This is a genomic window from Ilumatobacter sp., assembly GCF_030065885.1.
Lineage (GTDB): Bacteria > Actinomycetota > Acidimicrobiia > Acidimicrobiales > Ilumatobacteraceae > Ilumatobacter.
The window spans coordinates 1-57,342 of record NZ_JASJCS010000018.1; the positions used below are offsets into that span (position 1 = coordinate 1).

The window sequence follows — 57,342 nt, forward strand, 5'->3', positions numbered from 1 at the left end:
AGGTCTGCTTCACCAACTCCGAACACGGCCCCGTCCACCTCGTCCTCGACGAACTCATCGTTGGCGACGCCGCCTCGTTCGAGCTCCCCACCACCAACGGCGCCGAACGACTCGCCGACACCCGCATCGCGAGGTTCTGACGCCCACGTCGTAGCGTGCTCGCAATGCGGCTCTCGGTGGTGCTCGGGCAGTGGCTCGACCGGCCGATCGAGGCCGACGTCGAGACGGCGATCATGGCCGACCGGCTCGGCTACGGGCAGCTCTGGGTGCCCGAGATGGCGAAGGCCGACGCGCCGGCGCTGGCTGCGACGATCGCCGCCCGCACCGAGCGGATCGAACTCGTGCTGGGTCCACTCGCCGTGACCGTCCGCAGTGCGGTCCAGATCGGCATCGCCGCGCAGACGGTCGCAGCGACCGGACGGCCGGTACACATCGCCGTGGGCACGTCGAGCTCGACGGTCGCCCGCTGGCACGGCCGGACCCGAGCCGGCGCCGCCGAGGCACTCGGACGAACCCGCGCCGACCTCACCGCGCTCCTCAGCGGCGAGCGCGTCAACGGGTTCCGGCTGTCGCAGCCGCCGAGCCCGCCGCCGTCGATCACCGTCGCAGCGTTCGGGCCGCGTGCGATCGCCGCCGCCGCCGATGCCGACCGGATGGTGCTCAACATGGTGACGGCCGAAGCGGCGACCCCGCTGGCCGCTCGGCACCCGAACACGGCGGTCTGGCTCTGCGCGGCGATCGACCCCTCCGAGGAGGAACGGGCGTGGCTCTCGCGGGGCTTCGTCGGCTACCTGGCGGCGCCGGGCTACGACCAGATGTTCGTCGACGCGGGGTACGGCGAGCTCGTCGAGTTCGCCCGGTCCAAGCCGGGGCCGAAGGAGGTCTTCGCCCGCATGCCGCACGACCTGATCGATCGCGTCGCGCTGGTCGGCGACGAGGCGACCGTCCGCTGGCGCATCGGCGAGTACGCGGCTGCAGGCATCAGCGAGATCTGCATCGTCCCGCCGGCCCCCGACCTCCCGTCGGCACGTCGCACGCTCGAAGCGCTCGCGCCCGCGCGGGCCGGCGCGAGCGGCGCGCGCTAGATCATCGCGGCGTTGAACTCCTGCCCCAGCAGGTACTTGCCCAGCGTCTCGTTGAGCTTCGGTGCGACCATGATGTGCTGGGTCACGACGTGCACGTCGCGCAGGCACCGCCCGAGCACGCTCGTGTCGTAGACCGCCGTGCCGCCGGCGAGCGTCCATGCCGCGTCGACCGCGGCGACGCTCTCGGCCGCAGCGTGCGCCGCTGCGAGCCGCATCGCCACCCGCGCCTCGACCGGCACCGACTCACCGGCCACGGCAGCCTCCCACGCGTCGCCGACCTCGGCCCGGAGGTACGCGCGAGCGGATCGCCAGCGCGCCTCGGCGCGCGAGAACTCGGACTGTGCGAACCCGCTGGCCGCGAGCGTCCGGGACGAGAACTGCGGCGTCTTCGCGCCGGCGAGCTCGGCCAGCTCGTCGAGCGCCCGGCGTGCGACACCCAGGCCGGTCGCGGCCACGCCGAGCGCGAGCAGCGTGAAGTTCGGGAAGTGCGCGAGCGGCTCGTCGACGTGCACGCCGCTGACGCCGGGCTGGATGGTGTGGTCCTCGGGCACGTGGACGTCGTCGACCGAGATGTCGAGCGAACCGGTACCCCGCATGCCCGACGTGTGCCACGTGTCGTGGAAGTCGACGTCGGCGGCCGGGAAGAAGCACACGCGCTGCGTGTCGTCGTCGCACATCGCGCCGCCGACGATCCACTCGCAGTGCTGCGTGCCGCTGCCCCACTGCCAGCGACCGGTGACTCGGTATCCGTCGCCGACGCGTACCCCGTGACCGTTCGGCGCGAAGACACCACCCGATGCAGTGGCGGGCGACGTGAAGATCTTGCGGGCGACATCGGGTTCCAGGAACGCCGCCAGCGACGCGGTCGTGGAGGCGATCCCCGAGCACCAGCCGGCCGACCCGTCGGCACGTGCGACCTCGAGCACCGCGTCGATCATCCGCAAGGGGCCGGTGCCGGGGCCGTCGTACGCGGTCGGCAGGCACAGCGTGAACATCCCGGCCTCGGCGAGTGCGGCAACCGTCTCGGCGGGGAGGCGCCGCTCTCGCTCGGCCAGGTCGGCGTTCGCCCGTGCCACCTCGGCGGCTCGCTCGATCGCAGTACCCGAGAGGCTTCCCATCCCCCGGATCGTAGGCCGATGACCTCATCTGCGGCGGTGGCGTACGATCGGATCATGAGGTTCGGCTTCGTGATCCCGTGGGCCGACGCCGACGAGGTCGGCGAGCTGGCCGTGGCCGCCGAGGATCATGGCTGGGACGGCATCTTCGTGTGGGAGCCGGTCTGGGGGGTCGACAGCTGGGTCAGCCTCGGCCTCGCCGCCGTGCGCACCTCGAAGATCCGGCTCGGCACCATGCTGACGCCGCCGTCACGACGACGACCGTGGGAGCTCGCCAGCCAGGTCGCCACGGTCGACCGCCTGAGCGATGGCAGGGTGACCCTCTCGGTCGGTCTCGGCGCCCCCGACTCGGGCATGGAGGCCTTCGGCGAGGTGTGCGACCGGCGCGAGCGGGCCGAGCTGATGGACGAGTGCCTCGAGATCGCCTGCGGGCTGTGGAACGGGCAACCGTTCGAGTACGACGGCAAGCACTACCAGGTGAAGCCGTCGGAGTTCCCGGCGATCGGACACACCACCCAGGTGCCGAGGGTCCCGATCTGGTGCGTCGGCGCGCTGGGCTACGAGCGGTCGATGCGCAGGGCACTGCAATGGGACGGGCTCATCCCGCAAGTCCTCGACGACGGCACCGCACGGCAGGCGAACCTCGAAGAGCTGAACGGCATCAAGGAGCAGCTCCCGGATCGCGACTACGACGTGATCATCGAGGGTGTCTGGTCCGAGCACTCGCCCGCCGCGTGGGCCGATGCCGGCGCCACCTGGTGGCTCGAGACGCAGTGGGACGCCGTCGGCCAGGCCACACCGGTGCTCGCAGCCTTCGACCGGCTCCGTGACGGCCCGCCGCGCTAGCGGCCGCCGTCACGCCGCTCCGGTCGCGGATCGTACGGGGGCCCGCAGGTACCGTCACACCCCGTGACCGCCAGCGGATGGAACCTCGCCGACGTCTTCGAGCGCATCGCCGACCGCATCCCCGACGCGCTCGCACAGCAGCAGGGCACCCGCTCGTTCACGTGGCGCGAGTTCGATCAGCGCGCCGACGGCGTCGCGGCCGCGCTCCTCGATGCCGGGCTCACCGAGCAGAACAAGGTCGCCCAGTACCTGTTCAACGCGCCGGAGTACCTCGAGAGCGTGTTCGGCGCGTTCAAGGCCGGGATGGCCGTCGTCAACACCAACTACCGCTACGCCGAGGACGAGCTGGTCTACCTGTGGGACAACGCGGACGTCGTGGCCGTGGTCTTCCACGGCGAGTTCGTCGAGACGATCGAGCACATCCGCGCCCGGGTCCCTCGGGTCCGGCTGTGGCTCTGGGTCGACGACGCCAGCGGACCGTGCCCCGACTGGGCGACGCCCTACGAGGCAGCGGCCACGTCGAACCCCGGCCGCACGCACGGCCCGTGGGGTCGCAGCGGCGACCACCTGCTCCTGCTCTACACGGGCGGCACCACCGGCATGCCGAAGGGCGTCATGTGGCGCCAGGACGACGTGTTCGGCGCACTCGACACGAACAACCGCCGCCGGATGCCGCCCGAGCAGGACCTGGAGGCGATCGGCGGGCGGGTCGACCGCGCCGGCCCCCGCGGCATGCCCGGCGCACCGCTCATGCACGGCACCGGCCTGTTCAACGCGCTCAGCACTCTCATGGTCGGCGGCTCGATCACGACGGTCGTCGGTCGCCACTTCGACGCCGCCGAGCTGCTCGACACGATCGAGCAGCAGCGGATCAACTCGATCTCGATCGTCGGCGATGCGTTCGCCAAGCCGCTCCTCGCCGCGCTCGACGCCGAGCCGCATCGCTGGGACGTGTCGTCGCTGCGCGTCATCGTGTCCTCGGGCGTGATGTGGTCGAAGGAGAGCAAGGCCGGCCTCCTCCGGCACAACGACCGGCTGATCATGGTCGACTCGCTGGGCTCGAGCGAGGCGATCGGCATGGCGACCAACACCACGACGGCCGCCACGGACACCGAGACGGCGAAGTTCGAGCTGAGCCCGACCACGCGCGTCGTGACCGACGACGGCCGCGACGTCACGCCGGGCACGGGCGAGCTCGGGCGAGTCGCCCTGCGCGGGTACACGCCGATCGGCTACTACAAGGATCCCGACAAGTCGGCGGCCACCTTCCAGGTCATCGATGGGCAGCGCTATTCGATCCCCGGCGACTGGGCCGAGGTGCTCGCCGACGGCACGGTCAAGCTGCTCGGTCGCGGCAGTCAGTGCATCAACACCGGCGGCGAGAAGGTCTACCCCGAAGAGGTCGAGGAGTGCCTCAAGCTCCACCCCGACGTCGCCGACGCCGCCGTGGTCGGCGTGCCCGACGACCGCTTCGGCGAGGCGATCCATGCGGTCGTCGAACCGCAACCCGGCGCCACGGTCGTCACCGGCGCCCTGATCGACCACGTCAAAGCCCGTCTCGCTCGCTACAAGGCGCCGAAGGCGATCCACGTCGTCGAGTCGTTGGGCCGGGCGGTCAACGGCAAGCTCGACTACAAGGCGATGAAGGCGATCGCGATGGATCGCTCCTCGCCGAGCGGGGTCTGATCGCACGGCAGTACGCTGCCGTGCGATGAGCGACGCAGTTATCGACTGGGGCCGTTACCGGGCCGTCCTGTTCGACCTCGACGGTGTGATCACGCCGACCGCCTCGGTGCACGAACGCGCCTGGTCCGAACTGTTCGCACCCTGGGACTTCACCCCCGAGGACTACCTCGCCAACGTCGACGGGAAGCCGCGGTACGACGGCGTCCAGGCGTTCCTCGCGTCGCGCGGTGTCGAGCTCCCGTGGGGCGACCCCGACGATCCGCCCGGCGACGACACCATCTGCGCGATGGGCAACCGCAAGAACGTCGTGTTCAACGAGCTCCTCGAGCGCGACGGTGTCGACCCGTACCCCGGCAGCCTCCGCGTGCTCGACCATCTCGACGAGCTCGGCATCGTCCAGGCGATCGTGTCGTCGTCGAAGAACGCGCGGTCGGTCCTCGACGCCGCCGGGCTCGGTGGGCGGTTCGAGCACATCGTCGACGGCGTCGCAGCCGCGACCCTCGGGCTCACTGGCAAGCCGGCACCGTCGATGTTCCTGCTCGGTGCGGCACTCGTCGGCGTCGGCACGCAGGATTCGGTCGTGGTCGAAGATGCGACGTCGGGTGTTGCCGCCGGGGCCGCCGGCGGCTTCGCCCTGGTGCTCGGGGTCGACCGCGGCGGCAACGCCGAGGCGCTGACCGCCGCCGGCGCACACCTCGTCGTGACCGATCTCGACGAGACGCTGGCGTGAAGCTCCGCGCCACGGCCTCGCAGATCCCGCGGCACCGTTTCCCCATCGAGCCGTGGCGGCTCGTCGAGCGCGAGCCCGATCGCCACGATCTCGGGCTGACCGAGAGCCTCTTCGCGATCGGCAACGGGTACATCGGGATGCGCGCCAACCCGAGCGAGGGCCGCGAGGCCTACACCCACGGCACCTACCTCAACGGCTTCCACGAGACCTGGCCGATCCAACACGCCGAGGAGGCCGTGGCGTTCGCCAAGACCGGCCAGACGATGGTCAACGTTCCCGACGCCAAGCTGATGAAGCTCTACGTCGACGACGAGCCGCTGGCGCTCGGCGAGGCCGACCTCGACCACTACGAGCGGGCGATCGACTTCCGCACCGGGGTCTCGCATCGCGAGCTCACCTGGCGGACGCCGGCCGGCAAGCTCGTCCACGTCCGGTCCGAGCGCATGATCAGCCTCGAGCACCGGCACATCGCGGTGCTGAGGTTCGAGGTCACGCTGCTCGACGACAGCGCACCGATCGTCATCTCGTCCCAACTGCTCAACCGGCAGGACGGCGAGGACGAGTACCACGTCACGGCCGCCGCGCTCGGCGAGGGGGTCGACCCGCGCCAGGCGCGCAAGTTCGACAAGCGGGTGCTCGAGCCCAAGCTGCAACGGCACATCGACGCCGACGACCGATCCGGCGGCGAGATCACGCTCGGCTACCGCTGCGCCGAGAGCGGGATGACGCTGGCCTGCGCGTACCGTCACGAGCTCGACACGCCGTGCGAGTCCACCGTCGAGACCTCGATCAACCACGACCACGCGAAGTCGGTCTTCACGATCGACGCCCATGCAGGCGAGACCATCCGCCTCACCAAGTTCGTGTCGTACCACTCGTCGCGGGGCATCCCCGCCGAGGAGCTCGCCGACCGGTGCCGACGCAGCATCCGCCGCGCGCAGGTCACCGGTGTCGGCGAGCTGCAGCGCCAGCAGGCCGCCTGGCTCGACTGGTTCTGGGAGCACGCCGACATCGAGGTGGGCGGCGACCCTGCGGGTCAGCAGGCGATCCGCTGGAACCTGTTCCAGCTCGCCCAGGCCACGGCGCGCACCCAAGAGCAGGGCGTCGGCGCGAAGGCGCTCACCGGGGGCGGCTACGACGGCCACTACTTCTGGGACACCGAGGTGTACGTGCTGCCGTTCCTCACGTACACGAATCCCGAGGCGGCGAGGAAGCTCCTCCGCTTCCGGTACCACATGCTCGATGCCGCGCGCGCCCGCGCCGCCGAGCTCAGCCAGCTCGGCGCACTCTTTCCGTGGCGGACGATCAACGGCGAGGAGGCGTCGGCGTACTACGCAGCCGGTACGGCGCAGTACCACATCAACGCTGCGGTCGCGTACGCCCTCGAGCGCTACCTCACCGCCACGGGCGACGCCGACTTCCTCGCCGGCGAGGGCGCCGAGATCTTGGTCGAGACCGCCCGGCTCTACGAGGACCTGGGCTTCTACGACAACAACGGGGGCGAGCACTTCCACATCCACGGCGTCACGGGACCCGACGAGTACACCACCGTCGTCAACGACAACCTCTACACGAACGTGATGGCCCGCTTCACGATGCGGTTCGCAGCGCGATCGGTGGTGTTCCTGCGCGAGTGGAACTCCGAAGCCTACGACGCGCTCGTGCGCCGAACCGGCCTGAGCGAGGAGGAGATCGCCGGCTGGCACCGGGCGTGCGACGCGATGTACCTGCCGTACGACGAGGAGTTCGGCATCCACCCGCAGGACGAGAGCTTCCTCGACCGCGAGCGGTGGGACTTCGCCAACACGCCACCCGACAAGTACCCGCTGATGCTGCACTTCCACCCGCTGGTGATCTACCGCCACCAGGTGCTCAAGCAGGCCGATGTCGTCCTGGCGATGATCCTGCGCGGCGAACACTTCGACCTCGAGACGAAACGGCGCAACTTCGACTACTACGACCCGATCACGACGGGCGATTCGTCGCTGGCGGCCTGCATGCAGTCGATCATGGCGAGCGAGGTCGGCCGGCCCGACATCGGCTTCGACTACTTCGAGCAGGCGGTCTATCTCGACATCGCCGACACGCACGGCAACACGGCCGACGGCGTCCACGTGGCCAACGCGGGCGGCGTCTGGGCGACGGTCGTCTACGGGTTCGCGGGCCTCGTCGACAGCGGCGATCACATCAAGCTGCAGCCCCGGATCCCGAAGGCGTGGTCGTCGATCCGATTCCGGCTCCGCCGGCACGGCTCGGACCTCAAGGTGTCGCTCGACAGCGACGGCGCCACGGTCGAGGTGCTCGACGGCGACCCGGTACCGATCCGGATCGGCGACGAGATGCTGCACGCCGGACCGGATCAGCCGGTCCGGGTCCCCTCGGTCTGACGCACGTCGGGGCCGATTTGGGCCCGGCCGGTTACCGGCCGGTACCGTTCCGGCCATGACAGATGCGCTCGGATTCGACGGCAAGGTGGCGATCATCACCGGTGCAGGCGGAGGTCTCGGCCGCGAGCACGCCCTGCTGATGGCGTCGCGTGGTGCCCTCGTCGTGGTCAACGATCTCGGCGGGGCGGTCGACGGCACCGGCAGCGACAAGGGCGCGGCCGAGCGGGTGGTCGACGAGATCAAGGCAGCCGGCGGCGAGGCGGCCGCCGACACGAACTCGGTGGCCACGCCCGAGGGCGGGGCGGCGATCGTCCAGACCGCGCTCGACGCGTTCGGCCGGATCGACATCGTCGTCAACAACGCCGGGATCCTGCGCGACAAGTCGTTCCACAACATGACGCCCGATCTGTGGGGCCCGGTGCTCGACGTCCACCTCAACGGCGCCTACCACGTCACGAGCGCGGCCTGGCCGCACATGCGCGACCAGAGCTACGGCCGCGTGGTCTCGACCGCGTCGGGGGCCGGCATCTTCGGCAACTTCGGCCAGGCGAACTACGGCGCGGCGAAGATGGCACTGGTCGGGTTCAGCCGGGTGCTCGCCGTCGAGGGCGCGAAGTACAACATCAAGGCCAACGTCATCGCCCCGGTCGCGAAGACGCGCATGACCGAGGACCTGCTCGGCCCGCTCGGCGACAAGGTCGAGCCCCGATTCGTGTCACCGGTCGTCACCTACCTCGCTCACGAGAGCTGCGAGCCGACCGGCCGCGTGTTCTCGGTCGCCGGCGGCCGGGTCGCCGAGATCTTCATCGGTGAGGGTCCGGGCTTCACCGACCCCGAGCTGTCCCCCGAGTCGGTGGCGGCCAACTGGGATGCGGTGACCGACCGCGAAGGGTACGAGGTGCCCGGCCAGATGGCCGAGGAGATCGGGATGTACCTCAAGTACCTGCAGTAGACGGACGTTCTGCCAAGCTGACGACGTGAACCGCGACGCGCTCGACCTCGAACAGCCAGCCGAGAGTGGCGGTGGCGCACCGTCCCTCAAGCTGATCGCGCTGCTGCTGGTGACGATCGCTCTGGCGGTCTTCTTCTTCCAGAACGGCGATCGGGCCCCGGTCGAGTTCCTCTGGATGGACGGCGACTGGCCGGTCTGGACGGTGATCGGCATCTCGGTCCTGGCGGGCGTCGTGCTCGACCGGCTGTTCACGTGGCAGTGGCGCCGCGCCCGCCGGCGCAAGCAAACCGCCGCGTGATCTCGCTCCCGTCGAGCGACGGCGTGCAGCTCGCGCTGCACGACTTCGGCGGCGCCGGGCCGCCACTGCTGATCGCCCACGCCACCGGCTTCCACGCTCACTGCTACGTGCCCGTCGCCCGGGAGCTGTCGGCCGCGTATCGCTGCCATGCCGTCGACGTCCGTGGCCACGGCGAGTCGACGGTTCCGGAGCATTGGCAGGTCGATTGGTCCCGGTTCGGTGACGACGTCGTCGCTGCGGCACGCCATGTGCGCGACGGGACCGGTGAACCCATCGTCGGCGTCGGCCACTCGATGGGCGGCGCGGCGCTCCTCATGGCGGCGTGCCGCGAGCCGGAGCTGTTCACGTCGCTCGTGTTGTTCGAGCCGATCGCGTTCCCGTCGGGCGACCAGCGGATCGACATCCATTCGGTCCCGATCGTGCAGTCGGCGCTGCGTCGCCGCCGACGTTTCGCGTCCGTCGACGACGCACACGACAACTTCCGCGGCAAGGCGCCGCTGTCGCTCATGACACCCGAGGTGCTCCGCCTCTACGTCGAGCACGGCTTCCGGGCGACCACCGACGACATCGGCAATCCCTGCGTCGAGCTCCGTTGCACGCCCGAGCTCGAGGCCGGCATCTTCGTGGCGGCGCGCGAGAACGGCGTGTGGGAGCTGCTGCCCGGGGTCGAGATCCCGGTGGTCGTCGCGTCCGGTGTGGTCGAGGACGACCAGCCATCTGCACGCGCCGACGGGATCGCCGAACGCCTCCCGGACGGGCGGTACGTCTCCCTCCCCCACATGACGCACCTCGGCCCGTTCAGCCACCCGGACGAGGTCGCTGCGCTCGTCGTCCGTCCCGGCCGATAGGGGTCCTGGCTTCCTCTCGCATGTCCCTGCTGCTCCTCGTCATGCTCGTGCTGGGCCTGGTCGCCTTCACCCCGATCGTGCTCACTGCGCGATGGCTCGCACGTGGGCAGCGACATCGCATCGGCCTCGCCGTGGCAGCCACCGCTGCGATGTTGTTCTGGCTCGTGCTGCCCGTCTACGTCGTCGGCGCCGCGTGGTGCCCCGACGACGCGTGGGAGGTGCCCGTCCGGATCGGGTTGTACGCGCTGGTCCTCGGCGGCGTGTATGCCGCCGGCTTGTCGTACGACGTGGCCCGTTCTCACGGCGCGGGTCGGCTGACGGGTTGCCTCGCGGTCGCCGCGGTGGCGCTGACGGCTGTCACGGTGGTCTCGTTGCTGTCGAGCGCCGCGTCGGGGATCCTGGCCCATCCGTACTGCGGCTGACGGTCACGAACCGATGCAACACCCCGCGCGTACGATTGGTCGCATCATGACCGACGTGGCAGCCGAAGCGACGTGGACCGTCCCGACGAGCCTCTCGCCGTCGCGGGTCGAGTCGTTCCTGTCGTGCCCGCTGGCCTTCCGGTTCTCCTCGATCGAGAAGCTGCCCGATCCACCGACCGTCGCGACCACGCGAGGGTCCCTCGTGCACCGGGCCCTCGAGCTGTTCTTCCTCCGGCCCGTCGCCGAGCGCACGCCGGCAGCGCTCGATCGCTGTGCCGACGCGGCCATCGCCGAGTACCGCGAGCATCCCGACTTCGTGCAGCTCTCGCTGACGCCCGACGAGGTCGAGCGCTTCGACCACGAGTGTCGCGAGCTCGTCGCCAACTACCTCGGCATGGAAGACCCGACCACCGTGCGCGACATCGGGCTCGAGCTCAAGCTCGAAGCGCCGGTCGGCGACCTCACGCTCCGCGGCATCATCGATCGGCTCGAGCTCGACCCGCAGGGCGAGCTCGTCGTCACCGACTACAAGACCGGCCGGGCTCCCAGTCCCAACTGGGAGCGCAAGAGCCTGTCGGGCGTGCACTTCTACGCCTTCCTGTGCGAGTCGGTGTTCGGCCGGCGGCCGGCTGCGATCCGGCTGATGTACCTCAAGTCGGGCGAGACGATCACGGCGACGCCGTCGGCCCAGTCCACGAAGTTCATGACGACGCGGACGAGTGCGGTCTGGAAGGCCGTTGCCACCGCGTGCGAGCGCGACGACTTCCGGCCCCGCCAGAGCGCGCTCTGCAACCACTGCGCCTACCAGCGGTGGTGCCCCGAGTTCGGCGGTGACCCGGCGCTCGCCGCCGCAGAGGCGCCTGTCGTGCTCGGCGGCGCCGTGCCTGCATGACATCGATCGTCGGCGCGTTCGACGACTGGGCCGATGCGCAACTCGAACTGATCCGCGGCACACCGACGATCGACCGGCTGATGACGGCCGCCACGCACGCCGGCGAGTTCAGCGTCATCTGGCACGGCTGCAGCCTGCTGCGCGGCATCATCGTGGGGCGGCCCGACCAGATCGTCGCCATGGCCGCAGGCATCGGCACCGAGAGCCTCATCGTCAACCAGGGCCTGAAGCGCCTGTTCCGACGCACCCGACCGACCGAGTCCGGCGACGAGCGATTCGACATCCGCACCCCGCTGACGTCCTCGTTCCCGAGCGGCCACGCGAGCGCAGCCGCGTTCGCGGCGACGGTCCTGGTCGGGTGGGACGGTCGCCGCTCGCTGCCGCTGTGGGGATCGCTCGCCACGCTGGTCGCCGTCAGCCGGCCCTACGTGCGCATCCACCACGCCTCCGACGTGGTCGGCGGCGCCCTGGTCGGTGTGGCGCTGGCGGCGGGCGCACGGCGTGTGATGCGCCGGTTCGGCGTCGGTTGATCTCGCAGCGGCGCCCGTAGCCTGCCCGCATGAGCGATCTGCGCTTCGATCCGACGATGAGCGACGCCGAGGGCCTGATGTGGCGGCTCGAGAAGGACCCCCACCTCTCCTCGACGTTCGCGACCGTCACGGTGCTCGATCGGGCACCCGACTTCGACTCGTTCCGCCGCCGGATCGAGCGGGCGTCGGTCGCGATCCCCCGGCTCCGCCAACGGGTGATGCCGGCCCCCGCCAACCTGTCCCCGCCGGTCTGGGTCGACGATCCCGACTTCGACATCGACATGCACGTTCGTCGCATCGCCTGCCCGAAGCCGGGCTCGCTGCGGCAGGTGCTCGACATCGCTTCCCTGTTCGTCGCCGATCCGCTCGACCGGACCCGTCCGCTCTGGCAGTTCCTGGTCGTCGAGGGCATGCGTGGCGGCAAGGCAGCGATCGTCCAGAAGATGCACCACACGATCACCGACGGCGAGCGCGGCGTCGAGTTGTCGCTGCAGTACCTCGACTTCGAACGCGACGCGCCCGAACCTCCGCCGCTCGCGGCCGACGACCAGCCGACTGCAGGCGAACCCGAGCCCGTCGGCACCGACGCACTGCGCGACCTCATCACCGGTGGACTGCGCCTGCCGATCGGCATCGCGAAGCAGGTCCGGGACCTGCTGGCCGACCCGGCCGGCATCCCCGACGCCTCCAGCGCAGCCGCCAACACGATGCGCGGCATCATGTCGCAGCTCTCCGACACCGAGCAGGCGCGATCACCGCTGTGGACGTCGCGGTCCCTGCAGCGCCGCGTCGAGCCGGCCCGTGCGCCGTTCCGCGAGACCAAGGACGCCGCCAAACGACTCGGCGGCACCCTGAACACCGCCTTCCTCACGGCTGCCGCCGACGCCGCCTCCACTTATCACGTCGAGATGGGCAGCCCGGTCGAATCGCTCCGAGCCTCGATGGCGATCTCGACCCGCACCGCCAGCTCGGGCTCGAACGCGTTCTCGCTCGCCCGCTTTCTGGTCCCGACCGCCGAGATGCCGATCGACGAACGGTTCCTCGCCATCCAGGAGGCCGCCGATCTCGCCCGCGAGGCCAACAAGCGCGCCGGGCTCGACACGCTGGCCGCCGTCACGTCGGCGCTGCCGACGTCGCTCATCACCCGTCTCGCCCGGCAGCAGGCTCAGACGATCGACTTCGCGACGTCGAACGTCAAGGGGTCGCCGGTGCCGTGCTACGTCGCCGGGGCGCAGTTGCTCGAGATCTACCCGATCGGCCCGCTCGGCGGCGTGGCCTTCAACCTGACGCTGATGTCGTACCTGGGGAGCCTCGACATGGCGCTCAACATCGACACCGCGGCCGTCGCCGAGCCCGAGTTGCTGACGCGTTGTCTCGACCGCTCGTTCAAGCGGTTGGCGAAGGTCTAGTCGGCGTCGCTGAGCAGCGTGCGCAGGTCGAGCAGCAGGTCGGCGACCTCACCGGTCGAGACCAGCTCGCGCTGCATCATCTTGGCAAGTGCAGCGTCGATGACCGCCACGGCCTCGGCCAGCACGTCACCGGGTGTGCCGGCATCGTCCACCATCAGGGTCGATTCGAGCGTCGGGGCGGGGAGCTGATCCGTCATCGGCGATCACCGTATCGGCGTTTCGCCGCTCGCGCGCGCACCTAGCATGTGACACATGCGACCGAGCGGGCAGCCCGAATGAGCAACCCGGCTGATCGGCATGGTTGAACGCACCTTGGCGGCCGTCGGCCTGCGACTCGGTGAAGCCATCCGGTTCCGCCGCCACGAGGGCGGCCGCTGGCTGGTCGGCAAGGTCGCCCGCATCGAGGCCGACGGGAGCATCACGCTGCACGACCCCGACGGCGCAGCGCGGTCGCAGCGCCCCGAGCGGGTGCAGGTTCGGCGGCCCGGCAGCCGCGGGCGGCTGGTGTGGTGCGACGTGAGCGAGGTCGCTGTCACCTGGGAGCAACTCGAGCTGTTCTAGCTCTTTCGGGCTTCGCCGACCGGCGAAGCCGGATCGGCTGCACCTCCGAGCTCGCCGCCTCCGCTTCGCTTCGGCGCTCACCCGCCTCCACATTGCGACGCGGTCGACCGGCGACATGGGCGTCGGCACGCCACAGCATCACACCCAGCGAAGCCGGATCGGCTGCGCCTGACCGGGCGTCGCCACGTGTCAGATCTGCGACGCGGTCGACCGGCGACATGGGCGTCGGCACGCCACTCTCGCGAAGCCGGATCGACTGCGCCTGACCGAGCGTCGCCACGTGTCAGCGGCCGCCGGAGGTGTTGATGAACGAGCCCGTCACGTAGCTGGCGGCATCGGAGGCGAGCCACAGGATCGCCTCGGCGACCTCGTCGGCGTCACCACCCCGCTGCATCGGCACGTGTACGGACAGCTTCTCGACTCGGTCCTCGATACCCGAGAGCTCGTGGATGTCGGTGTAGATGAGGCCCGGTCGCACCGCATTGACCCGGACGCCTTCGGAGGCGACCTCCTTCGCGAGCCCGATGGTGACGGTGTCGAGGGCGCCCTTCGTCGCCGCGTAGTCGATGTACTCATTCGGGCTGCCGAGGTAGGAGGCGGCCGACGACACGTTGACGATCGCCCCACCGGCACCACCGTGGCGCGTCGACATGTGTCGGACCGCCTCACGGAGCGCCACGATCGCACCGATCACGTTGACCGCCATCACGTCACGCAGACGTTCCACGTCGAACTCGTCGAGCCGCATGGCGGGATGCAGCGTCCCGGCGTTGTTGACGAACGCCGCGATCGGACCCACCTCGGCCACGGTCGTCGCGAAGGCAGCGACGACGTCGGCCTCGTCGGCGACGTCGGCCCGAACGGCCAGCGCGCGGGCGCCCGTCGACTCGCACTCGGCGACGACCGCGTCAGCGGCGTCGGCGCTCCGGACGAACGTGATCACCACGTCGTAGCCCCGCGCGGCCGCGAGCCGCGCCGTCGCAGCACCGATGCCGCGGCTCCCCCCGGTGATCAACATGACGGGCCGGGCCATGACGCAGAGTCTGGCACCAACGGCACCGGGGGGCCGGCGGGAGCTGGGATACCGTGTCGGCGTGCCGGACACCGAGACCCCCTCACGCCACGCCGAGATCGCCCGCGATCTGATCCATCTCCGCTCGGCGGTCGGCCAACCGAAGCTCAGCCCCGACGGCCGGCACGTCGCGGCCGTCGTGGCCACCGTCGACCTCGACGAGAACACGACGCGCACCAGGGTCTGGCTCGACGGTGCACCCGTCACGGCCGGGCCGAGGGACTCGCAACCCACGTGGTCACCCGATGGGCGGTGGCTCGCGTTCACCAGCCGACGCGACGACGACTCGAAGAAGCCGACACTGCACGTCATGCCCGTCCACGGCCCTGGCGAGGTTCGCACCGTGTGCACGATGCCCGACGGCCTCGGCGAGTTGGCCTGGTCGCCCGACGGGCGGTGGCTCGGGTTCCTCAGCCGCACCCGCGACTCGCGCTACGACGCGAAGGACGCGACGTGGCAGTCGCCCCGCAAGATCGAGCGGTTCCTGTCGCGCCTCAACGGCGAGAACTGGATCTTCGACCGACCGCAGCACGTGTACGTCGTGGCCGCCGACGGCACGGGGCAGCCGCGCAACCTGACCGAGGGCGAGTTCGCGTACGGCGGATTCTCGTGGCTCGCCGACTCGAGCGGCGTCGTCGCGTCCGGTACCGCGCACGAGACGTGGGACGAGGACGCCGCCGAGGACTTGTACGTCGTGCCCCTCGACGGCGAGATCCGGGCACTCACCCAGCAGACGGGGAAGTACGTCGCCCCAGCCGTCTCCCCCGATGGCCGGCAGGTGGCGTTCATGGGCCTCGACAACGCGCAGGAGTATCCGCAGAACGCCAAGATCGGCCTCGTCGACGTCGACGGCGGTGAGCACCGCTGGATCAGCACGGGCCTCGACCGCACGTTCTTCGCGATGGCCTGCCCCCAGGCGCCCGTGTGGGAGACCAGCGACACGCTGCTGGCGGTGGCCGAGGACCGGGGCGACACCCACCTCTACCGGCTCCATGTCGACGGCCGGGCACCCGAGCCGATCACCGACGGGCCGACAACGGTCCAGGGCTACGACGTCGCGGGCGACGTGATCGCCACGACCCGATCCGACGTCACGCACGGTGGCGAGCTGTGGATCACCCGCGCCGGCGACGACGAGCAGCTCACCCACGTCGCCGGCGTCCACCGCGGTTGGGAGAAGTTCACGGTGACGTGCACCGACGGTTCCGACGACATCGACGCCTGGATCATGCGACCCGACGACTTCGATCCCGACCAGCGGTACCCCCTGCTGCTCAACGTCCACGGCGGCCCGTTCACGCAGTACGGCGAGTACTTCTTCGACGAGGCCCAGATGCAGGCCGCAGCGGGCTTCGTGGTGCTGATGTCGAACCCGCGGGGTGGCAGCGGCCGGCACACCGCCTGGGGCCAGGCGATCATGGGTCCGAAGCACCCGACCGCGCCGGGAACCGGTTGGGGCAGCGTCGACGTCGACGACGTGATCGCCGTCCTCGACGCAACACTCGATCGATACACGTTCTGCGACCCCGAACGGGTCGGCATGCTGGGCGGCAGCTACGGCGGGTACATGGCGACGACGCTCGCCGCCCGCTACGGCGACCGGTTCGTCGGCATCTGCTCGGAACGTGCGGTGAACAACCTGCTCACCGAGGAGTGGTCGTCCGACGTCGCCACGTTCTTCCGCGCCGAGCACGGCCCCACCGTCGTCGAGGACCCCGGCGAGTACACCCGGATGTCGCCGATCACGATGGCGCACGACATCCACGTCCCGATGCTGATCATCCACAGCGAGGACGACTTCCGCTGCCCGATCAACCAAGCCGAGGAGCTGTGGGTCACGCTCAAGCTGCTCAAGCGGGACGTGACCTTCTACCGGTTCCCCAGTGAGAACCACGAGCTGTCGCGGTCGGGATCGCCGGTGCACCGGCGCATGCGGGCCGAGATCATCCTCGACTGGTTCGCCGACCTGCTGCTGCCGGCCGACGACACCGACGCGGACGCCACCACCGAGGAGACCGGGTCAGCGGCCACGTGACGCCGGCCGCCGGCCAGGCGCGGTCGTTGCCCGGTCGCGCTCCGGGCGTGCGACAATCGCAGAGGATGACCACACACGCCCCCGACCACCTGTACCTCCGGCAGCGGCTGCTCGGGGCGACCGTGGCCGCGGCCGTCGCTGGCGCAGCCACGCTGCTCGGCGCAACCGAGGCGAGGGCGGACGGCTGGCCGGCACGCGTCACCGTGGAGGTGGTCGTAGAGGGCGATCAGGGGCCGACGATCGATGCGATCGGCGACGCCGGCGGCATCGTGGTCGGCACCGGCCCGGGCACCGTGCTGGCGCGGATCCCCAGCGTTCGCCGCCCACTGCTCGCTGCAACTCTCGACGCGGAGGTGCGAACGCCGGTGCCGGTGGATGTCCGCCCCGAGTCGGTCGTCGACCGGAGGCCGGCGTTCGGGCCCACCGTGGGCGAGCACGTCGCCATCACGAACGCCGACGCCTGGCACGCCGCGGGCTTCGACGGCGACGGCGTCAAGATCGGCGTGATCGACTTCTTCGACGTCGAGCTCTTCTGGGACGAGGACGAGCACGGACCGAAGCCGGTGGCCGGCGTCACCGCTCGGTGCATCGACCTCGGCAGCGACTGCTCGGCCGAGTTCTTCGACGCCGTCGACAACGGCGGCGAGGACCACGGCGTCGCCGTCGTCGAGACGATCCTCGACATGGCTCCGGCCGCCGAGATCTACATCGGCCAGGCGACGACCGTCAGCGACTACTCGGCGCTCGTCGAGTGGTTCGCCGACGCCGGCGTCACCGTGATCAACCGCTCGCTCGGGAGCCGCTACGACGGACCGGGCGACGGGCGGGGGCCGCTCGACGAGGTCGCGTCCGAGGCGACGGCCCACGGCATGCTCTGGGTGAACTCCGGCGGCAACAACGGCGAGGGCAAGTACTACCGGCACCAGGCGCGCCTGATCGGCAATCGCGTGGCGTTCGGCCCATCGGGCACCGGCACGTACCTGCGGTTCTCCGGCTGTGTCGCACTCGGCGGGATCCGATGGTCCAACGACTGGGACGTCGCCGCCGCGCAACGCACCGACTACGACGCGCTGCTGTGGGACGCCCCGACCGGTGACCCGGCCGCCGGCACCCTGGTCGATTCGTCCCGACGCCCCCAGCAACTCGGTGCCTCACCGATCGAGCTCCTGCCGACGCCGCGCTGTCCGGGCCCCGGTCGCTCGCTGTACCTCGAACTCGAGTGGCTCGGCGGGTCGATCGCCGGCGACGTCATCGAGATCCTCGACTACGGCTCGGGCATCGCGCAGTTCACGCAGGCCGCGGGCAGCGCCGCAGTACCGATCGTCGACTCGTCCGACCCCGGCGTCGTCGCCGTCGGCGCGATCGACCCGGCTGCGACGGGCACCGTCGCGGCGTACAGCTCGCGCGGGCCGACGAACGACGGCCGCGTGATCCCCGATGTCGCCGCGCCCGCGGCGGTCACCAACTCGCTTCAGGGCGTGTTCGCCGGCTCGAGTGCGGGTGCGGCGGTCGTGTCGGGCGGCGCCGCACTGCTGGCCGGTGCCGGGCTCGCCGCCGACGGCGCCACCCTCGCCGACCTCGTTCGCCACCTCGCCGTCGATCGCGGCGCGAGCGGGCCCGACAACGAGTACGGCCACGGCGAGTTCCGCCTCCCCGCCCCACCGGCCGGGATCAACGACCTCCCGTCGACGTTCCGATCGCTCGACGTGCCGACCCGGATCCTCGACACGCGCGAGGAGAGCGCCGTCGGGCCCGCTGCGCTGATCGGTCCCGTCGGCCGTGGCGACGTCCTCGAGCTGCCCGTCGCCGGTCACCACGGCGTGCCCGCCGACGGCGTGACCGCGGTCGCCGTCAACGTCGTGAGCGTCGCAGCCGACCGGCCGAGCTTCGTGCAGGTGCTGCCGACGATGGAAGCGGCTCTCGGCAGCTACTCGAACCTGAACATCGACGGCGCCGGGCAGACCCGCGCCAACTTCGCGATCGTGCCGGCCGGTGCGGACGGCACGATCTCGATCTACTCCATCGCTGCCGGCGACATCGTCGTCGACCTGCTCGGCTTCTTCGAGGAGCAGACCGGTTCGGTTCGGGACGGCCGGTTCGTCGGGCTGCCGGCCGCGCAGCGACTGCTCGACACCCGTGACGACGCTCCGGTCGGACCGCTCCTGTCCGGGACGAGCCGCGCCGTTCCGATGCCGGCGGGCGTCGATCCCGGCGTGGTCGACGCCCTCGTCGTCACGGTCACCGCCACTGCGGCCACCGGACCCGGGTGGGTGCAGGCCTACCCGACCGATCGGCCCGACGTGATCGGCACCACGTCGACGCTCAACCTGGCGTCCGGCGGCACGGTCGCCAACACCGCCATCGTCCCGCTCGGCGGTCCGGGCATCAGCGTCACGACCTTCGTCGCCGGTGCCGGGAGCACCCACGTCGTCGTCGATGCCATCGGCTACGTCACGACCGACGCCGCATCGCTGTCGGGCGCCGGCAAGTTCCGGTCGGTCTCGCCGAACCGGGCGTTCGACTCGCGCCAGACGGGTGGCGCACTCGGCGACCTCGAGCAGGTCGTGATCGACGCCTCGGCTGCCGCTGGCGTCACGGTGCCCGACTCGGCGACGGCCGTGGCCTGGAACATGGCGGTCGTCCACGCTGACCGGCCCGGATTCCTGCGGGCGTGGGCTGCCGACCAGCCCGAGCCGCCGACGTCGGCATTGAACTGGACCACCCCGGGCGAGATCCGGGCGGCCGCCGTGATCTCGGCCGTCGATCGCGGCCGCACGCGGATCCGCGTCGACGACGGCGACGCCGACACCCCGGTCGCCCTCGGCCACCTCATCGCCGACGTGTTCGGCTACTTCACCTGATCGACCGACTCGGCGAGCCATGCGTCGATCAGCCGCCGGGCGATCGAGATCCCCGGTGGCACCATCGGGAGCTCGCCGGGCAGGAACCAGCCGGCGTCGGCGATCTCGGCCGGGTCGCACTCGATCTCGCCGGACTCGTACCGCGCACGAAATCCGATCATGAGGCTGTTCGGGAACGGCCAAGGCTGACTCCCGAAGTACGACGGAGCGCTCACGGTGATGCCGACCTCCTCGTGCACCTCCCGGACGACGGCCGACTCCAACGACTCGCCGGGCTCGACGAACCCTGCGAGGCACGAGTACATCGGGATGTCCCACTGCACGCCCCTCGCCAGCAACGCCTCCTGCTCGGGCCCGGGCTCGCCGCGGGTCACGAGCGTGATCATCGCCGGCGAGAGCCGCGGGAACGACAGCAGGTCGCATCCCGGGCACCGCATGGCCCGCTCACCCTCGGCGAGCGCGGTCTCGGCACCGCAGCGCCCGCAGAAGCGATGGGTGCGCGCCCATTCGACGATCTGCACCGCGCGGCCCGCCGCCAACCACTGGTGCTCGGGCGCCCGGCCGTAGAACCTGCGCAGGTCGATCGCTGCGCCGTAGCTCGGATCCGTGTCGGCCGGGACGTCGACCGCCCACCACGCATGCCCGTCGACCATGCCGATGAAGTGGATCCGCCAGTCGTCCTCGCCGGGTCGGTCGTCGATGAAGACCGTCGACCCGATCACGTGCACGTATCGATGTTCACCGTCGTGGCCCGGCGGTGGCGCGTTGAGCGGCCGGAAGTCGGTCATGACCGGATGCGTAGCACACCGGTCGGCGCCCGGCCTATGGGGTCAGGGTGCGGCCGTCGGCGGCCCAGGCGCGCACGCCGCCGTCGAGATCGTAGACCTGCTCGAAGCCGAGCTGCTCCATGAGGGCAGCCGTCTGCCCCGAGCGATTGCCCGAGCGGCAGTAGAGCAGGTACTCGCCGTCGCGATCGAGGGCGGCGATCTCGTCGGCGAAGGTGTCGGTGTAGAAGTCGATCATCGTGGCGCCCTCGACGTGACCCTCGCCGAACTCCTCGGGCGTGCGGACGTCGATCACGGTGATGTCGGGATCGGCCGCGAGCGCGGCGGCTTGTGCCGGTGTGACCAACCCGTAGGCGGGTGTCGCCGAACCCTCGGCGGCGGCAACGCTCGCATCGTCGCTGTCGCCGCCGCATGCGGCGAGCACCAGCACGGCGGCGAGCGCAGCGATCGGCGCGCGAGCCCGACGGGGGGTCCGGCGGAGGGCGCTGGCTTCGGTCGAGGTGTGGCCCATGTCATGGTCCTTCGTACTCGTGGACGTCGTTATTGTCCGTACAATATCGGATGTCGAGCTCGACCGTCACGCACCACCCAGTCCGCGAGAGGATGAGCACACATGCCGACCGTGCTGATCGCCGCCGACGAACTCGTCGCGGCCCGCTATCAGATGGCCCTGTCGCTGGGCTTCCACATCGTGCTCTCGTGCTTCGGTGTCGCACTGCCGGCGATGATCTACGTCCTCCACCGGCGCGGCGTGCGCAACGGCGACCAGGAGGCGCTCGCCCTCGCCAAGAAGTGGGCCAAGGCGTCGGCCGTCCTGTTCGCGATCGGCGCGGTGTCCGGGACGATCCTGAGCTTCGAGATGGGCTTGCTCTGGCCGGGGATGATGTCGACCTTCGGCGACGTCATCGGCCTGCCGTTCGCGATGGAGGGCATCGCGTTCTTCCTCGAGGCGATCTTCCTCGGCATCTACCTCTACGGCTGGGGGCGCCTGCGACCCGAGGTGCACCTCCGCACGCTCATCCCGATCATGCTCTCCGGATTGTTCGGCACGTTCTGCATCCTCGCCGTCAACGCATGGATGAACGCGCCGGCCGGCTTCACGATGCTCGCCGACGGCACGGTGACCGACGTCGACCCGCTGGCGGCGATCTTCAACGACGCGCTCTGGCCGCAGTTCCTCCACATGTGGGTCGCGACGTTCGTGGTCGCCGGCTTCCTCACCTCGGCCGTCTACGCGGTCGGGATGTTACGAGGCCGCCGCGACCGCTCGCATCGGCTCGGGTTCACGGTGCCGTTCGTCTTCGCAGCGGTCGCCGCGCTCGCGCAGCCGGCGATCGGCCACTGGGCCGGCACCCGGCTCGACACCCAGCAGCCGTCGAAGCTCGCGGCGATGGAGCTGGCCCTCGAGACCGAGGATCGTGCGCCGGTCGTCATCGGCGGCGTGCTCATCGACGGCGAGGTGCGCGGCGGGATCGAGATCCCGGCGATCGCCTCCTTGCTGGCCGGCAACTCGTTCGACACGGTCATAGTCGGCCTCGAGGACATCCCCGAGGACGAGCGACCGCCGGTCAACATCGTCCACTGGTCGTTCCAGACGATGATCGCGGCCGGCACGGCGATGATCGCGCTCGGCGGGTGGTACGGCTGGCGGCGTCGCCGCTACGGCGCGGACGGCGTCTTCGAGTCGACGTGGTTCCTGCGGGCCGCGGTCGCCGCCGGCCCGGTCGCCGTGATCGCACTGCAGGCGGGCTGGGTGACCACCGAGGTCGGCCGGCAGCCGTGGATCGTCTACGGCGTGATGCGGGTCGAGGACGCCGTCACGTCGAACTCCGGCATCTGGATCTCACTGGCTGCGATGGTCGTGATCTACACGAGCATGGCCGTCGTCGGCGCGCGGGTGCTCCTCGGCATGGCGCGTCGATGGCGAGCCGACCCCTCGTCCGACCTCCCGACGCCGTACGGGCCGGGTGGGTCGCTCCATGACGTCGACACGACGGGTCCGCCGACCGACGATCTCGTCGGCAGGCCGTCGTGAACCTCGCCGACGTGGCCGCGATGCTGATGTTCCTCGGCGTCGTCGCGTACGCCATCCTCGGCGGCGCCGACTTCGGGAGCGGCGTCTGGGACCTGCTCGCCGGCGACGCCCGCCGGGGCGCACATCTCCGCTCCCAGATCGATCGATCGATCGGACCGGTCTGGGAGGCGAACCACGTGTGGCTGATCTACGTGCTGGTCTTCCTGTGGACGGCGTTCCCCACCGCGTTCGGCTCGATCATGACGACGCTGTTCGTCCCGTGGATGCTCGTCGGGCTCGGGATCGTGCTGCGGGGCGGCGCGTTCGCGTTCCGCAAGTTCTCGGGGTCGGTGCGTGAGGCGCGCCTGCACGGCATCGTCTTCGCGACGTCGTCGGTCGTCACCCCGTTCTTCCTCGGGATGATCGCGGGTGCCGTCGCCAGCGGCCGCGTGCCCGCCGAGGGCACCGGCGACCTGTGGCGCTCGTGGACCGGCCCGACCTCCTGGGTGGGCGGCGTCCTCGCGGTGCTGACCGTGTCGTTCCTCGCAGCGACGTTCCTGGCCGCGGACGCCGAACGAGGCGGCCGCCGCGCCCTGGCGGACGACATCGGGGGCAAGGCGGTCTGGTCGGGCGTCGTCACCGGCGGGGCCGCGCTCGCGGCGGCCATCGCCATCGAGGTCGACGCCGACACGCTCGCCGACGGGCTCCACACGTCCGGTCTCGGCTTCGTCGTCTCCTCCGCGGTCGCCGGTCTCGCATCGCTCGTCCTCCTCCGCCGGCGGAGCTGGGCGCTGGCGCGTGTCACGGCGGTGGCAGCGGTGGCGTCGATCGTCGTCGGCTGGGGCGTCGCGCAGTATCCCGACCTGCTCGTCGACGAGTTGACGATCGACGACGCGGCCGGCGCACGATCGACCCTGGTCGGGCTGCTGATCGTGTTCGGCGTGGCCGTGGTCACCGCGGTGCCCGCCATGCTCTGGCTGTTCGCGCTGGTCAACCGCGACGACCGGCAGACCGACCAGCACTGAGCTCGGCGAACAGCGGACCCCGGTCGAGCGGCGACCCGCGACCCGGCGTCAGGACCGCACTCGGGTCCGAGCACCCGGCTCGAAACGATCGGCCCCGGGGTCGTACCGGACCAGCACATCGTCGTCGTCCGCCTCGGAGGAGACGATCACCGGCTGCCCGATCGCCTGACCGAGCTGGCAGATGAACCCGGCCACGACGTCGAGGCAACCCTGGTTGACGAGTTGCCGGCTGTCGATGTCGAAGTCGATCGAGGTCTCGTCGAGCGGGAAGAAGTTGATCCGGATGTCGAACTCGAGCAGGACGTTCAGCGTGCCCAACAGCAGATCGCTCGCGAAGAGCTCGGTCGCCCGCTCGGGCATCGGATGATCGGTACCGTGCGCCTTGAACCGGCTCGCGACCGCGACCTCGTCGACGAGGTCGAGGACGCGCTGCCAGGACGAGAGGGTGACGTTCTCGACGCGCCCGTTCGGCAGCGATCGTTCGCCGTCGAACGCGGCCATGAAGTCCCGCCAGCCCGGCATCCCCTCCACACCACCAGCGTGCCAGACGCGGCACCGCCGAACCCGACAATCGCATCGTCATCCCCGCCGGTTCACAGGCCAACCGCAGGCGCCCGACGTTCGCCACGATCGGCCGAACGCGTCGCGCTGCGGAGGCAGGCCAGCTTCGAAGCGGAGCGGAGCATCGTGCTCGGCAGGCGAAACGGGTCATCTCGCCGGATCGATCGCTCCCGCGACGGCGACGAGGCGAGGGGCACAGCGGAGCGAGCGCCGCAACTCCGGAAGGGCGGCCGCTACATCAGCGGCGCCACGTGTGGAGCCCGTTCAGATCTCGGCGATCGCCGCCGTGAGCGCAGCGACGCCCTCGTCGATCTCGTCGGTGGTGACGTTCAGCATCGGCGCCAGCCGGATCACGTTGCCGTAGAGACCGCCCTTACCCACCAGGAGGCCGTGACGCTTGCACGCCTCGTGGAACTCGTTCGTCCGGGCCTTGTCGGGTTCGATGCCCCCGGGCTCGCACACCTCGAACGCCCACATCAGCCCGCGGCCGCGCATCTCGGCGATCCACGGCGCACCTTCCGCGACCGGCCGCATGGCAGCCTCGAACCGCTCGCCCATCGCCTTGGCGTTCGCCTGGCAGTCGTGCTCGAGCACGTAGCGGAGCGTCGCACTGCCGGCCGACGCCGACAGCGGGTTGCCGCCGAACGTCGAGAAGTTGAGCACGTGGATCGAGTCCATGATCTCGGCGCGGGCGACGACGCCGGCGAGCGTGATGCCGTTGCCGACGCCCTTCGCGAACGTCAGCATGTCGGGCACCATGTCATGTGCCTGGTAGCCCCAGAAGTGGTCGCCGGTACGACCCCAGCCGGTCTGCACCTCGTCGGAGATGAACAGGATCCCGCGATTGGCGAGCTCCTTCTGGAACCTCCCGAACAGGCCGTCGGGCGCGGTGGCGAACCCACCGACACCCTGGATCGGCTCGGCGATCAAGCACGCGACGTCGCCCGCCGACGTCATGTCGAGCAACTGCACGAGATCGTTCACGCAGGCGTCGGTGTACGCCTCGTCGTCGAGGTCACGGAACGGCGACCGGAGGCGATAGCCGCCCTGCACGAACTGCACGGTCAGGCCCGAGAGGGCGGTCGACTTCCACGACGAGTGCGACGTGATCGCCTGGGTCTGGAACGAACGGCCGTGGTAGCTGTTGCGGACCGCCAGGACCTGGCTCGACTTCCGGAACGACGTGGCCAGCAGGATCGCCGCGTCGTTGGCCTCGGTGCCCGACGGCGTCAGGTAGACGCGGGCATCGGGGATCCCCGACTGGGCGGCGACCAACTCGGCGAACTCGATCATCGGCTCGCTGAGGTACAGCGTCGAGGTGTGCATCACCTTCGCGACCTGACGCTGCACTGCGGCCGTCACGTCGGGGTTGTCGTGGCCGACCATCGTGGTCAGCACGCCGCCGAAGAAGTCGAGGTAGCGATTGCCCTCGAGGTCCCAGACGTAGCCGCCCTCACCACGGTCGATCGAGATCGGCTCGGCGTAGTACGGCGAGAGGAACGACGGGAGCACACGTCGGTAGCGGGTGGCGAGATCGGCAGTGTTCGTCACGGCTCGGACGTTACTCGCCGGCCGACATGCGCATCCGAGCCACGCCTGCACGGCGCGAAGGCCAGGGGTTGACATGCGACCAAAATGTCCGTACATTATGAAATGTCCGTACAAATACCCCCACCTTGACTGACACACCATGACCGCACTCCTCCACCGAATCGCCCCGATCACGACGTGGGCACCGCGCTACGAGCGCCGCGACCTCCGCAGCGACCTCGCTGCCGGCCTGACGATCGGCGCGATGCTGGTGCCCCAGGCGATGGCGTACGCGCTCCTCGCGGGCCTGCCGCCCGAGATCGGGCTCTACGCCTCGATCGTGCCGGTGCTGGTCTACGCGGTGTTCGGCACCTCGCGGCAGCTCGCGGTCGGACCGGTGGCGATCGTCTCGCTGATGACGGCTTCGACGCTCGCGCCGCTCTACGAGCAGGGCAGCACCGGCTACGTCACGGCGGCGGCGCTGCTCGCCCTCGCGGTCGGCGCCGTCCACCTCGTGCTCGGGTTCGGCCGCCTCGGCTTCGTCGTCAACTTCCTCTCGCACTCCGTGCTCGTCGGCTTCACCGCTGCGGCGGCGATCATCATCGGGTTCTCACAGGTCAAGCACGTGCTCGGCATCTCGGTGCCCCGCCAGGACCACTTCTACGAAACGGTGCGCGAGGTCGTGTCGGCGATCGACGGCACGAACGGCACCACGCTCGCACTCGGGCTCGCCAGCATCGCGCTGTTGCTCGGGATGAAGCGGTGGGCGCGCCGGGTTCCGAGCGCCCTGGTGCTGGTCGTCGTCTCGATCCTGGCGGTGCAGCTGTTCGACCTCGAGGACCGCGGGGTGAAGACGGTCGGTGAGATCCCGTCCTCGCTCCCCGCCTTCGGCCTGCCCGACATCGACGGCGGCAACCTCGGCTCGCTGATGAGCGCCGCGCTCGTCATCACGCTCGTCGGCTTCATGGAGTCGATCGCCGTGGCCAAGGTGTACGCGCGCCGCCACCGCTACGAGCTCGACGCCAACCAAGAGCTCGTCGGCCTCGGCATGGCCAACGTCGCCTCCGGCCTCTTCGGCGGCTACCCGGTGACCGGCGGGTTCAGCCGCACCGCCGTCAACGACACCGCCGGCGCCCGTACGCCGCTGGCCTCGATCGTGACGGCGCTGCTCGTGCTGGCCACGGTCGTGTTCTTCACGCCGCTCTTCACCGCACTCCCCCAGGCAGCGCTGGGCGCCATCATCATCGTCGCCGTGATCAACCTGATCGACGTCAGGGAGATGCGTCACATCGCCCATGTCAAGCGCAGCGACCTGATCGGGCTCAGCGTGGCGTTCGCCGCGACGCTCGTGCTCGGCATCGAGCTCGGCATCCTCGTGGCCGTCGTGGCGTCGATGCTCGTCGTGTTCGCCCGCATGTCGAAGCCCCACTCGGCCGAGCTCGGCCGCATCCCGAACTCGACCAGCTTCCGGAACGTCGACCGCTTCCCCGAGGTCGAGACCACCGACGGCATCCGCGTGATCCGGATCGACGCAGCGCTGTCGTTCGTCAACGCCAACCACGTGAAGCGGCTGTGCATCGACGAAGCCGCCCGGATCGAGACGGCGCCGCATGCCCTGGTCGTCGACTGCTCGGGCATCAACGACATCGACGCGACCGGCGTCGAGGCACTCGACGAGATCGTCACCGAGCTCGACGAGGGCCCGGTGACGCTGCACCTGTGCGACGTGAAGGGCCCGGTCCGCGACGTCCTCCACCGCACCGACCTCTGGGACCGGCTCGGTGGCCGCATCCACGCAACCGCACACGAGGCGGTCGCCGCGATCGACGCGTGCGTCTCACCGCGCTCGCTGCGCACCGCCGGCATCGACGAACACGAGGCGCACGACACCTCGACCGAGCTCAGCCACGCATGACGGCCGGCTCGTCACCGATCCCCGACCGCACCGCCGAACCGAACACCACCCACACCACCAACCCGACACCAGCCACACCCCAACCTCCCGAGGAGACACCATGACCATCAGCACGCCGATCCACCCGAGCGAACTCCGCCACCTGCTGCGCGAGGACCCCGAGACCCGCGTCCTCGACGTTCGCACCGGCGCCGAGTTCGAGTCGGCCCACATCGAGGGTTCGTTCAACGTGCCGCTCGACCTGCTCGCCGAGCAGGTGCGCCACGTCGCCGACGTCGAGCACCCGGTCGTGCTCGTCTGCCAGTCGGGTGGGCGTGCGACCACCGCGCACGCGAAGCTCCACGAGGCGGGCAAGACCAACCTGCGCGTGCTCGAGGGCGGCATGGGCGCCTGGCTCGCAGCCGGCGGCGACGTGGTGCGCGGCCAGGAGAAGTGGTCGCTCGAGCGCCAGGTGCGCGGCGTTGCCGGCGGCATCGTGCTGGTGTCGATCCTCGCGAGCCTCGTGTTCCCGAAGCTGCGCTTCGTCGCCGGCGGGATCGGCGCCGGGCTGACCTTCTCGGCGCTCACCGACACGTGCACGATGGGCGAGCTGCTCTCGAAGCTGCACTACAACCGCGGGCCGGTCTGCAACCTCGACCGCGTGCTCGACGAGATGACCGCCGAAGCGGCGTGAGCTTCCTCCGCTGCGATATTGACCGAACTTTGTCCGTACATCTAGAGTTCAACCCGGAAAGGAATGGGGGCTCATGATCTTTCACCAGTACTACTTGGACTGCCTCTCGCACGCGTCCTACCTGATCGGCGACGAGACGACCGGCAGGGGCGTCGTCGTCGACCCGCAGCGCGACGTGTCGGAGTACCTCGCCGACGCAGCCGACGCCGGCCTGACGATCGAGCTGATCATCGAGACGCACTTCCACGCCGACTTCCTGTCGGGCCATCTCGAGCTCGCAGCAGCCACCGGCGCCAAGATCGTCTACTCGTCGGTCGCCGAGACCGAGTTCGAGTCGATGGGCGTCGCCGACGGCGAGCGCTACTCGCTCGGCGACGTCACGCTCGAGTTCCGCCACACGCCGGGCCACACCCCCGAGTCGTTGAGCATCGTCGTGTTCGAGCACGGGATCGACGAGACGCCCTACGGCGTGCTCACCGGTGACACGTTGTTCATCGGCGACGTCGGCCGGCCCGACCTGCTCGCCTCGATCGGGTTCACGCGCGACGAGCTCGCCGACAGCCTGTACGACTCGCTGCACGGCAAGCTGATGACGCTGCCCGACGCCACCAAGGTCTACCCGGCCCACGGCGCCGGCTCGGCCTGCGGCAAGAACCTCTCGACCGACCTCTGGTCGACGATCGGCGACCAGAAGGCCAGCAACTACGCCCTCAAGGCGAAGGACAAGGCCACGTTCGTCGAACTGGTCACCGAGGGCCAGCCGCCGGCGCCCGGCTACTTCGTCTACGACGCCGTCCTCAACCGCAAGGAGCGCGAGCTGCTCGACGAGTCGGCGATGCCGACCGCGATGACCTACGACGAGATGCTCGCAGCGCTCGAGCGCGGCGCCATGCTCGTCGACGGCCGCAACCCCGAGGACTTCGCACGCGGCCACCTCTCCGAGGCGATCAACGTCGGCCTCAACGGCCGCTACGCCGAGTTCGCCGGCTCCGTCCTCCCGTCCGACGTCGACATCGTGCTCGTCACCGAACCCGGTCACGAGCTCGAGGGGAAGAACCGGCTGGCCCGCATCGGCTTCGACCGGGTGATCGGCTACGTCGAGCAGCCGTACAAGGTGATGTTCGAGCACCGCGACGACGTCGACATCGCGTCGAGGCTGACCGCCGGCGAGTTCAACGCCCGCACGGCGTCGGTCGACGACATCCAGGTGGTCGACGTCCGGAACCCGGGCGAGGTCGAGGACGGCGTCATCCCCGACGCCGTGACGATCCCGGTCAGCCAGCTGCCGGGCCGCGTCGACGAGCTCGACGCCACCCGCCCGACGGTCGTCTACTGCGCGGGCGGCTACCGCTCGTCGGTGGCGGCCAGCATGCTGCGCCAGCGCGGGTTCGTCGACGTCAGCGACATCATCGGGGGCTACGGCGCCTGGATCGAGACCACGCAGTCAGCGTGACCGACCTGCCAGACTCCCGGCGACCGTGCCCGCGAACCGGGCCATCAACGAGGGAGCGTCCATGACCCGACTCGGCTTCGCTCTGCTGAGCGACAGTTGCATCGGCTGCCACGCCTGCACCGTGGCATGCAAGAGCGAGCACGACGTACCTCTCGGCGTCAACCGGACCTGGCTGAAGTACATCGAGACCGGCGCGTTCCCGAACACGGGACGCGCCTTCTCGGTGATGCGCTGCAACCACTGCGACGACGCGCCGTGCATGACGATCTGTCCGACCAGCGCGCTCCACCGCGCGCCGAACGGCGTCGTCGACTTCCAGGACGACAACTGCATCGGCTGCAAGGCGTGCATGAACGCCTGTCCGTACGACGCGATCTACATCAACCCCGAGACGAACACGGCGCACAAGTGCAACTTCTGCAACCACCGGGTCGAGGTCGGCCTCGAACCGGCCTGCGTGACCGTGTGTCCGACCCACGCGATCGTCACTGGCGATCTCGACGACCCCGACTCCGAGGTGTCGCGGATCGTGGCACGGGACAAGACGGCGGTCCGGGCACCCGAGCAGGGCACCAATCCGAAGGTGTTCTACCGCGGCGTCGATCAGGCGTCGCTCGACCCCACCCGCACGATGATCAACGCCGACGGCATGATCTGGGCCGACACGACGCCGGATCATCCGACGATCACACCGACGATGGCCGAGCACTCCGGGACCGGTGTCGTGGCCCGCACCGCCTACACGACGACGCACCACATGACCTGGAAGTCGAAGGTCTCGGGTTACCTGGTCACGAAGGCGATCGCCGCCGGCCTGATGCTGATCGCATCGCTGCTCGTGGTCCTGGGGCACGCCGATGAGCAGGCGGCGGTCGGCGTCGTCCCGGCCGTGCTCGCCGGCGTGTTCACGGCGGCGACCGGCGTGCTCCTCATCGCCGACCTCAAGCAGCCGACACGGTTCCTGTACATCCTGACCCGCTCGAACACCACGTCCTGGTTGGTTCGCGGCGCATGGATCCTGGGCGCGTTCGCGGCGCTCGTCGGGTTGTGGGGCCTGTTCGGCATCGCCGACACCGGTGGCCCGCTGAAGGTGCTCGCGCTGCCCGTGTCGCTCCTGGCGGCGGGCGTCGCCGGCTACACGGCGTTCCTGTTCGGTCAGTGCGAGGGCCGCGACCTCTGGCAGACCCCGCTCCTGCTGCCCACGCTGCTCGCGCAGGCGGTCGTCGCCGGCGCCTCGGCGTACTCGATCCTCGACCTGTTCATGGACGTCCCCGAGCAGCAGGCGATCCGCATCGCCTTCCTGGGCGCGATCGGCGGGTTGGCGCTGCTGATCGCGACCGAGCTGTGGTCGACCGGCAGTCGTCACGTCGAGCTCGCCACCCTCGAGATGACCCGCGGCAAGTACGCCGCCCAGTTCTGGTTCGCCGGCGCACTGAACGGCCTGCTCGTTCCGGCCGGGCTGCTCGTGTTCGCCCTCGCCGCAGACACCACCAGCCCGTGGCCGGCCGCATGCGCGGGCGCCGCCGCCCTGTTCGGCCTGTTCGCCTACGAGGACGCCTACGTCCGCGCCGGCCAGTCGGTACCGCTCTCGTGATCTCACGTTGTGTCAGACACAACGTGAAACGGGCGCGGTCCGTCCAGTCACGTACCCGCGATTTCAGCTTGTGTCTGACACAACGTGAGGTGAAGGAGCTTCCATGACTCTCGCCAATCATCCGCCGCACGACAGGTGGCACGACTGGACCGAGTTGGACGCCAAGGCGTGGCCCGACAAGGTCGAGCGCAACTACACGATCGTGCCCACGACGTGCTTCAACTGCGAGGCCGCCTGCGGGTTGACGGCCTTCATCGACAACGAGACCGGCGAGATCGCCAAGTTCGAGGGCAATCCCGAGCACCCGGCGAGCCGGGGCCGCAACTGCGCCAAGGGACCGGCGACCCTCAACCAGGTCGACGACCCCGAACGCGTCCTGTACCCGATGAAGCGGGTCGGCGAGCGTGGCTCCGGCCGGTGGGAGCGGATCAGCTGGGATCAGGCGCTCGACGAGATCGGCGCCAACATCCGTCACGCCCTCGAAGAGGACCGCACCGACGAGGTCGTCTGGCACGTCGGCCGCCCCGGCGAGGACGGCTACACCGAGCGGGTCCTCAAGGCCTGGGGCGTCGACGGCCACAACAGCCACACCAACATCTGCTCGTCGAACGCCCGCATCGGCTACCAGTCGTGGATGGGCCACGACCGCCCGTCGAGCGACTACGCGAACGCCGAGGTGATCTTCCTCATCTCGTCGCATCTCGAGACCGGCCACTACTTCAACCCGCACGCCCAGCGGATCATGGAGGGCAAGGCCAAGGGCGCCACCGTCATCTGCTGCGACACCCGGCTCTCCAACACGGGCGCCAAGGCCGACTACTGGCTGTCGACGTGGCCCGGCACCGAACCGTTCCTGCTGCTCGCGATCGCCCGGCTCCTGATCGAGAACGGCACCTGGGAGCGCGAGTTCGTCGAGCGCTGGGTCAACTGGGACACCTACCTGCGAGAGACCCGGCCCGACCTCCCCTGCGAGTTCGAGTCGCTCGAGCAAGCGCTGCTCGATGCGTACGCCGAGTACACCCCCGAGACCGCGGAGCACGTCACCGGCGTGGCGGCCGACACGATCCGCGAGATCGCCGAGATCATCGGCGCCCACCCCACCAAGTTCGCCTCGCACAACTGGCGGTCGGCCGGCGCCGGCAACCTCGGCGGCTGGCAGGTGGCGCGCTGCCTGTTCTTCATCAACGTCCTCACCGGCTCGGTCGCCACCGTCGGCGGGACGGCGGGCAACGGCTGGAACAAGATGTCGCCGCCGCACCCGTTCGGCGGCCAGCCGATCACCAAGTGGAACGAGCTCGCGTGGCCGAAGGAGTACCCGCTCGCCTACCACGAGATGTCGATCCTGCTCCCCCACTTCCTCAACGAGGGGCGGGGCAAGCTCGCCGTCTACTTCAGCCGCGTCTACAACCCGATCTGGACCAACCCCGACGGGTTCACGTGGATGGAGGCACTGCTCGACGAGTCGAAGGTCGAGTGCCACGTCGCGCTCACCCCCACGTGGTCCGAGACCGCCTGGTACGCCGACTACGTGCTCCCGATGGGTGTCGCGTCCGAGCGCCACGACCTCGCCAGCTTCGAGACCCATGCCGGCCGGTGGGTCGGCTTCCGCCAACCGGTGATGCGGCGGTACGCCGAGATCAAGGGTGACGAGATCGGTCCCGACCGTCGCACGTACGAGTTCAACAAGGGCGAGGTCTGGGAGGAGAACGAGTTCTGGATCGACCTGTCCTGGCGGATCGACCCCGACGGCGCGCTCGGCGTCCGCAAATTCTTCGAGAGCCACGAGCACCCCGGCACGCCGGTCGGCATCGACGAGTACTACTCGAAGCTGTTCGAGGGCATCCCGGGTCTGGCCGACGACGCGGCGGCGGCCGGCCAGTCGCCGCTCGAGTTCATGCGCGAGCGTGGCGCCTACGCCGTGCCCGGCGACACGATCAAGCCGTACGAGCGAGCGGTCGACCCGTCGGCGGTCGAGGGCTGCACGAAGGACGACTCGGGTGTCCTCCGCAAGCCCGGGACGCCGGGCACGTGGGACGGATCCGACGACACGCTCGGCGACCTGACGCTCGCCAAGCTCGGCGACGGCTCGCCGGCGATCGAGATCGACGGCGAGCTGAAGGAAGGCTTCCTCACGCCCTCGAAGAAGCTCGAGCTGTTCTCGACGACCCTCAAGGACTGGGGCTGGCCCGAGTACGCGACGCCCGGCTGGATCCCTTCCCACGTCCACTGGGAGGACCTCGACATGGCGGGGAACGAGCGCATCCTCCTGCCGACGTTCCGCATCCCGACGCTGATCCACACCCGCTCGGCGAACTCGAAATGGCTCAACGAGATCAGCCACCGTCACCCGCTGTGGATCCATCCGGCTGACGCCGAGCGGCTCGGCATCGAGGAGGAGGGCCTCGTCCGCATCACGACCCGGATCGGCCACTTCGTGATCTCGTCGTGGCGCACCGAGGGCATCCGGCCCGGCGTCGTCGCCGCGTCGCACCACATGGGCCGGTGGCGTATCGAGGAGGACGAGGCGCGCTCGTGGGGCGCAGGCAAGGCCCGGATCTCCCACGACGGCACGTCGTGGAAGCTGACCCGCGAGCACGGCATGCGCAACTGGGAGTCCGCCGACCCCGACACGCAACGGATCTGGTGGAACGACACCGGCGTGCACCAGAACCTGACGTTCGCCGTGCAGCCCGACCCGATCTCGGGCATGCAGTGCTGGCACCAGCGCGTCCGGGTCACCCCTGCCGAGCCGGGCGACGAGTACGGCGACGTGGTGGTGGACACCGCCAAGTCGCGCGAGGCCTATCTCGACTGGCTGGCGAGGACGCGGCCGGCGCCGGGCCCGGGCGGGTTGCGGCGACCGCTGTGGTACGCCCGGCCGCTGAAACCTGAGCCGAGTGCGTACCGGATGCCAAACTGATCGGGCATGGACTCGACCGACGCTCGACCGCTCGATCGCGACAGCTCGCTCCCGCTCTGGGAGCAGCTCGAGCACGAGCTGCGTCGTCGCATGGAGGCCGGCGAGTTCCACGAGCGGTTCCCGACCGACCGTGAGCTGATCGAGACGTACGGCGTGAGCCGTCACACGGCCCGGCACGCCGTCGGCCGACTGGGCGCCGACGGCATCGTGCGACGCTCGCGGGGCATCGGCACCTCGGTCGACCGGAGCACGTTCGAGCGCTCGCTCGGCTCGCTCTACAGCCTGTTCCAGGTGGTCGAGGAATCCGGCGTGCCGCAACACAGTGTCGTCCGCGCCCTCGAGATCACGACCGACGCCGAAGCCGCCGACCGTCTCGGCCTCGAGCCGGCCGACGAGCTGGTGCTCGTCGATCGCGTCCGCTACGCCGGCGACGAGCCACTCGCCGTGGACCGGGCATGGCTCCCTGCCTCGGTCGCCGCGCCGCTGCTCGACGCCGACTTCACCCACACGTCGCTCTACAACCAGTTGGAGGCGGCGGTCGGACGGCGGCCCAACGAGGGTTGGGAACGGATCGTGCCGGCGATGCCGACCGACGAGGAACGCGACTGCCTCGACCTCGACGACGGCGAGGCGGTGTTCTCGATCGAACGCCTCGGCACGTTCGGCGGTGAACCGGTCGAGTGGCGCATCACGACCATCCGGGGCGACCGCTTCACGTTCGTGGCCGACTGGACGGCGGGCCAGCGCAACGAGCTGCGCCTCCAGATGGTCTCCGGCTGACGGGCCCGAGCGATGGCCGAGCTGCATCCCGAACTGGCCCACGTCGCACGGCTGCTGGGCACGTGGTCGGGCAGCGGGAGCGGCGAGTACCCGACGATCGAGCCGTTCGAGTACGTCGAGTCGATCACGTTCACCCACGTCGGCAAGCCGTTCCTCGCCTACACGCAGCGCACCCGCGCCGTCGGTGCCGGGGCCCTTCCCGGCCAGCCGATGCACGCCGAGTCGGGCTACTGGCGCTTCCCCGCGCCGGGCTGCGTCGAGGTCGTGCTGAGCCACCCGACCGGTATCACCGAGGTCGAGGAGGGCACGATCGAGCTGACGATCGACGGCGCGATCGTGATCGAGCTCGCCACGACCGCGGTGTTGGGCACGTCGTCGGCGAAGTCGGTGACCGGCCTCGAACGGACCTTCCGCATCGAGGGCGACACCCTGCAGTACCGCGTCCGGATGGCCGCCGTCGGCCACCCGCTCCAGCATCACCTGGCGGCGCGGTTGCGGCGCGACCTCGCTGAATGATCGGGCTGCGCGCGGGCTCGGGCTAGCACCCCTCGCCTGCCGGAGCTCGGCTGCGAACCAGTTCTCGCAGAGAACTGGCGCGCTCCTCGCCTCCCTGCCTCGACGAACCGGTTCGACCGGCGAGAGATGACTGGCTTCGCCTGGCCGAGCTCGCATCTCCGCTCCGCTTCGACCCTCGCCCACCTCCATCATGCGACGCGCTCGGCCAGGCCGCGCACGGGCTCGGGCGATGCCGACTGAACGTCGGTCGACCTCGGTTCGTACGCTGGGCGCATGAGCGAGAACTCGGTGGTCATCGTCGATGCCGTCCGGACGCCGATCGGGCGTCGGGGCGGCGGGCTCTCATCGCTGCACCCGGCCGAGGTGCTCTCCCGCGTCCAGTCGTCGCTGATCGAGCGATCGGGCATCGACCCGGCCGAGGTCGACCAGGTGGTCGGCGGGTGCGTCAGCCAGGTCGGGGAGCAGAGCTTCAACGTCACCCGCACCGCCTGGCTCGCTGCCGGGCTGCCGCTGGAGACCGCAGCGACGACGATCGACACGCAGTGCGGGTCGAGTCAGCAGGCGACCAACCTGGCGACGTCGCTGATCGGATCGGGCGTCGTCGACGTGGCGGTCGCGTGCGGCGTCGAGCTGATGAGCCGGATCCCGATCGGGGCGAACTCGTCGAAGAAGCTCGGCCTCGGCGTGCCGATCCCGAAGTCGTACTTCGCGCAGTACGAGATGACGTCGCAGTTCGAGGGCGCCGAACGGATCGCCGAGAAGTGGGGCATCACCCGCGACGACACCGACCGCTTCGGGCTCGCCTCGCAAGAGCGCGCTGCGCGCGCGTGGGCAGAGGGTCGCTTCGACGGCCAGTGGATCCCGATCGAGGCCCCCGATCTCGGCGAGGACGGCGAACTGCTCGACTCGGCGCACGTCGTCGAGCGCGACGAGGGGCTGCGCGAGACGTCGCTCGAGAAGCTGGCCTCGCTGAAGCCGGTGGCTCGCGACGACGGCGTGCACACCGCCGGCAACTCGTCGCAGATCTCCGACGGTGCGGCAGCGCTGCTGATGATGACCGAGGCGAAGGCGGCGGCGCTCGGGCTGACGCCCCGGGCGAGAGTCGTCGACACGTGCCTCGTCGGCGTCGACCCGGTGCTGATGCTGACGGGCCCGATCGATGCGACCGCACGCCTGCTCGACCGCAACTCGATGACGATCGACGACATCGACCTGTTCGAGATCAACGAGGCGTTCGCCTCGGTCGTGCTGGCATGGGCCAAGGAGACCGGCGCCGACCTCGACAGGACGAACCCGAACGGCGGCGCGATCGCCCTCGGCCACCCGCTCGGTGCAACCGGAGCCTTCCTGATGACGAAGTCGCTCCACGAGCTCGAGCGCACCGAGGGTCGCTACGGGCTGGTCTCGATGTGCTGCGGCGGCGGGCTCGGCACCGGCACGATCATCGAGCGGATGTAGTCGTCCGGGAGCCCATCGCAGCACCGCCGCGACGTCAGGGCATGCGCCGCGCGAGGTGGAGCGCTGCGCCCCAGTGCCGACGTAGCCGGCGATCCGGTCGCCGGTCCAGGCGCTGCCTGATCTCGCCGTAGAGACGATCCCGCTTCCACCGGTCCATCGAGATGTGCCCCGAGAACGTCTCCAACAGTGCGATGTAGCCGTCGGCGTCGTAGCTGATCGCCCAGTCGAAGTGACGCACGTGCACCTGGTTGAAGAGTCCGCTCGCGACGATCTCGTCGGTGTGGTCGGCGAGCTCACCGGGCCGGGGGAAGGTGTGGTCGGCCGGGAGCGACTCGCCGATCTCGTCGTACACGGGTTGGATGTCGGCGAAGAAGGTGTCGCCGTCGTCGGGAACGACATGGAGCGCTGACCAGAACGCCAACGTGCCGAGCGGTCGGAGGTGGCGGTGCGCCCGCACGTACTTGGTGGCCGGGTCGAGCCAGTGCCACGCGGTGGCAGCGACGACCCGGTCGAACATCCCCCATCGAGATGGCTCCCAGTCGTCGAACGAACCGTGCACGATCGACACGCCGCCGAGACCGGCGGTGTTCGCACGAGCGCGCGCCGAGAGCCGCTCTCCGATCTCGATGGCCGTCACCCGGTGGCCCCGCTCCGCGAGCGGGATCGTCGCGATGCCCGTCCCCGGCCCGATCTCGAGGACCTCCGCTGCCGATGCCGCGCCCGCGTACTCGTCGAGTGCGTCGAAGAGCTCGACCGGATACCTGGGTCGCGCGCCATGGTACGCCGCAGCCGAGCTGTCGAACGTCGCCCTGAGGTCGTCGCGGCGCATCGGTACACGGTAGACGGCGCCCGCGTTGGTGACCGAGGGTGGTCGGCCGGATCGGCTCCGCGGCATCTGATCCGATCTTTGGTCAGCTCGTCGAAGATTTGACACCCGCCGACTTTCGGAGGTCCCGTGGGGCCGCGATCGTGAGCGGCATGGCGGACATCATCGAGCGACGCGGGGCCCAACCAGACGCTGCTGAGACAGCGCCACATGCGCCACCGGGCGGGTTGTTGGCGGCCGAACCGCCGCGGCTCCCGCTCGCGGTGCCGGGCGCGCCGCACACGGCCGACAACGCGAACACCACCTTGATCGCGACCGAGGTCGCGATCGAGAGCGCCGACCGGCAACCGACCCACCGGCAGCTGCTCCGCCCGTTCTGGTTCGTCGGCGCGCTGATGATGATGCTCGACGGGCTCACCACCTACATCGCGCTGACGTTCTTCGCCGACAACGGCGCCCGCGAGGGCAACCCGCTCGCCGTCTGGGCGATGGAGCACATCGGGGTCGCGGCGACGTGCGTCCTGAAGGTGCTGATCGGCGTCGCGATGATGTGGCGGCTCGCAGCGGCCGCCGACCGCGGGCACAAGTTCGCGTTGCTGAACCGCAGCCTCCTGCTCCGCAAGCGGCCGCTCTGGAAGGTCCGCCGCGACGCGGCGTGGGCGTTGGCGTTCAGCCTGGTGCTGATGGGCGTCGTCGTCGGCAACAACCTCCGGGCGATCATCAACCTGTCGGCGGCGTGATCGCCCCGGCCCCGCGGTAGCGGCTGCGCACACCCGGTCGGCGCCTGCGTCGGCCCGGACGCTCCCGAACTACCATCGACCCATGCGGGGTCCTCTCCTTCTCGTCGGTTCCGTCGCGCTCGTGGCGCCCCTGGTGGCTGCTCCTGCCTCCCCAGCGGCCGCTGCGACGCCGGCGATCGTCATCAACGAGCTGCACTACCACCCCGAGGACGACGACCCTGCGGCCGAGTTCATCGAGCTGTTCAACACCACCGGCGCCGCCGTCGACCTGAGCGGTTGGTGCATCGACGGCATCTCGTACTGCTTCCCCGCCGGGACGACGATCCTCGCCAACGGCTTCATCGTCCGCAGCGGTGACCAGTACTCGGGGCGGCTGTCGAACGGTGGCGAGGACATCACGCTGCTCGACGCGTCGAACGCCGTCGTCGACTTCGTCGAGTACGACGACAAGGAGGAGTGGCCCGGGCTCGCGGACGGCGAAGGGCCGTCGCTGCAACGACGGGATCCGGCGTCCGACAGCAAGTCGCCCGGCAACTGGGTGTCCGGCCCCCCGACGCCGGGTGCACCGAACGCCGGCCGGGCGCCCGGGCTGTTGCCCGTCTTCGCCGACGTCGAACACACCGAGCTCCCCGGTGCCGGTCAGCCGATCACCGTCACGGCCGAGCTCGAGGGCGCCACGAGCGCCACCCTCATCTACCGAGTGGGCTTCGGGGTCGAGTCGAGCATCGCCATGACCGTCGCCGGCGGGGAGGCGTCGGCGACGATCCCCGGGCAGCCGGCGGGTTCGCTCGTGAGGTACCGGCTCAGCGCGACGACCGGCGGCCGGACCGGCACCTGGCCGCGCCAGGGCGACGGCTCGAACTATCGCGGCACGACCGTCGCCCGCACCGTCGCCACCGAGCTGCCGGTCTTCGAGATCTTCATGCCCGATGCGGACTACCAGACGATGTTCAACGATCTCACTCTGCGCGGCGACAACGGGTATCCGATGGTCTTCGCCTACGAAGGCCAGGTGTTCGACAACGCTCGTATCCGCGTCAAGGGCCAGAGCTCGCGCACGTTTCCCAAGAAGAAGTTCAAGATCATCCTGCCGCAGGGCTACGACCTCGAGGACGACGATCTGCTCGAGGACGACGTCGACGAGTGGGGAATGCACTCGGGCTGGGTCGACAAGTCGTTCCTCCGTGAGACGCTGGCGTCGGAGTTCATGACCGCGGCGAACGCACGCGGCGCGCAGCAGGCGTTCCCGGTGCGCTTCGAGCGCAACGGTTCCCTGCTCGGCCTCTACACCTACGTCGAGCAGCCCGACGGCACCTACCGCGACCGCTACGACTTCGACGACTCCGAGGTGTACGAGGTCGGGCCCGACAACCTGTGGGGTCTGCTGTCGCCCCGCGACCCCGGCCGCTCGCAAGAGAGCTTGCGGGCGCGGTACGACAAGGAGACCTTCGAGTACCTCGGCGACGACCGGCTCCGCGAGTTCATCGCCACGGTCAACGCATTGCGCGGCGTCAACGAGCGGAACTGGATCTACGACAACGTCGACGTGCCGTCGGTGGTCAACATCCTCGCCGCCAGCATGGTCATCCAGAACCAGGACTGGGGCGTGAAGAACTATCGCTTGATCTTCAACGAGTACGGGCGTGTCGGCATCGCACAGAACGACTACGACTTCACCTACGGCCGGCGCTGGTCGATCCCGCTCGGGGCGTTCGACAGCCGCGTGTACGTCGGTGGTGCGTTCGAGCATCCGGGGGGCCCGTTCTTCGAGACGTTCTTCTTCGACCCCGAACTCGCCGACATGGTGAAGCGCCGCGTACGAACGCTCACCGAGGAGCTGCTCGAACCCGACGCTGTCACCGAGCGCGTCCTCGAGCTCGCGGCCCAGGTGCGGCCCGAGGCCGTCGCCGATCGCGCCATCTGGGGCACGTACGGGGCGGCCGCCGACCCGACCGACGAGGCAACCCGCATCATCGAGTCGTTCGTCCGGCCGCAACATGCGAGGTTGCTGGGCACGCTCGCCTCGCAGGGTCGCGTGGCACGCACGTCGCAGCCGGCGGTCCCCGGCGTGTCGGTCGAGAACGTCCGCTACGACGACCCCGAGCACGTCATCGTCCGCAACACCTCGGGTGACTCCGTCGACATCAGCTCGTTCGAGATCCCCGCACTCGACTTCGTGGTGCCCGGAGGCACCGTGCTGCTCCCCGGCCGCGCCGCGGTCTTCGTGCACGAAGACGTCGAGACGCTCCGCAACCGGTACGGCGGGCTGCTGGTCGCCGGTGTCTTCGAGGAGTCGGTGCGCGATGCCACCGACGGCATCACGCTCGTCAACCGCACGGGTGCGGTCGTCGACGAGTACGACCTGCTGCCACCGCGGACGAGCACACCGATCGCGGGTGAGGCCGACCGGTCGGCGCTCGTGTCGCTGGTGGCGACCGAGACCGCAGGACCGGGGTTCCTCCAGCTCCACGACTGCGACATCGCGCCGGGCGCGACGTCCAACCTGAACGTCGACGGGCCCGGGCAGACCCGCTCGGCGCTGGCGCTGGCCGACTTCGACGACACCGGCACGACGTGCGTCTTCAACCTGCCGGCGACCCACGCAGTCGCCGACGTCCAGGGATACCTCGCGCCCGGAGCGATCGACGACGTGCCCGACCAGCGGCTGCTCGACACCAGGAACAGCACGAAGCCGGGCGACCGCGCCGTCACGAGGATCACCGGTGGGCGGCCCGACTCGACCGCCATCGTCAGCCTGGTCGCGACCCAGACCACCGCGCCCGGCTTCCTCTCGATCGTGCCGTGCGACGCCACACAGCCGGCGACCTCCAACCTGAACTGGGCCACCGGCGTGATCACCGTCGCGAGCCTGTCGTTCGTGCGGTTCGACGCCGCCGGCGAAGCGTGCGTCTTCAACCTCACGAGCGCGCACGTCGTCGCCGACGTCCAGGGCTACGTCGACGACACCGCCTTCGACGACATCGCCGACCAGCGCATCCTCGACACGCGCGACACCGGACTGCCGGGCGCTCGCTCGAAGACGATCCTGGCCGGGCGACCCGACGCCACGGCGATCGTGTCGCTCGTCGCCGTCACGCCGTCCGGCCCGGGCTTCCTGCAGGTGCTCCCGTGTGGCGCCACACCGGGCACGACCTCGAACGTCAACTACGACCGGCCGGGCACGCTGGTCAACGGCCTGACGACGGTGGAGTTCGACGGCAACGGCCAGGCGTGCGTCTTCACGCTGGCGCCGAGCCACATCGTCGCCGACGTCCAGGGCTACTTCGAGGACGGCGCGTTCGACGACATCGCCGACCAGCGGATCCTCGACACCCGCGTCAGCTGAAACGACGTGGCTCCGGCTCCGGCAACCGAGACGCACGGGGCAGTGCAACGCCGGCCTCGAGGACGAGGTCGCCGCGAGGCGCCCTGACCGGCTCGCGACGCACAGTCCACGAGGAGTGGGACACCCCCTCGTCAAGTTGGGGGCATGTTCCACGAGTTCGCTCAACGTGTGGCGGGGGCGTGCGACGACGGGCTCGATGCCCGCCTGCGGCGGGTCGAGCAGCAGCAGCGTGATCTCGCGGCGGAAGAAGCGCCGCTGTTGCACGAGATCGACCGGCGCACGATGCACCGGTCCGACGGGCATGCGTCCATGTCGGACGAGCTGCGGGCCGAGCCCGGCTGGTCCGACGGCGAGTGCCGGCATCGGATGCGCAGCAGCGGTGACTCGCCGACATCGGCGAACTCGCTCAAGCAACAGGGTGACACGGTGCACCGCGACGCGCTGGGGCACTGGCACACGTACCGCGCCGACGGCAGCGAGATCTGCTGAGTCGCGGGTAGAACGTCCTCCGTGCCACGTCGCGCCACACCCGTGTTCCTCGCCTTCGCCGCGGCGACGGTCGCCGCATGCGGCGACGACTCGCCGTTCGTCGCGCCCCCTCCCACCACGGCCGTGCCGGCACCGATGGAGGCCAACGCCACCGTCGAGTTCGTGATCGACGGCGACACGATCGACGTGCTGATCGACGGACGGGAGGAGCGGGTGCGCCTCACCGGCATCGACACGCCCGAGGTCGCACGCGACGCCAGCGAGACCCGGCCGGGCACGCCAGGAGAGTGCTTCGGTAACGAGGCGACGGCGTTCACGACCGCACTGCTGCCCGTCGGCACACCGATCCGCCTCGAGCGCGACGTCGTCAGCCGCGACGACTACGGGCGCATGCTCGGCTACGTCTACCGCGCCGGCGACGGCATCTTCGTGAACTACGAGATCGTCCGGCAGGGATACGCCCAGCCGCTCACGATCCCGCCGAACGTGACGTACTCCGACCTGATGGTCCACGCCGCCCGCCAGGCCGAGGCCGACGACGTCGGCCTGTGGTCCGCGTGCGACGGCTGAGCGGCGGAACGCTGCTCACTCGTCGAGCCAACTGCCGGCGCGCATGATCGTGCGCCCGGCGATCTCGGCCGGGCTGTTCCATGCCTGGATGCGGCGCGGCGTCAGGGTCAGCAGCGACCACGAACCCCGCTCGTCGCGAGGATCCCAGCCGACCCGGTCGACGAACGCGTTGACGACCGCCTCGTCCGCGTCCTCGAGCGCCGCGATCTCGACGTGGCCGTCGACGACGACGACGTCCGACGTGCTCTCGAGCGCCGCCCTGGCGTGGCCTCGCTCGAGTGCGTGGCGTGCGGTGAGCGTGTCGATCGGCGTGGCCACGATGACGCACTCCCCGATCCAGGCGAGCGACAGCGGCACGAGGTGGGGCACACCGTCCGCCGAGGCGGTCGCGATCCAGACGTTCGCCTCACCTTCGAGGCGACCTTGCACGTCGCGGATCCGTTCGGCGGTCGAACGTGTCGCCATCACCTGACCGTACCTCCTCTCGGCGACCCGGGGTCGATGACCTCGGCCTCTGGTCTGCGGGCGGCCGCCGGCCGACGATGGTGACATGCGTCGGGGCGTGTCGGTCGCGCTGATGGTCGCCGCGGTCGTCGTGGTACCGATCGGCTTCTTCGTCGACGCCGCCGGGGACCAGCACCGCGACAGCAACCTGGGCATGATCGCGGTCGCCGACCTCGTGATCGGGCTCGTGTTCGTCGCCTGCTTCCTCCCGGCGATCTCGATGGCGAGCCGGGCTCGTCGCATCGGGCTGACGACGGGCGCCGTCATCGGTGTGGTGATCGTCACGCACCTGTCGGGGTGGCTGGCGGCCACACGCACCGACGCCGGCGCGCAGGTCCTCATCGTCTATCTGGTCGGCGGCGTGATCGCTGCACTCGTCGCTGGGTCGTTCGCCGGCGTGATCTCGAGAACGCGATCGTGACGCCCCACGCCGATCGGCCATGCTGGCCGCGTGTGGCGACTGATCAGCACGTGGGACCGCGACGACGGCTCGACGACGACGCTCTGGTACACGTCGAACGAGCGCTCGTTCCGCCGGCGGCTCGGACTGCGCCGACGGGGATGGCAGGCGGTCCGGCCCCGACGGTCCGCCCCGGGCCGCCGCGCGCCCTCCGAGCCGGTCGCCGAGCGGGTCATCGCTGCGCTCGGTCCCACGATCGAGCGTCACGGCATCACGCCCGCCGCGCCACAGGAGGGTGACAGCGTCGTCTGGTGCTCGCCGTCGAGCTCGCTCCTCTTCGTCGACGACGACCCCGCCGACGCGATCGGTCCGCACGACTGCACCGACCTGTGGGTCCACGTCGATCAGACCCGCGAGACGATCGCCGTCGATCTCGAGACGCATGGGCTCGCCGAGCACGTCACCGGCCGCAGCCACTGGGACGGACCGCTCGTGGTCGAGTTGGCGCACGACCTCGACGCATCGCTCGCACTGATCGCCGGGTACATCGACGGGCTCTGCGACGCAGTCATCGTCGCGTCGGACTGATGTGACACAGTGACCCGATGTTCGACGTACGGCATCGGTTCCCCGGCATCACCGAGGGCGACCACCAGGGGTGGGCGCGCTTCGACGGGCCGGCAGGCACCCAGGTGGTCGACTCGGCGATCGAAGCGAGCGCCGCATGGCAACGCAGCGGCAACAACGCCAACAGTCATGGCGCCTTCCCGGCTGCCGACGCCTGCGACGAGCTCGTCGAGCGAACACAGCAGACGGTGGGCGAGCTGCTGCACGCCGATCCGGGCGGCTTCGTGTTCGGACCGTCGACCACGGCGAACGTCTTCTCGATCACGCGCGCGATCGGCCACGACCTCGTACCCGGCGACGAGATCGTGTGCACCCGGCTCGACCACGACTCGAACATCTCGCCGTGGATGCTCATGGCCGAGGATGCCGGGGCCACCGTTCGGCTCGCCGACTTCGACACGACGACCGGGCGCCTCCCCACCGATCGCGTCACCGGCCTGATCGGCGATCGCACGCGCTGGGTCGCCGTCACCGGCGCCAGCAACGCGATCGGCACGATGCCCGACGTCACCGCCATCACGGCCGCAGCGCACGCAGCCGGCGCGAACGTGGTCGTCGACGGCGTCCACCTCACGCCGCATGCACCCGTCGACATCGGCGCCATCGGGTGCGACGTGTTCTCCACGAGCTCGTACAAGTGGTACGGGCCACACGCCGGCATCACCTGGATCGAGCCCGAGCTGCTCGATCGCCTCCACGCCTACAAGGTGCGCCCCGCACCCGACACCGGTCCTGGACGGTTCATGCTCGGGACGCCCGCCTACGAGAGCATCGCGGCGATCGACGCAGCAGCGCGGTTCCTGCTCGACACCGGTGTCGACGAGATCCGCTGCCACGAGCGGCAGCTCTTCGAGCGGCTGCTGGGCGGCCTGCTCGCCGACGACCGCGTCACGGTCCACGGCCCCCACGACCTCGCCGACCGCGCGCCGACGCTCGCCTTCGACGTCGACGGCCGTACCGCGGAACAGGTCGCGGTCGCGCTCGCCGCCGATCGGATCGCGGTGTGGGACGGCCACTACTACGCGCTCGAGGTGATGGCCAGCTACGGCATCGCCGGCGCGGTCCGCGCCGGCATCGCCGCCTACCTCACCGTCGATGACGTCGACCGGCTCGTCGGAGCGGTCAGGCGGATAGCGTCGGGCGCGTGAGCGAGCTCGCCGAACGGCTCGGCTACTCGGCCGACGACAAGCTGGTCATCCTGTCGTGCGACGACCTCGGCTCGTGCCATGCCGCCAACGTCGGCGTCTACCAGGCCATTCGCGACGGGCAAGCCACCTGCGCCTCGATCATGGTGCCCGCACCATGGGCGCGTCACGCCGCCGATCTGTACGAGCCGACCGACGACATCGGCGTGCACCTCACGCTCAACGCCGAGCACGAGGTGTACCGGTGGGGGCCCGTGACGCACGCGCCGTCGCTGCTCTCGGGTGAGGGCGGCTTCCCGCGCAACCTGACCGACCTGTGGGAGCACGCCGACCCCGACGAGGTCTACCGCGAGCTGAAGGCGCAGGTGACGAGGGCGGGAGCCTGGGGCATCGACGTCACCCATCTCGCTCCCCACCTGACCGCGATCACGCTGCGGCCCGAGTTCTTCGACATCTACCTCGAGCTGGCGTGCGAGTTCACCCTGCCGATCCGCCTGCCCTCCACCGTCTCCGCCGAGCAGGCCGGCTTCCCGTTCCGCAAGCTCGCCGCCGACGAGGGCGTCGTGTTCCCCGACCACTTCGACCACGACTGGCGCGCGGGGTCACGCGAGCGGGTCACCCGCACGCTCCAGACCCTGCAGCCGGGCGTCACCGAGGTGCACGTGCAACCGGCGATCGACACGCCCGAGGTGCACGCGATGACGCCGAACGCCGCCGACTGGATCGACGATCACGTGTTCGTCACGCTCGACGCGACGCTCCCGCACCTGATCGCCGAGGCCGGCGCGACGTTGATCGGCTACCGCGAGCTCAGGGCTGCGATGCGAGCCGGCTGATCGCAGCCGTCGCCTCGCCCGACTTCAACAGGGCCAGCACGTCGCGGCTCGGACCGGCCGCCTTGACGCGACCGCGCATGAACTCGACGGTCGCATCGAACCCGTCCTCGCCGGCGACGGCGAGCGGGACGTTGAACACCACCTCGGCATCGTCGGGGCCGTCGACGCGCTCGTCCTTCTTGGCGACGACCACGCGGTACTGCACCGACGCGCTCATGAGACCTCGGCCCGGGCCGGTACGTCGATGCCGGCGAAGAGGTCGCTCTCGGCCGCGGCGGGGTCGCCGGCGGGCGGGATGTCGCCGACCAGCGAGCGGGCGAGGATCCAGTCCTCCCACGGATACGTGTCCGCGAGCTCGTCGTCGGAGAGGCCGAACCAGAACGCCGCGGTGGGGTCGACCTGCGTGGCATGGGCGAGCAACGACTGGGTGCGCGCCCACATGAAGTCGTGCACGTTGATGTGCGTCGTGATGCGGTGATCGCTGTCGGGCCGCTCGAACCACTTCTCGTCGAACGGCGACTCGCCGCGATGGCGCAGGAGACCCTCGTGCACCGCGACGAGTCGGCGGCGGCTCCACGTGGTGTAGTACAGCTTGAGCGGCTGGAACGGGTCGCCCAGCCCGGGGTACCACTCGGGGTCGCCCGCCCGATCGAACGCCAGCACGGAGATGTCGTGCACCCGCAGATGGTCGGGGTGGGGGTAGCCCTGCTGGTCGTCGCTGTAGGTGATGATCACTTGCGGCTTCGTGCGCCGGATCACCTCGACCAGCCGGCCGGTCGCCTCGTCGAGATCGGCCTGGTGGAAGCAGTCGGGATGCTCGTTCGGTTCGGAGTCGGCCATGCCCGAGTCGCGGTAGCCGAGCATGACCACCTCGTCGAAGCCGATCACCTCGGCCGACTTGGCCAGCTCGCCGGCGCGCATCGAGACCACCAGCTCTCGCTCCTCGTCGGGCTCGAGGCCGTGGAACGGCTGGCCGGGCTCGCGGAGCGTCGGGTTCTGGAGGTCGCCCTCCTCGCCGCCGGTGCAGCACACCAGCACCGTCCGGACGCCCTGCGCGCCGTACTTGGCCAGCGTCGGGGCGCCCTTGGACGCCTCGTCGTCGGGGTGGGCGTGCACCGTGAGGATCGTGCGGGGCTCTGCCATCACCGCAGCACGCTATCGCTACGCTCACGCACGATGCGTCGCCCCGCCACTGGTCACACGTTGCTCCTTCCGACGATCGCCCTCGTCGTCGCCCTGGCCGGCTGTGACACGGGCGACGGCAAGACCCTCAGGGATCCCGTGTTCCCCCTGCCCGATCCGCCCGTCACCGAATCGACGCTGCCGGCGGCACCCACGCCGGCGCCGCGCCAGCTCGAGCTGTTCACGTCGTGGCCGAACGGGGCGGCGTTCCCGGTGCAGTACACGTGCGACGGCGACGACATCTCGCCCGCGATGTCGTGGAGCAACATCCCCGCCGACACCGTCGAGTTGGCCATCACGGTCACCGACGTCGACGCCGGCAACGAGGCCCAGTGGATCGTGTACGGCATCGCGCCTTCGGACGGCAACGTCTCCGACGGCGAAGTTCCCGACGGAGCGCTTGTGTGGCCCAACTCGGCCGGTGTCCAGGGTTGGACCGGACCGTGCCCGCCTGCGGGCGAGGAACACCTGTTCGTCGTGACGGTGCACGCGCTCAACCAGCAGCTGGAACTTGCCGATGATGCTCCCGCAAGCGAAGTGATCTCGACGCTGAACGCGATCGCTATCGCCCAGAGCTCCGTGTCGGGCCGATACGCCGGTTCGGAGTGACCACGACCCCCCGAGCAACCAGGCGACATGACCCAGGACGACACCGCGACCCCGGAAACGAGTGGATCCCGAGCGACCACACCGGTGTCGTCGATCACCTCGGCGCCGTCGCCGCCCGACACCGAGCCGCTCCGCCAGATCAGGCTGCTGATGGACGCCGATCAGGCCGCGATGATCGTCGTCGGCATCGACGGCACGCTCATCGACAGCAACGCCGCCGGTGATCATCTGTTCCCCGATCCGGGGCTTTCCGGCCCGCAGCACGACGGCCGCCACCGGATTCGCAACGTGCTCGAACAGGTTCCGCAGCAGCTGCTGGGCGATCCCGAAGGCGGCGTCTGGAAGGGCGAGATCGACTTCGAGAACGAACACCTCGCCCACGCCACCTGGAGCGCGACCGTGCTCGTCCGCCACGAGGCGACGGCACCCAACGGCGGGTTCATCGCCGTGCTGTGCCGCGACGTGTCCGACGAGCGCCACCGCTCGACCGAGCTGGCGCACCTGCTGCAGCACGACCCCACGACCGGCCTGCTGAACCGCTCCGCCGCGCTCGATCGCACGGCCGATGCGCTCGAGCGCATCGACGAGGACGGCGGCGAGGTCGCGATCCTGATGATCGACGTCGACCGGCTCCGCGACGTCAACGACGCCCTCGGCCACGAGATCGGCGACCGCCTCCTGGCCTCGACGGCCAAGCGCCTCGCCACGGCCGTGCGGCCGTCCGACCTCGTCGCCCGGCTGGGCGGCGACGAGTTCGTCGTGCTGTGCCGGAAGGTCAACGACGCATCGGTGGCGATGGATCTCGCCGACCGTATCCGCCGGGCTCTCACCGGACGGCTCACGATCCGCCAGCTCGAGCTCGACGTCTCGGTGAGCGTCGGCGTCAGCGTCAGCGACGACGAGATCCGGGCGTCGGCGCCGGCGGCCGCCGCCGTGCAGCTCGTCTCGCAGGCCGACACCGCGGTCCACGCCGCCAAGCAGGCTGGCCGCGCTCGCACGGCGATGTTCACGAGCCAGCTGCGCAGCAAGGCCAAGGTCCGCACCGAGCTCGCCGCGGCGCTCTCCAGGGCGCTCCGGGAGGGCGAGCTCGACGTCGAGTACCAGCCGATCTTCTCGGCCGTGTCCGAGCGAGCCGAGGCGGCCGAGGCACTCGTGCGATGGTCGCACCCGACACGGGGACGGATCCCGGCGAGCGACTTCATCCCGGTGGCCGAGGAGACCGGCGTCATCGCGCCGATCGGCGACTGGGTGCTGCAGCAGGCATGCGCGGCGACGCGCCGATGGATCGACGACGGCGTTGCCGGTCAACGATTCGCCGTGCACGTCAACATCTCGAGGCTGCAGCTCGCCAACCCGTCGTTCGTCAACCGTGTGGTCGACCTGCTCCGCGAGTACCGGTTGCGTCCACGCCAGATCGTGCTCGAGGCGCGCGAGGCCACGTTGCTCGGCGAGGCCGACGAGGTCATCCGGTCGGTCCGTGCGCTCCGCCGAGTCGGCATCCGGGTCGCGCTCGACAACTTCGGCACCGGTTCCAACGCACTGTCGCTGATCACGGACATCGGCGCCGACGTGCTCAAGCTCGACGGCAGCCTGGCGCTGCCGAGCGGCGCCTCCGAGGCCGACACACGCGTCGTTCGCGCGCTCGTCCTGCTTGCGCACGCCCTCAACATGGAGGTCGTCGCCGAGCGGGTGACCGGGCTCGAGCAGCTCCGACGGCTCAGGGCGGCCGGATGCGACCTGGTCCAGGGCCACCTGGTGGGCAAGCCGTGTCCGCCCGATCAGCTGATCGTCCACATGGACCTCTGACGACGGGCTGCGGCTGCGACCGCCGCGCCGCCGGATCACTGAATAGCATTCACACGAATGGCTCTGCCTCCTCCCCCTTCCACCCCCTCGGCGTCGAGCAACGCGGCGAGCTCGACCTGCTACCGCCATCCGTCGCGCGAGGCGGGCCGACGGTGCACCCGATGCGGCAAGCCGGCGTGCTCCGAGTGCCTCGTGCAGGCGGCCGTGGGCAGCCACTGCCTCGATTGCGCCAAGGCAGCCCAGCCCGACGTCCGCACCCGGGCCCGCTACTGGAACGCACGGCAGCCCGCGATGGTGACGATGGCCATCATGGCGCTCAACGCCCTGGTCTTCATCTACGTCACGGTGCGCGACCCGCAGAGTCTCGGCGGGCGCAACATCACCATCGGTCACGCCCAGTTGGGCCTCAACTCGAACGCGCTCGGCGACGGCATGGGCGTCCGCCTCCCCGACGGGTCGGTCTACCTGTCCGACGGCGGCGATTGGTACCGCCTGCTGACGTCGGGCTTCCTGCACTTCGGCATCATCCACATCGCGTTCAACATGTACCTGCTGTACGTGCTGGGTCAGATGCTCGAGCCGGCGATCGGCCGCATCCGCTTCCTGCTCGTGTACCTCGCCGGGCTGCTCGGCGGTTCGGCGGGCAGCCTGCTGATCGACGGCGGCGGCATCGCCGGCGGCGCCTCCGGCGCGGTGTTCGGTCTGATGGCGCTGGCGTTCGTCGGCTACTACCTGCAGGGCGCCAACCCGCTCAACACCCAGATCGGCACGCTGCTGATGCTCAACCTGTTCATCACGTTCGTGATCCCGGGCATCTCGGTCGGCGGTCATCTCGGCGGCGCGGCGGCCGGCGCGCTCTGCGCACTCGTGGTGATGGCGCCGCGCCATCGCGGGTATCCGCGATGGGCGGGCTACGCAACACCGGCGGCGGTCGCGGTGCTCGCACTTGCCGTTTCAGTTGCGTCCGTGGCGTGACGATAGAAGTGAGAACGATCTCAACTACCCGGTCGACCGTGTCAAGACATCGTCAACCGGGCGCCATCGACACCACCACGAACCATGTTCCTCACCCGCTTCCTCCCCCATCGGATCAGCATCCCGAGCGTGGTGTCGACCGGCTTCAGCCGGCTCCAGCGGAGGACCCGGGACGCCGCTGACGAAGTCCGGCTCCGGGTCTTCATGATCGACGACCCCGACGGCAACATCCTGCTCGTGGCGGCATCGGGCAGCGTCGACGCCGGGACGGTCGACGGTCTGGTCGACCAGTTCGAGGCCCTCGACGCCGGCCAGCACGTGCACCTCGATCTGCACCGCGCGACGATCGACAGCGTCGCGACGTTGCGGCGACTCGAGAACCGGCTCGATCGACTCGAGACGCGCGGCGTCCGGCTGCGAATCGTGGGCGTCGACCCCGATCATCCCGTGCTGGCGGCCAGCGGCTTCTAACCCTGCAACACCCCCTCGTCACGATGGGGGCATGATCGAGAACACCGCCGACCAACAGCCCGAACAGCTCGCGCTGCTGCCGAGGGCCGACGTTCCCGTCCAGTTCCGACTCGATGCCGAGACCCGTCGTCGCGGGCTCCGCCACGTCGCCGAGATCCGGCGCTACCTCGCGGACCGCGAAGCACAGCGCTCGCAGCAGGTCGCCGCCTAGCTACACCTAGTGGCTTGACCGGCAACGTTGGTGGGGTCGCGTCCACCGCTGGTGAGTGCGAGTCTGTTTTCCTGTGGGGATGGCAGAGCGCGTCCAGGTTCGGGAGATCACCAACGAAGAAGGGCAGCGCCTGTTGCGGATGGTGCGCCGATCGTCGGGGTCGATCGTGACGTGGCGGCGAGCCCAGATCGTGTTGTGGTCAGCCCAGCAGATGGACGTCCCGCAGATCGCAGCGCTTGGGTTCACGTCCGAGGATCGTGCTCGTGAGGTGATCCACAACTTCAACGCCGACGGCTTCGACTCGCTCTATCCGCGATACGCCGGTGGCCGACCCCCGAAGTTCACCGACGACCAGCGACGCGAGGTCAAACAGATCGCGCTCGGCCGTCCCCAGGACTACGACCTGCCGTTCTCGACCTGGTCGCTCACCAAGTTGGCCGAGCACCTCGTCGCCAGGGGGGTGGTCAACGACATCAGCCACGAAGGCCTGCGCCTTCTGCTCCGCGAGGAGGGCGTGTCGTTTCAAGTCGTGAACACCTTCAAGCAATCCAACGACCCGGATTACGAGGCGAAGAAGAACCGGATCCTGCACCTCTACGACCTGGCTGACGGCAAGATCGACAAGGCCCGCGGCGATCCCGATGTGGTGATCTGCTTCGACGAGTTCGGTCCGTTGAACCTGCAACCGCACCCTGGCAAGCACTGGGCCGTGGCCGGTGGCGGCGGCGAGGTTCCGCGGCGAACCCGGCGGGCGACGTTCACCCGTCCCCACGGCGTCCGACATCTCCTGGCTGGCTACGACCTGTCGACTGACCGGCTCTACGGGCACATCAAACAGACCAAGGGCCGCACCCAGTTCCTCGAGTTCATGCGCTACCTGCGCACGTTGCACCCGCCTCATGTTCGGATCGCGATCGTGCTCGACAACTTCTCCCCGCACCTCACCACGAAGAAGGACACCCGGGTCGGTGAGTGGGCCGCGGCGAACAACGTCGAGTTGGCCTACACCCCGCACTACGCGTCATGGCTGAATCGGATCGAGGCCCAGTTCCAGGCGCTGCGCTACTTCGCCCTTGACGGCACCGACCACCCCACCCACAAAGCACAAGCTGCGATGATCCGCCGCTACATCCGCTGGCGCAACACCAATGCCCGCAACCGACAACTCACCGAACTCGTCAACCGCGCAAACGTTGCTTGACGCGCCACTAGCTGTGACGACCGGGGAGGTTGTCCCTGGCGTGATGGGTGATCCCCGAATGAGGTGAGTCCTCCGGGTGAGGCTGTGGGTCTTCCACAACTCACCACCACACACCGGAGGACTCATGTTGCACGCTACGAGCCAGCACCCGAACGCGGTGCTGACCCCGACGGGACGTCGACGGATGGTTGCCTGCGTGATCGATCGTGGTTGGACGATTGAGCAGACCGCGGAACGGTTCCAGATCGACGCCAAGACTGTGCGTAAGTGGCGCGACCGCTATCTCGCCGATGGCGCTGCTGGGCTGCTGGACCGATCGTCGCGGCCGCACCGGTCACCGAACCGCACCAGTGACGCCGACCGGGCCCGGATCATCGAGCTCCGCCGCCGGCACCGTTGGGGAGCCGATCACATCGCCCACGAAGTCGGGATCGCCGCGTCGACCGTGCAGTCGGTGCTCCGCTCCGAAGGGCTGGGCCGGCTCGACCGAGGCGACCGTGCCACCGATCGAGAACCAGTTCGTCGCTATCAACGCGACCGACCCGGCGAACTGGTGCACGTCAACGTGAAGAAGCTGTCGGGGATCCCCGACGGTGGCGGCTGGCGGATCCACGGCCGCGGCCAAGCACCGTCCAAGAAGCGTTCGACGGTCGGGTATCGGTTCATCCACACCGCCGTCGACGACCGGATCGCCTACTCCGAGATCCTGCCCGACGAACAAGGCGCCACCGCAGCCGCGTTCTGGTACCGAGCACACACCTGGTTCGCCACCCACGGCATCACCATCGAACGCGCCCTCACCGACAGCGGCTCCTGCTACAAGTCACGCATCTGGCGAACCGCTCTCGACCACACCGGCGTCGCCCACAAACGCACCCGCCCCTACCGGCCCCAGACCAACGGCAAGGTCGAACGCTTCCACCGCATCCTGCTCGAGGAATGGGCCTACGTCCGCGACTGGCAAACCGACACCCAACGACGAGACGCCTACGACGGCTTCATGCACTTCTACAATCACCACCGATCCCACGGAGCACTCGGCTGGGCATCACCCATCGACACCCTCACCCACTGCTCCGAGGACAACGTCCCCGGTCGTCACACCTAGCTACACCTAGCGCGTGCGAGGCGGCCCCCTCACGAGGCGGGTGCGAGCGAACGAACGGCGTCCCAGAAGTCGAGCTCGGGATCGAACGGGAGGATCGCCAGCGAGCTGGTCGTGATGCCGTTCGCGAAGTACTCGTCGATGCGGGCACGACAGGCTTCCGGGGTGCCGTGCACGACGAGGTCGTCGACCACGCTGTCGGGGATCTCCTCCAGCGCCTGCTTGCGGTCGCCGGCCTTCCACGCCGCCCACATGCCCGCCAACCGATCGCCTCGGCCCAGCCACTCCTGGAACGCCGCGTACACCGGCACGTTCATGTACGCGGCGATCACACGACGGGCGCCCGCCCGCACCAGGTCGGTCTGATCGCTCGGGCACACGAAGATCCGGGCCACCAGCTCGCGCTCGTCGCCGCCAGATCCCTGGGCGACCTCGGCCGCCACCACGGGGACGTCCTGGGGCGCGAGCCAATTCGTGATCGCGCCATCCGACTCGCGCCCGGCCATCCGCAGCATGCCCGAGCGCAACGCGGCGACCAGGATCGGCGGCGTCTGCTCGGGACGGATGCCCAGCCGGAAGCCCTGGACCTCGAACGTGTCGTACTGCTGCGTCACCTTCTCGCCCGTGAACGCATCGCGGAGGAACCGCACCATGTCGCGCACCTTCTTGTAGGGCTCGTCGAACGGCACCCCGTTCCAGCGCTCGACGATGACGTTCGACGACGAACCGATGCCGAGCGCGAACCGGCCCGGGGCGGCGTCGGCGAGGCTCGCCGCCGATTGCGCCATGCAGGCCGGCGCCCGCGTGTAGGCCGGCACGATCGCCGTGCCGAGCCGCAGCCGTGGCTCCCACACCGACGCCAAGGCGAGCGGCGTGAACCCGTCGCCGCCGTCCGACTCGGCGCTCCACACGTCGGTGAAGCCGAGGTCGGCCAGCTCGACGATGCGGTCGCGCTGCGCGTGGAGCGGGCCGGGGAGCGGAACGGTCATGCCTGGTCGGATCGGCAGCGTCATCCCGGGGACACTACGAGAACGCGCCGTCGTGACCGATCAGCGGAACCTGCTGCGACGTGTGACGCGGACCGACACCCACCCGACCACGACAAGGGCGCCGGCGAGGAGCGCCAGCTCCCAGGATGCGTCGCGCCCGGTCGGTGGCAGCGCGTCCGGGGGCGAGAGCGACAGCGCGGCCGGCGTGCCTTCGACCAGGCCAGCACCGACCCCGAACGCCACGAACGGCGGCGTCGCGAAGAAGCGCGGACTGGCGATGCGCGTGCTGCCGTCGGCGTAGCGGATGTCGAGCTGCGGTCCGTTGTGGATGTCGAACGGTTCGTCGAAGCGGTGTACCAGCCAGGTGGCGCCGACGCTCATGGCGTCGGGCACGACCTGTCCGTCGGCAGCGTGCACGAGGGCCCGGAAGTCGCCGTCGGCGGCGAACTCGACGCCGATCACCGCCGGGCCGAACGGCTCGCCACCGCAGACGGTCCACGTCCCCGTGAGCAGATCCTCGGTCTGCGCCGACGACTCGAGCACGATGTGGTCGGTCGCATGGCCGCACGGCCCGTCCCCCACGTCGGTCGGCAACCCGGGCTCGGGTTCGGCGCCCGACCACGGGACGTAGTGGGTGGCCGTGAACACCATCTCCTCGATGATCCGCAGTGCGACCGGCTCCTCGTGGAACGTCGCTCGGTGGTTGAAGTAGCCGCTGCCGTGCAGGTCCATCCCGAGCGCCACGGTGAACCCGTCGTACAGGTCGTCGATCTGCCACCGGCCCTCCTGCGCGAACCCCTCGGAGCGGATCAGTCCGCCGTCGGCGCCCTCGTAGACACGGAAGAACCGGCCGTCAGCGGTGAACTCGAACCCGACGTCGTCGCCCTCGAAGGCCCAGAACAACCGGGGACCGTCGCCGCAGCGGATCCAGGTTCCGACGAGGCGGGTCGCAGCGTCCTCGACCGAGTCCACCTCGACCGGCAGCGTGCGCACGCTGCACGGCCCCTCACCGAGGCTGGCAGGCCAACCGGGCGCCGGTGCTGCGCCCGACCACCGGACGAAGGTCCGGATCGCCGGCCCCATCGTCTCGACGAGACGAATCGCCTGGGGCTCGGCGAAGAACGAGAGCAGATGCCCCATCGAGCCGGACCCCGTCAGGGCCATCCACACGATCGGCTCACCGGCGATCGTGCGGTCGATCGTCCACTCGCCCTCCTGCAGCAAGCCCTCGGCGCGGATCAATCCCCCGTTCTCGTCCTGGTAGAGCCGGAAGAACCGGCCGTCGTCCGCGAACTCGTACCCGACGTCGTCGCCCTCGTACGCCCACCACATCCGGGTGTCGCCGTCACACCGGATCCACGTCCCGACCAGCCGGGTACCGGCGTCGACCGCGACATCTGCGGCGCCGTCGATCGGCACGTGCTCGGACGGCTCGGCGCAGGGAGGCGGGATCGGCATCGGCTCCTCGCCGGCGCCCGCCGCTGCGGGCCTCGGCGCAGCGACCACCAGTCCCGCGACGATCGCCAGCGCACCGGCTGCAGACCGCCACCCTCCGACACGCCTCCACGCACTTCCACGACCCATCGCCCACCTCCCGAACGGACGCGAGCAGCCGACCGAAGTCAGACGCTTCTACCACCATCATCCGGCGCAGCGCGCCCGGCGACAAGGGCCGAGGCGGGCCTCGATCAGCTCTTGTGGAAGCGCACGATGCAGCTCTGGCTTGCCGTCGCCAGCAACGTGCCGTCCTCGGCGAACATGTGCACCAGCCCGTGGCCGAAGCCGCGCTCGACGCCGTGGACGCGGATGTCGAGCAGCACCCACTCGGTCGGCACGAGGTGCAGCACCCGCAAGGTGTTGTCGAGGCTGTTGCCACCGCCACGTCGGCCGAGCGCCTGGCCGACACCCGACGGCACGTAGTCGCCCATGATCGCCAGCGACGTCGCGTCGACCCCCTCGATGACGTCGGGCACGCGGCCCCACATGATCGTGCGGCCGTCCCCGAGCACGCCGTCGAGCTCGTCGTAGAGGCGCCCCTTCGCGAGCCGCACGTCGACCCGCTCGTTGATCGTGCCGTTCGTGTCGCTGCGCGTCGGCCGCGGCGGGCAGTCCTCGGGCGGTGGCACCGTCGGCATCTGCTCGAACTGACCGGCGGGATAGTCGGGGCGGTCGCCGAGTGCAGCGTTGACCGTCAGGATCTCGCGGTTGCCGACGTGGCCGACGGCTCGGGCCTGGGTGATCTGATGCCCCTCGACGGCGATCGTCACGTCGATGTCCATGACCTCACCGGTTCGTGCGTACGAGAGGTACTGGCCCGTCGCCCAGATGCACCGGCGACCGCTGGTGCCCTCGAGCGC

Annotated in this window: 54 protein-coding genes (1 of these 54 only partly in view); 40 read left to right on the forward strand and 14 right to left on the reverse strand. The window is 69.9% G+C overall.

Annotated features, from left to right (window positions below; genetic code table 11):
* The first annotated feature begins 164 nt into the window (after positions 1–164).
* Positions 165–1,085: an LLM class F420-dependent oxidoreductase gene (locus QNJ12_RS06360; protein WP_300620418.1), complete on the forward strand. Its 921-nt coding sequence runs from the start codon at positions 165–167 to the stop codon at positions 1,083–1,085.
* Here QNJ12_RS06360 and QNJ12_RS06365 read toward each other — a convergent pair.
* Positions 1,082–2,203, reverse strand: a complete 1,122-nt coding sequence (locus QNJ12_RS06365) for an acyl-CoA dehydrogenase family protein (RefSeq protein ID WP_300620420.1) — start codon at positions 2,201–2,203, stop codon at positions 1,082–1,084. The genes QNJ12_RS06360 and QNJ12_RS06365 overlap by 4 nt on opposite strands.
* 54 nt (positions 2,204–2,257) lie before the next feature.
* Between QNJ12_RS06365 and QNJ12_RS06370 the strand changes: the two genes are divergently transcribed.
* From QNJ12_RS06370 to QNJ12_RS06420, 11 genes are all read left to right on the forward strand, one after another.
* Positions 2,258–3,046: an LLM class flavin-dependent oxidoreductase gene (locus QNJ12_RS06370; protein WP_300620422.1), complete on the forward strand. Its 789-nt coding sequence runs from the start codon at positions 2,258–2,260 to the stop codon at positions 3,044–3,046.
* Between the two features lie 63 nt (positions 3,047–3,109).
* Positions 3,110–4,732 (forward strand): AMP-binding protein, encoded by a 1,623-nt coding sequence (locus tag QNJ12_RS06375; protein WP_300620424.1) that lies wholly within the window; start codon positions 3,110–3,112, stop codon positions 4,730–4,732.
* Positions 4,733–4,757: 25 nt separating this feature from the next.
* Positions 4,758–5,462: an HAD family phosphatase gene (locus QNJ12_RS06380; protein ID WP_300620426.1), complete on the forward strand. Its 705-nt coding sequence runs from the start codon at positions 4,758–4,760 to the stop codon at positions 5,460–5,462.
* Positions 5,459–7,849, forward strand: a complete 2,391-nt coding sequence (locus QNJ12_RS06385) for a glycoside hydrolase family 65 protein (RefSeq protein WP_300620428.1) — start codon at positions 5,459–5,461, stop codon at positions 7,847–7,849. The genes QNJ12_RS06380 and QNJ12_RS06385 overlap by 4 nt, the downstream gene beginning before the upstream one ends.
* Before the next feature lie 55 nt (positions 7,850–7,904).
* Complete coding sequence (locus QNJ12_RS06390) at positions 7,905–8,801, forward strand: SDR family oxidoreductase (RefSeq protein WP_300620429.1); 897 nt, start codon at positions 7,905–7,907, stop codon at positions 8,799–8,801.
* A 25-nt stretch (positions 8,802–8,826) separates the two neighbouring features.
* A complete protein-coding gene (locus QNJ12_RS06395) occupies positions 8,827–9,099 on the forward strand; it encodes a LapA family protein (protein ID WP_300620431.1) in 273 nt (90 codons plus the stop codon).
* Positions 9,096–9,947, forward strand: a complete 852-nt coding sequence (locus QNJ12_RS06400; RefSeq protein ID WP_300620433.1) for an alpha/beta hydrolase — start codon at positions 9,096–9,098, stop codon at positions 9,945–9,947. Before QNJ12_RS06395 ends, QNJ12_RS06400 begins: the two co-directional genes overlap by 4 nt.
* A 20-nt stretch (positions 9,948–9,967) precedes the next feature.
* Positions 9,968–10,369, forward strand: coding sequence for a hypothetical protein (locus QNJ12_RS06405; RefSeq protein WP_300620435.1), 402 nt, complete (start codon positions 9,968–9,970; stop codon positions 10,367–10,369).
* Positions 10,370–10,415: 46 nt separating this feature from the next.
* Positions 10,416–11,261 (forward strand): PD-(D/E)XK nuclease family protein, encoded by an 846-nt coding sequence (locus tag QNJ12_RS06410; RefSeq protein ID WP_300620436.1) that lies wholly within the window; start codon positions 10,416–10,418, stop codon positions 11,259–11,261.
* On the forward strand, positions 11,258–11,791 hold the full coding sequence (locus tag QNJ12_RS06415; protein WP_300620438.1) for a phosphatase PAP2 family protein: 534 nt from the start codon (positions 11,258–11,260) through the stop codon (positions 11,789–11,791). Before QNJ12_RS06410 ends, QNJ12_RS06415 begins: the two co-directional genes overlap by 4 nt.
* A 29-nt stretch (positions 11,792–11,820) precedes the next feature.
* Positions 11,821–13,200 carry a wax ester/triacylglycerol synthase domain-containing protein gene (locus tag QNJ12_RS06420; protein ID WP_300620441.1) on the forward strand — a complete coding sequence of 460 codons (1,380 nt, stop codon included), beginning with the start codon at positions 11,821–11,823 and terminating at the stop codon, positions 13,198–13,200.
* On the opposite strand, the gene QNJ12_RS06425 is transcribed toward QNJ12_RS06420, so the two are convergent.
* Positions 13,197–13,397 carry a hypothetical protein gene (locus QNJ12_RS06425; protein WP_300620444.1) on the reverse strand — a complete coding sequence of 67 codons (201 nt, stop codon included), beginning with the start codon at positions 13,395–13,397 and terminating at the stop codon, positions 13,197–13,199. The genes QNJ12_RS06420 and QNJ12_RS06425 overlap by 4 nt on opposite strands.
* Positions 13,398–13,497: 100 nt before the next feature.
* Here QNJ12_RS06425 and QNJ12_RS06430 point away from each other — a divergent pair, with 100 nt between their 5' ends.
* The gene (locus QNJ12_RS06430) at positions 13,498–13,761 is read left to right on the forward strand and encodes a hypothetical protein (protein ID WP_300620446.1); all 264 of its coding nucleotides are present in this window, start codon (positions 13,498–13,500) and stop codon (positions 13,759–13,761) included.
* 283 nt (positions 13,762–14,044) lie between these two features.
* Here the strand turns inward: QNJ12_RS06430 and QNJ12_RS06435 are convergent, their stop codons facing one another.
* The gene (locus QNJ12_RS06435) at positions 14,045–14,794 is read right to left on the reverse strand and encodes an SDR family oxidoreductase (protein WP_300620449.1); all 750 of its coding nucleotides are present in this window, start codon (positions 14,792–14,794) and stop codon (positions 14,045–14,047) included.
* Positions 14,795–14,855: 61 nt separating this feature from the next.
* Here QNJ12_RS06435 and QNJ12_RS06440 point away from each other — a divergent pair, with 61 nt between their 5' ends.
* On the forward strand, positions 14,856–16,868 hold the full coding sequence (locus QNJ12_RS06440; RefSeq protein WP_300620452.1) for a S9 family peptidase: 2,013 nt from the start codon (positions 14,856–14,858) through the stop codon (positions 16,866–16,868).
* Between the two features lie 65 nt (positions 16,869–16,933).
* Positions 16,934–19,729 (forward strand): S8 family serine peptidase, encoded by a 2,796-nt coding sequence (locus tag QNJ12_RS06445; RefSeq protein ID WP_300620454.1) that lies wholly within the window; start codon positions 16,934–16,936, stop codon positions 19,727–19,729.
* Here QNJ12_RS06445 and nudC read toward each other — a convergent pair.
* Both nudC and QNJ12_RS06455 read right to left on the reverse strand, forming a co-directional pair.
* Complete coding sequence (gene nudC, locus QNJ12_RS06450) at positions 19,717–20,517, reverse strand: NAD(+) diphosphatase (RefSeq protein WP_300620457.1); 801 nt, start codon at positions 20,515–20,517, stop codon at positions 19,717–19,719. The two genes, QNJ12_RS06445 and nudC, sit on opposite strands and share 13 nt — an antisense overlap.
* A 34-nt stretch (positions 20,518–20,551) precedes the next feature.
* A complete protein-coding gene (locus tag QNJ12_RS06455; RefSeq protein WP_300620460.1) occupies positions 20,552–21,025 on the reverse strand; it encodes a rhodanese-like domain-containing protein in 474 nt (157 codons plus the stop codon).
* A 102-nt stretch (positions 21,026–21,127) separates the two neighbouring features.
* On the opposite strand from QNJ12_RS06455, the gene QNJ12_RS06460 reads away from it, so the two are divergent.
* Both QNJ12_RS06460 and QNJ12_RS06465 read left to right on the forward strand, forming a co-directional pair.
* Complete coding sequence (locus QNJ12_RS06460) at positions 21,128–22,549, forward strand: cytochrome ubiquinol oxidase subunit I (protein ID WP_300620463.1); 1,422 nt, start codon at positions 21,128–21,130, stop codon at positions 22,547–22,549.
* A complete protein-coding gene (locus tag QNJ12_RS06465; protein ID WP_300620465.1) occupies positions 22,546–23,553 on the forward strand; it encodes a cytochrome d ubiquinol oxidase subunit II in 1,008 nt (335 codons plus the stop codon). Before QNJ12_RS06460 ends, QNJ12_RS06465 begins: the two co-directional genes overlap by 4 nt.
* Positions 23,554–23,601: 48 nt before the next feature.
* Here QNJ12_RS06465 and QNJ12_RS06470 read toward each other — a convergent pair whose 3' ends face one another.
* A complete protein-coding gene (locus QNJ12_RS06470; protein ID WP_300620468.1) occupies positions 23,602–24,084 on the reverse strand; it encodes a hypothetical protein in 483 nt (160 codons plus the stop codon).
* A 294-nt stretch (positions 24,085–24,378) separates the two neighbouring features.
* Positions 24,379–25,665 (reverse strand): aspartate aminotransferase family protein, encoded by a 1,287-nt coding sequence (locus tag QNJ12_RS06475; protein WP_300620470.1) that lies wholly within the window; start codon positions 25,663–25,665, stop codon positions 24,379–24,381.
* Positions 25,666–25,804: 139 nt separating this feature from the next.
* On the opposite strand from QNJ12_RS06475, the gene QNJ12_RS06480 reads away from it, so the two are divergent.
* From QNJ12_RS06480 to QNJ12_RS06515, 8 genes are all read left to right on the forward strand, one after another.
* Positions 25,805–27,559, forward strand: coding sequence for a SulP family inorganic anion transporter (locus QNJ12_RS06480; protein ID WP_300620473.1), 1,755 nt, complete (start codon positions 25,805–25,807; stop codon positions 27,557–27,559).
* A gap of 100 nt (positions 27,560–27,659) precedes the next feature.
* Positions 27,660–28,232, forward strand: coding sequence for a rhodanese-like domain-containing protein (locus tag QNJ12_RS06485; RefSeq protein WP_300620476.1), 573 nt, complete (start codon positions 27,660–27,662; stop codon positions 28,230–28,232).
* 73 nt (positions 28,233–28,305) lie between these two features.
* Positions 28,306–29,685 carry a rhodanese-like domain-containing protein gene (locus QNJ12_RS06490; protein WP_300620479.1) on the forward strand — a complete coding sequence of 460 codons (1,380 nt, stop codon included), beginning with the start codon at positions 28,306–28,308 and terminating at the stop codon, positions 29,683–29,685.
* A 61-nt stretch (positions 29,686–29,746) separates the two neighbouring features.
* Positions 29,747–31,279 carry a 4Fe-4S dicluster domain-containing protein gene (locus QNJ12_RS06495; RefSeq protein WP_300620482.1) on the forward strand — a complete coding sequence of 511 codons (1,533 nt, stop codon included), beginning with the start codon at positions 29,747–29,749 and terminating at the stop codon, positions 31,277–31,279.
* Between the two features lie 103 nt (positions 31,280–31,382).
* Positions 31,383–34,199: a molybdopterin-dependent oxidoreductase gene (locus tag QNJ12_RS06500; RefSeq protein ID WP_300620485.1), complete on the forward strand. Its 2,817-nt coding sequence runs from the start codon at positions 31,383–31,385 to the stop codon at positions 34,197–34,199.
* A 6-nt stretch (positions 34,200–34,205) separates the two neighbouring features.
* Positions 34,206–34,979, forward strand: coding sequence for a GntR family transcriptional regulator (locus QNJ12_RS06505; RefSeq protein ID WP_300620487.1), 774 nt, complete (start codon positions 34,206–34,208; stop codon positions 34,977–34,979).
* Between the two features lie 12 nt (positions 34,980–34,991).
* Positions 34,992–35,495 (forward strand): peroxynitrite isomerase, encoded by a 504-nt coding sequence (locus tag QNJ12_RS06510; RefSeq protein WP_300620489.1) that lies wholly within the window; start codon positions 34,992–34,994, stop codon positions 35,493–35,495.
* Positions 35,496–35,768: 273 nt separating this feature from the next.
* Positions 35,769–36,953 carry a steroid 3-ketoacyl-CoA thiolase gene (locus QNJ12_RS06515; protein WP_300620492.1) on the forward strand — a complete coding sequence of 395 codons (1,185 nt, stop codon included), beginning with the start codon at positions 35,769–35,771 and terminating at the stop codon, positions 36,951–36,953.
* Positions 36,954–36,987: 34 nt separating this feature from the next.
* Here the strand turns inward: QNJ12_RS06515 and QNJ12_RS06520 are convergent, their stop codons facing one another.
* Complete coding sequence (locus QNJ12_RS06520; RefSeq protein WP_300620495.1) at positions 36,988–37,782, reverse strand: bifunctional 2-polyprenyl-6-hydroxyphenol methylase/3-demethylubiquinol 3-O-methyltransferase UbiG; 795 nt, start codon at positions 37,780–37,782, stop codon at positions 36,988–36,990.
* 149 nt (positions 37,783–37,931) lie between these two features.
* Here QNJ12_RS06520 and QNJ12_RS06525 point away from each other — a divergent pair, with 149 nt between their 5' ends.
* The 4 genes from QNJ12_RS06525 (at position 37,932) to QNJ12_RS06540 (ending at position 42,924) form a co-directional block, all read left to right on the forward strand.
* Positions 37,932–38,519 carry a hypothetical protein gene (locus QNJ12_RS06525; RefSeq protein WP_300620498.1) on the forward strand — a complete coding sequence of 196 codons (588 nt, stop codon included), beginning with the start codon at positions 37,932–37,934 and terminating at the stop codon, positions 38,517–38,519.
* 82 nt (positions 38,520–38,601) lie between these two features.
* Positions 38,602–41,865, forward strand: a complete 3,264-nt coding sequence (locus QNJ12_RS06530; RefSeq protein WP_300620501.1) for a CotH kinase family protein — start codon at positions 38,602–38,604, stop codon at positions 41,863–41,865.
* Between the two features lie 144 nt (positions 41,866–42,009).
* Positions 42,010–42,354, forward strand: a complete 345-nt coding sequence (locus QNJ12_RS06535) for a hypothetical protein (RefSeq protein ID WP_300620503.1) — start codon at positions 42,010–42,012, stop codon at positions 42,352–42,354.
* Positions 42,355–42,375: 21 nt separating this feature from the next.
* Positions 42,376–42,924, forward strand: coding sequence for a thermonuclease family protein (locus QNJ12_RS06540; RefSeq protein WP_300620506.1), 549 nt, complete (start codon positions 42,376–42,378; stop codon positions 42,922–42,924).
* Between the two features lie 15 nt (positions 42,925–42,939).
* Here QNJ12_RS06540 and QNJ12_RS06545 read toward each other — a convergent pair whose 3' ends face one another.
* Positions 42,940–43,389, reverse strand: a complete 450-nt coding sequence (locus QNJ12_RS06545) for a pyridoxamine 5'-phosphate oxidase family protein (RefSeq protein WP_300620509.1) — start codon at positions 43,387–43,389, stop codon at positions 42,940–42,942.
* Between the two features lie 85 nt (positions 43,390–43,474).
* Between QNJ12_RS06545 and QNJ12_RS06550 the strand changes: the two genes are divergently transcribed.
* From QNJ12_RS06550 to QNJ12_RS06565, 4 genes are read left to right on the forward strand one after another with little or no spacing between them, the layout of a single operon-like run.
* Positions 43,475–43,849 carry a hypothetical protein gene (locus QNJ12_RS06550; RefSeq protein WP_300620512.1) on the forward strand — a complete coding sequence of 125 codons (375 nt, stop codon included), beginning with the start codon at positions 43,475–43,477 and terminating at the stop codon, positions 43,847–43,849.
* Between the two features lie 30 nt (positions 43,850–43,879).
* The gene (locus QNJ12_RS06555) at positions 43,880–44,416 is read left to right on the forward strand and encodes a hypothetical protein (protein ID WP_300620514.1); all 537 of its coding nucleotides are present in this window, start codon (positions 43,880–43,882) and stop codon (positions 44,414–44,416) included.
* A 17-nt stretch (positions 44,417–44,433) separates the two neighbouring features.
* On the forward strand, positions 44,434–45,603 hold the full coding sequence (locus tag QNJ12_RS06560) for a cysteine desulfurase-like protein (protein WP_300620516.1): 1,170 nt from the start codon (positions 44,434–44,436) through the stop codon (positions 45,601–45,603).
* The gene (locus QNJ12_RS06565) at positions 45,600–46,436 is read left to right on the forward strand and encodes a ChbG/HpnK family deacetylase (RefSeq protein ID WP_300620519.1); all 837 of its coding nucleotides are present in this window, start codon (positions 45,600–45,602) and stop codon (positions 46,434–46,436) included. Before QNJ12_RS06560 ends, QNJ12_RS06565 begins: the two co-directional genes overlap by 4 nt.
* Here QNJ12_RS06565 and QNJ12_RS06570 read toward each other — a convergent pair.
* A complete protein-coding gene (locus QNJ12_RS06570) occupies positions 46,411–46,653 on the reverse strand; it encodes a hypothetical protein (protein ID WP_300620522.1) in 243 nt (80 codons plus the stop codon). The genes QNJ12_RS06565 and QNJ12_RS06570 overlap by 26 nt on opposite strands.
* Positions 46,650–47,579: a PIG-L family deacetylase gene (locus QNJ12_RS06575; protein ID WP_300620525.1), complete on the reverse strand. Its 930-nt coding sequence runs from the start codon at positions 47,577–47,579 to the stop codon at positions 46,650–46,652. The genes QNJ12_RS06570 and QNJ12_RS06575 overlap by 4 nt, the downstream gene beginning before the upstream one ends.
* Before the next feature lie 33 nt (positions 47,580–47,612).
* Between QNJ12_RS06575 and QNJ12_RS06580 the strand changes: the two genes are divergently transcribed.
* The 7 genes from QNJ12_RS06580 (at position 47,613) to QNJ12_RS06610 (ending at position 53,999) form a co-directional block, all read left to right on the forward strand.
* Complete coding sequence (locus QNJ12_RS06580; protein ID WP_300620527.1) at positions 47,613–48,227, forward strand: YbhB/YbcL family Raf kinase inhibitor-like protein; 615 nt, start codon at positions 47,613–47,615, stop codon at positions 48,225–48,227.
* A gap of 84 nt (positions 48,228–48,311) precedes the next feature.
* A complete protein-coding gene (locus tag QNJ12_RS06585; protein WP_300620530.1) occupies positions 48,312–50,033 on the forward strand; it encodes a bifunctional diguanylate cyclase/phosphodiesterase in 1,722 nt (573 codons plus the stop codon).
* A gap of 192 nt (positions 50,034–50,225) precedes the next feature.
* The gene (locus tag QNJ12_RS06590) at positions 50,226–51,008 is read left to right on the forward strand and encodes a rhomboid family intramembrane serine protease (RefSeq protein WP_300620533.1); all 783 of its coding nucleotides are present in this window, start codon (positions 50,226–50,228) and stop codon (positions 51,006–51,008) included.
* Between the two features lie 84 nt (positions 51,009–51,092).
* The gene (locus QNJ12_RS06595; protein WP_300620537.1) at positions 51,093–51,479 is read left to right on the forward strand and encodes an STAS domain-containing protein; all 387 of its coding nucleotides are present in this window, start codon (positions 51,093–51,095) and stop codon (positions 51,477–51,479) included.
* A gap of 31 nt (positions 51,480–51,510) precedes the next feature.
* Complete coding sequence (locus QNJ12_RS06600) at positions 51,511–51,690, forward strand: hypothetical protein (RefSeq protein WP_300620540.1); 180 nt, start codon at positions 51,511–51,513, stop codon at positions 51,688–51,690.
* A gap of 79 nt (positions 51,691–51,769) precedes the next feature.
* Positions 51,770–52,891 (forward strand): IS630 family transposase, encoded by a 1,122-nt coding sequence (locus QNJ12_RS06605; RefSeq protein ID WP_300620543.1) that lies wholly within the window; start codon positions 51,770–51,772, stop codon positions 52,889–52,891.
* Between the two features lie 124 nt (positions 52,892–53,015).
* Complete coding sequence (locus tag QNJ12_RS06610) at positions 53,016–53,999, forward strand: IS481 family transposase (protein WP_300620546.1); 984 nt, start codon at positions 53,016–53,018, stop codon at positions 53,997–53,999.
* A gap of 29 nt (positions 54,000–54,028) precedes the next feature.
* On the opposite strand, the gene QNJ12_RS06615 is transcribed toward QNJ12_RS06610, so the two are convergent.
* The 3 genes from QNJ12_RS06615 to QNJ12_RS06625 all read right to left on the reverse strand — a co-directional run.
* Positions 54,029–55,009: an LLM class F420-dependent oxidoreductase gene (locus QNJ12_RS06615; RefSeq protein WP_300620549.1), complete on the reverse strand. Its 981-nt coding sequence runs from the start codon at positions 55,007–55,009 to the stop codon at positions 54,029–54,031.
* Positions 55,010–55,045: 36 nt separating this feature from the next.
* Positions 55,046–56,443, reverse strand: a complete 1,398-nt coding sequence (locus tag QNJ12_RS06620) for a hypothetical protein (RefSeq protein ID WP_300620552.1) — start codon at positions 56,441–56,443, stop codon at positions 55,046–55,048.
* A gap of 230 nt (positions 56,444–56,673) precedes the next feature.
* Positions 56,674–57,342, reverse strand: the 3' portion of a protein-coding gene (locus tag QNJ12_RS06625) for an acyl-CoA thioesterase II (protein WP_300620555.1). The gene runs 132 nt beyond the window's last position; only the last 669 of its 801 coding nucleotides appear in the window; its start codon lies beyond the right edge, outside the window; it ends in the stop codon at positions 56,674–56,676.

Coding starts and splice junctions, on each gene's coding strand:
- QNJ12_RS06430 (WP_300620446.1), top strand. CDS start 13,498: ATGGTTGAACGCACCTTGGCGGCCGTCGGCCTGCGACTCGGTGAAGCC.
- QNJ12_RS06435 (WP_300620449.1), bottom strand. CDS start 14,794: ATGGCCCGGCCCGTCATGTTGATCACCGGGGGGAGCCGCGGCATCGGT.
- QNJ12_RS06500 (WP_300620485.1), top strand. CDS start 31,383: ATGACTCTCGCCAATCATCCGCCGCACGACAGGTGGCACGACTGGACC.
- QNJ12_RS06365 (WP_300620420.1), bottom strand. CDS start 2,203: ATGGGAAGCCTCTCGGGTACTGCGATCGAGCGAGCCGCCGAGGTGGCA.
- QNJ12_RS06520 (WP_300620495.1), bottom strand. CDS start 37,782: ATGCGCCGCGACGACCTCAGGGCGACGTTCGACAGCTCGGCTGCGGCG.
- QNJ12_RS06405 (WP_300620435.1), top strand. CDS start 9,968: ATGTCCCTGCTGCTCCTCGTCATGCTCGTGCTGGGCCTGGTCGCCTTC.
- QNJ12_RS06420 (WP_300620441.1), top strand. CDS start 11,821: ATGAGCGATCTGCGCTTCGATCCGACGATGAGCGACGCCGAGGGCCTG.
- QNJ12_RS06480 (WP_300620473.1), top strand. CDS start 25,805: ATGACCGCACTCCTCCACCGAATCGCCCCGATCACGACGTGGGCACCG.
- QNJ12_RS06445 (WP_300620454.1), top strand. CDS start 16,934: ATGACCACACACGCCCCCGACCACCTGTACCTCCGGCAGCGGCTGCTC.
- QNJ12_RS06535 (WP_300620503.1), top strand. CDS start 42,010: ATGTTCCACGAGTTCGCTCAACGTGTGGCGGGGGCGTGCGACGACGGG.
- QNJ12_RS06620 (WP_300620552.1), bottom strand. CDS start 56,443: ATGCCGATCCCGCCTCCCTGCGCCGAGCCGTCCGAGCACGTGCCGATC.
- QNJ12_RS06525 (WP_300620498.1), top strand. CDS start 37,932: ATGGCGGACATCATCGAGCGACGCGGGGCCCAACCAGACGCTGCTGAG.
- QNJ12_RS06570 (WP_300620522.1), bottom strand. CDS start 46,653: ATGAGCGCGTCGGTGCAGTACCGCGTGGTCGTCGCCAAGAAGGACGAG.
- QNJ12_RS06550 (WP_300620512.1), top strand. CDS start 43,475: ATGCGTCGGGGCGTGTCGGTCGCGCTGATGGTCGCCGCGGTCGTCGTG.
- QNJ12_RS06460 (WP_300620463.1), top strand. CDS start 21,128: ATGCCGACCGTGCTGATCGCCGCCGACGAACTCGTCGCGGCCCGCTAT.
- QNJ12_RS06425 (WP_300620444.1), bottom strand. CDS start 13,397: ATGACGGATCAGCTCCCCGCCCCGACGCTCGAATCGACCCTGATGGTG.
- QNJ12_RS06580 (WP_300620527.1), top strand. CDS start 47,613: ATGCGTCGCCCCGCCACTGGTCACACGTTGCTCCTTCCGACGATCGCC.
- QNJ12_RS06575 (WP_300620525.1), bottom strand. CDS start 47,579: ATGGCAGAGCCCCGCACGATCCTCACGGTGCACGCCCACCCCGACGAC.
- QNJ12_RS06615 (WP_300620549.1), bottom strand. CDS start 55,009: ATGACGCTGCCGATCCGACCAGGCATGACCGTTCCGCTCCCCGGCCCG.
- QNJ12_RS06560 (WP_300620516.1), top strand. CDS start 44,434: ATGTTCGACGTACGGCATCGGTTCCCCGGCATCACCGAGGGCGACCAC.
- QNJ12_RS06485 (WP_300620476.1), top strand. CDS start 27,660: ATGACCATCAGCACGCCGATCCACCCGAGCGAACTCCGCCACCTGCTG.
- QNJ12_RS06505 (WP_300620487.1), top strand. CDS start 34,206: ATGGACTCGACCGACGCTCGACCGCTCGATCGCGACAGCTCGCTCCCG.
- QNJ12_RS06370 (WP_300620422.1), top strand. CDS start 2,258: ATGAGGTTCGGCTTCGTGATCCCGTGGGCCGACGCCGACGAGGTCGGC.
- QNJ12_RS06495 (WP_300620482.1), top strand. CDS start 29,747: ATGACCCGACTCGGCTTCGCTCTGCTGAGCGACAGTTGCATCGGCTGC.
- QNJ12_RS06600 (WP_300620540.1), top strand. CDS start 51,511: ATGATCGAGAACACCGCCGACCAACAGCCCGAACAGCTCGCGCTGCTG.
- QNJ12_RS06410 (WP_300620436.1), top strand. CDS start 10,416: ATGACCGACGTGGCAGCCGAAGCGACGTGGACCGTCCCGACGAGCCTC.
- nudC (WP_300620457.1), bottom strand. CDS start 20,517: ATGACCGACTTCCGGCCGCTCAACGCGCCACCGCCGGGCCACGACGGT.
- QNJ12_RS06545 (WP_300620509.1), bottom strand. CDS start 43,389: ATGGCGACACGTTCGACCGCCGAACGGATCCGCGACGTGCAAGGTCGC.
- QNJ12_RS06515 (WP_300620492.1), top strand. CDS start 35,769: ATGAGCGAGAACTCGGTGGTCATCGTCGATGCCGTCCGGACGCCGATC.
- QNJ12_RS06595 (WP_300620537.1), top strand. CDS start 51,093: ATGTTCCTCACCCGCTTCCTCCCCCATCGGATCAGCATCCCGAGCGTG.
- QNJ12_RS06490 (WP_300620479.1), top strand. CDS start 28,306: ATGATCTTTCACCAGTACTACTTGGACTGCCTCTCGCACGCGTCCTAC.
- QNJ12_RS06415 (WP_300620438.1), top strand. CDS start 11,258: ATGACATCGATCGTCGGCGCGTTCGACGACTGGGCCGATGCGCAACTC.
- QNJ12_RS06510 (WP_300620489.1), top strand. CDS start 34,992: ATGGCCGAGCTGCATCCCGAACTGGCCCACGTCGCACGGCTGCTGGGC.
- QNJ12_RS06455 (WP_300620460.1), bottom strand. CDS start 21,025: ATGGGCCACACCTCGACCGAAGCCAGCGCCCTCCGCCGGACCCCCCGT.
- QNJ12_RS06390 (WP_300620429.1), top strand. CDS start 7,905: ATGACAGATGCGCTCGGATTCGACGGCAAGGTGGCGATCATCACCGGT.
- QNJ12_RS06380 (WP_300620426.1), top strand. CDS start 4,758: ATGAGCGACGCAGTTATCGACTGGGGCCGTTACCGGGCCGTCCTGTTC.
- QNJ12_RS06610 (WP_300620546.1), top strand. CDS start 53,016: ATGTTGCACGCTACGAGCCAGCACCCGAACGCGGTGCTGACCCCGACG.
- QNJ12_RS06360 (WP_300620418.1), top strand. CDS start 165: ATGCGGCTCTCGGTGGTGCTCGGGCAGTGGCTCGACCGGCCGATCGAG.
- QNJ12_RS06605 (WP_300620543.1), top strand. CDS start 51,770: ATGGCAGAGCGCGTCCAGGTTCGGGAGATCACCAACGAAGAAGGGCAG.
- QNJ12_RS06530 (WP_300620501.1), top strand. CDS start 38,602: ATGCGGGGTCCTCTCCTTCTCGTCGGTTCCGTCGCGCTCGTGGCGCCC.